This window comes from Micromonospora antibiotica, from assembly GCF_017599305.1.
Taxonomy (GTDB): domain Bacteria; phylum Actinomycetota; class Actinomycetes; order Mycobacteriales; family Micromonosporaceae; genus Micromonospora; species Micromonospora antibiotica.
Map to the genome: position 1 here is coordinate 1 of NZ_JAGFWR010000036.1, position 48,969 is coordinate 48,969.

The window sequence follows — 48,969 nt, forward strand, 5'->3', positions numbered from 1 at the left end:
CCGGCCCCGCCCCGGCCCCGCCCCGCCCCGCCCCGCCCCGGCCCCGGCCCCGCCCCGGCGCGGGGCCGGGGCCGGAAATGGACGACACCGCCGACGCCCTGCGCGTCGGCGGTGCCTCCATCCCGGAGTGGACCGGCCGCCCGAGCGGCCGTGGGTGCGGGGTTGGGGGGACCTTCGATGGCGCGCGCCCGCTGGCGTGTGGCGCGTCCACCGCCCTCGTCCGCTCCGGGGGTTCGTGGGGGGAGGGTCCGGCGGGTGGTACCGCGACGCCGGCCCGGTGGGGGCCGGCGTCGCGGCCGGGACCGTGCGACGCTGCCGGTACGTCGAGGCCCTGGTGTGCCGGTGGCCGGCCGCGCCCTCCCCGGCTGCGACCGGCCACCGTGTCCCGGCTGATGCTGGATCAGTAGGTGTAGTCGCCGCCGCTGCTGGAGCCGCCCGAGTCGCCGGCCGCCGGCGGGGCGACCGCCTTCGGCGTGCCGGTGGGCAGGCAGGTCAGGTTCTTCTTGCCGTTCGGGTCGACCACGAACCAGGTGCCGCCGACGCCCTGGCCCTTCCACTGGCCGGCCTTCTTGTCGCCGATGTAGCGGTAGACCGGCCAACCACCGATGGTGATCTGGCGGGTGCCGTCCTGGCGGGTGACGGTGCCGACCTTGTCGTCGGAGACGCCCTGGAGCTGCGGGTTGCCGTCGGTCAGCGCGGGCGGCCAGACCTGGGCGCACTTGTCGACGCAGTTCGACGACGGCGGATCGTCGGAGTCCTTGTCGAAGCGGTAGAGGATGAAGCCCTCCTGGTCCACCACGACCTGGCCCATCCGGGCGATCTTCTTACCGACGAGCTGGTCGGTGAGCTGAACGTTGGCCGGGGGCGGCGCCTGGTCGGCGGCGGGGGCGCCCGAGGCGCCGGGCGCACCGGGGGAGGCCGAGGAATCCGGCTCGACCGACGCGGTGGGCTCGGCCGCGGCGACGGCGACCGGCTCGGCTGCGCTGGAGTTCGCTCCGTTGTAACCTGCGGGGGCGCAGGCCGTGAGTGCGACCACCGCGCTCGCGACGATGACGGTCGTCCGCTTGATCTTTGCCACGTGCCCTCCTCATTCTTGGTAGTTCACCGAGTAGTACGGAGCGTCCACTGTCAAGGTTGAACGATCTACAGTGGGCCATTTCACATCTGATTCGTTGAACCGTTCCGGCCGGCCGTACGTGTGCGCCAGCAGAGGCACCCTCCGGCCCCGGAAAGCCGAAACGGCGTCGACCCGGACCGGGTCGACGCCGTTTCGACGGTTGGTTCAGGGAACCAGGGTCACCAGCGGACTCGCCACCCCGTTGGCGTCCACCGACTGCACCTGCAACTTCGCGATCTCACCGCGCGGCGCCGAGGTGGACGCCTCCAACTGGAGATTCTGCGGGTTGGCGGTGGTGCCGTAACCCGTTCCCGGCACCGCCCAGGTGGAGATCACCTCGGTGGTGTCGTTCTTGCGGATGACCACCAGCCGGCAGGTGCGCGGGCCGGGCAGCCGGGTCAGGTTGAACCCGATCCAGGTGCCGTACTCCTTGCTGGCGAGCCACATGGTGGTCTTCACCCCGGTGCTGCCGTCGGTCGCGTCGAACTGGTCGCCTTCGATCTCGGTGCCACCCACCGACGGCCCCGACCGGGTCGGCTGCGGGCTCGCCGGCCCGTCCACCGGCGCGGACCGGCTCGGCTCGGCGATCACCGGGCCGGAACCACCGCCCGGGTTGCCGAAGGTGGCCACCCCGACGCCGCTGAGCGCGCCGACCGCCACCACCGCGGCGGCCATCGACAGCACCTGCCGGAACCGGGCCTTGCGCCGGTGGGTACGGACCGCGACCAGGGTGCGGTCCAACAGCCGCGGGTCCGTCGCGGTCTGCTCCATCGCCATCATCGTCTCGCCGTCGATGTCGGAGAGCAGCCCCACCACCGGGACCATGGTCTCCAACTCGGCGGCACACGCCCAGCAGGTCGCGAGGTGTTCCTCGAACCGTTCGGTGTCCTGCACGTCCAGGACGCCGAGCGCGTAGGCGGCTACGTCCATATGGTCTGCCCGGCTCATTCCGTCACCCCCCTCTCCTGTAGGGCCGTGCGCAGCGCGCGCAGCGCGTAGTAGACCCGCGACTTCGCGGTGCCCAGCGGCAGGCCCAACTCCTCGGCCGCCTCCGGCACCGTCCGGCCACGGAAGTACGTCGCCACCAGGATCTCCCGGTGCGACTGGCTCAACGTACGCAGCGCGTCCGCCACCGTCATGGTGCGCAGCACCCGGTCGGTGCTGTCCGCCTCGGCGAACGCCGTCAGATCCCGGTCGTACGTCTCGGGCGGGCGGGCCTGCTCGCTACGGTGCTCGTCGATGGCGATCCGCCGGGCCACCGTGACCAGCCAGGGCCGCAGCGAACCCTGCCCCTGCACGCCCAGCCGGTGCGCGTTGCGCCAGGCCCGCAGCAGCGTCTCCTGGACGATGTCCTCGGCGCGCTGCCGGTCACCACCGGTCAACCGCATCACGAACATCAGCAGCGGGCCGGCGTGCTCGGCGTAGAGCAGCCGGACCAACTGGTCGGAGTGGCTCGCCTCCGGGGTCGTCGCCGGGGCCTGGTGCCGCCCGGGCGCCGATCGGGGAGTCACCGGGCCATTCTGGCGATCGGTGGGGCCGGCGTCGACCCCCCGGCTTGCCCTCGACGCACGCGACTGCGGCTGGGCCCGGGCGAACATCCACCCTGGCCTGGCCAATTCGCCGTGCAAGCCGGCCGCGACCGCACTCATCCAGACCTCCTGCTGTCCACCGACATCAGCGGGCCCACGGGGAGGGCGCCGACCCTTGATACGGAACGCCCATCCCGGCGGATCAACGGCGGACCGAAAAAATTCCTGGCGGCGGCGGAACGGAGCCCGTGGCGTCCGCGTCGGTGACCACCGCCGCGCCGGCCACGAACCGGTCCAGCTGGTCGCCGGCCAGCACCCGACCGGGGAACCAGTCCCCGGCCGCGCGGCGGGTCAACTCCGGCACCGGCGGCTCGACCCGCCCCGCCACCAGCACCAGGTTGCCGTGCCGCCGCCCCCGCAGCACGGCCGCGTCACCGACCAGGGCGGCCCGGGGCAGCACCGAACGCACCGTCGCCACTTGGGCGCGGGCGTGCCGCAACGGTGGACCGTCGGCCAGGTTGGCCAGGTACCAGCCGCCCGGCGCGAGCACCCGGGCCACCTGCCCCGCGTACTCGGCGCTGGTCAGGTGGGCGGGGGTACGCGCACCGGCGAAGACGTCGGCGACCACCACGTCGTACCCGCCGTCGCGGCTGGCCTCCAGGGTGGCCCGGGCGTCGGCGACCCGCACCTTCAGCCGGGAGTCGGCCGGCCAGGGCAGCTCCCGGCGGACCAGCTCCACCAGCGCGCCGTCGACCTCGGCGACCCGCTGGGTCGACCCGGGCCGGGTGACCTGCACATACCGGGGCAGGGTCAGCGCGCCGCCGCCCAGGTGCAGCACCCGCAGCGGGGCCCCCGGCGGGGCGAGCAGGTCCAGCGCCGCGCCGAACCGGCGGACGTACTCGAACTCCAGGTGAGTCGGGTCGGCCAGGTCCACGTGCGACTGCGGGGCGTCGTCGAGCAGCAGCGTCCACGAGCGCGGCCGGTCCGGGTCCGGCACCAGCTCGGCCCGACCGGTGTCCACGTCCACGACGATCCGGTCGTCACCCCGACGGCGGCCCATCAGTGGTACCTCCCACGGTCGTGGCCCATCAGCGACGCATCCCGCTGCGGCTGGCCATGGTCAGCGCGCGGTGCAGCAACCGGGCGTCGCCCAGCAGCCCGCGCAGCCGCCGCTCCAACCCGGCGATCGGCACCAGGTTCTGCGGGGCCCGGGGGTCCTTGTACGGCGAGGAGGCGAACCGGGGCAGGGTGACCAGCGACAGGTCGGCCAGCGCGATCGCGTCCTGCGGTTCGAGGTCGGGCGAGCACTCCAGCCGGACGATCCCGGCCCACGGCGCACCCACCGTCACCGGCAGCCGCAGGTACCACGACCAGCCACCCCAGGCGGTGCCGAGCCGGAACACCGGGGACCGCTGGCCGGAGCCCAACCCGGTGACCACGGCGTTGAGCCGGGCGTCGAGATACTGGCTGTGCTGGGTCTTGATGTAGCCCAGGGTGCGCGGCAGCTGCCGACGCGCCCGCAGCGGACCGTCCACCACCAGCAGGTCCCCGTCGGTGCGGGCCGCGTCGGACACGGCCACCTCCAGGGCGGTCAGCGGGGCCTGCACCGCCGCGGGCAGCTTGCTCAGCTCCCCGGTGCCGCCGACCCGGTGCACCGGGTAGCGCACCTGCCCGCAGGCCACCTCCTGCGCCGACGGGCTGGCCGTGAACAGGCCCCGACCCACCCGTGCCCCGGCCAGCTCGGCCGCGCCGCGCTCCAGGTCACAACGGACCACCCCGGCCGCGTACGAGGCGGCGATCCCCGGATACGAGGCACCGTCCTCCTCGGCCGTCCACACGCTGGCGTCGATCCGGCGTACCCCGTCGACGAGCAGCACCACGTCCGGGGCGGCCACCCCCGGGCGGGGCCCGATCGCCCGCCAGTCCACCGCCGGCAGTTCCACGTCGGTGTCGACCTGGGTGCTGCTCGGCGTCACCGGCCCACCCGGCGTCGCCTCGAACGACGCCCCGTAGGACGGGTCCCAGGCGTCCACGAACAGCTGCGGCCCGGTCACGTCACCGCCCCATGAACCGACCTCGCGCTCACCGGGCCCGCCTTTCGTTCGCGGCTGCGGGGCTCCGCTGCGCTGCACTCCTCGCGCTCACCGGGCCCGCCTTTCGTTCGCGGGCTGCGGGGCTCCGCTGCGCTGCACTCCTCGCGCTCACCGGCCGGTCCGTTCGACGTGGGCCGTGCGGGCGTCCTTGCGGACCTCGAAACGCACCGGGATGCGCTCGGCCAGCGCCGGCACGTGGGTGACCACGCCGACCATCCGGTCACCCCGGGCGGCCAGGCTCTCCAGGGTGGCGGCGACGATGTCCAGGGTGGCCGCGTCGAGGGTGCCGAACCCCTCGTCCAACACGATCGACTCCAGGCTGGCGGCGGTGGTGGACATCCCGGCGAGCTGCTCGGACAGGGCCAGCGCCAGCGCCAGCGACGCCTGGAACGTCTCCCCGCCGGACAGCGTCCGCACCCCCCGGCGCAGCCCCGCGTCGTGGTGGTCCACCACGAAGAACTCACCCTTGTCGTGGACCAGGTCGTACTGCCCCTGGGACAGCTCCCGCAGGATCCGGGAGGCCCCGTCGACCAGCAGGTCCAACGCCTCGGCCAGCAGCCACCGCTCGAAGTTGTTGGCCCGCAGGTGCCCGGCCAGCGCCCGCGCCGTACGCGCCTGCCGTTCGTGCTCGGCGCGCTGCTCCCGCAGCTGGAGGGCCTGCGCGCGGCGTTCGGTGATCCGCCGCAGGTCGGCCTCGGCCCGCTCGGCGGCCACCGCGACCGCCTGCGCCGGGTCGTCGGCGGGGGGCAGCCCGGCGGCGTCGAGCAGGCCGCCGAGGCGTTCCTCGACCGACTCGGCGGCCGACCGCGCCGTGTGCACCGCCTCGACCAGAGCGTCCCGCTCGGCCCGTCGTCGCCCGGCCTGCGCGCCGGCCCACCCGACCAGGGCCGTCCAGGCGGCGGCGACGTCGTCCCGGTCGGCGGCCGGCGGCCCGAACCGGGCCAGCCCGTCCCGGGTGGTGTCGAAGTCCCGCCAGGCGGCCCGCAGCCGTTCCTCGGCGGTGTCGGCTGCCCCCCGGGCCCGCCGGGCGGCGTCCCGGCCGGACCGTACCGCCGCCGCGGCCTCGTCGAGTGCCTGCCGCAGCCGGGCGTGCTCGGCGAGCTGGTCGCGCAGCGCCGCCGGGGTGGCCGCCCCGGCGAGCTGCCCGGCCAGCTCGGTCAGCCGGCCGTGCAGCTGGTCGTGCTGGGCCCGCAGCCGGACCAGTGTCCGGTCCCGCTCCCGGGCGGCGGTGTCCCGCTCGTCGACCAGCGCCTGCGCGGCCTTGCTGGCCGCCCGGGCCGCCTTGCCGGCGGCGGTCGCCGCAGCCACCGCCGAACCGGCCGGCAACGCCGGTACCCGGGGCACCGGCTGCACGCAGACCGGGCAGGTCGCGCCGTCGACCAGGTGCGCCCGGAGCGCGACCGCCTGGTCGGTGGCCTTGGCCTCCTCGTGCGCCCGGAACGCCGCCTCCAGCTCGGCCTCGGCCCGTGCCGCCGCCTCCCGGGCCGCGTCGAGCGCCGCCACCGCCGTGTCGTGCGCGGCCCGCGCCGCGTCCAGCGCCGCCCGGACCGTGTCCGCCTCGCCGGCCAGCCGCTCCGCGTCGGCGTGCGCGCGCAGCAGCAGCCGCAGGGCGCTCTCGTCGCCCGCGCCCGCCAGCTCGCCGCGCAGCTTCTCCTCCCGCTCCTCGGCCAACGCCACGGTGCGGGCCGCCGCGTCGACCGCCGCCCGCGCGGTGCTCACCGCGTGGGCCACCTCGGCCACCCCGGCGGGGGCGCGCACCCCCGCCAGCCCGGCCAGATCGGCGTCGAGCGCCGCCAGCGCCGCCGTGGCCTCCCGCGCCGCCGCCCACGCCCGCTCCCGCTCCGGTACGGCCGCCGCGACCGCCCCGGACAGCTCCCGGATCCGGTCGACCTGCGCGGACGCGGTGGCCAGCGTCGCGTCGTCGACGTCGGTCAACCCGCCGAGCACCCGGGCGACCGCCTCCAGTTTCGCCTCGGCCTGCCCGGCGCGTTCGGTGGCCCGTTTCTGCACGTTCTCGTAGACGCCGAGGCCGAGCAGGTTGACCAGGATCTGCTGCCGGGTGGCCGGCTTGGCGTGCAGGAAGTCGGCGAACTGCCCCTGCGGCAGCACCACGCAGGAGGTGAACTGCTCGTACGGCAGCCCGACCGCGTCCAGCACGGCCTGTTCCATCTCGGCCGGGGTGCCGGCCAGCACCTCGCCCAGGTCCTCCGGGCTGAGCCCGGTGTCGAGCTTGGTGATGTCGAACCCGGGTGGCATCAGCTGCAACCCGGCGTTGGCGGTCTTGACCGTGCCCCGGCCGTCGCGGCGGACCACCCGGGTCGCCACGTACCGGTCGCCGGCCGACTCGAAGACCAACCGGACCCGGGCCTCCACCGCCGACGGGGCGAGCGCGTTGGCCAGCCCCCGGGCGCCACCCCAGCGGGGCACCGAGCCGTAGAGGACGAAGCAGATCGCGTCCAGCACCGTCGACTTGCCCGAGCCGGTCGGCCCGACGAGGGCGAAGAAGTCGGCGTCGGTGAAGTCCACGGTGGTCTCGTCGCGGAAGACGGTGAAACCGGCCAGGTCCAGCCGCATCGGTCGCATCAGCGCTCCACCTCCTCCAGCAACTCGTCGAAGAGGTCCCGGACCCCGTCGTCGTCGTGCCCCCGGCTGCCCAGGTAGTCGGCGAACAGCTCGCGGGGGGAGCGGCCGGCCCGCTGGGCGACCCGGGTGCCGCTGCCCGGGGCGGGCAGCAGCTCCGGGTCGATCCGGATCTCCAACGCGCGGGGGAACAGCTCCTGCACCTCCTCCCGCAGGCCGGCCCGGGGCTGCTCCCGGACGAACACCCGCAGCCAGCCCTCGGGCGGGTCGGCCTCGGCCAGTTGGGTGAGGGTGCCGCGTACCGTACGCAGCGGCACCGCCGCCGACACCGGCACCTCCCGGATCCGGGCGGCGGAGTGTGCGCCCACCTCGACCAGGGTCACCGAGCAGACGTTCTCCTGCTCGCCGAAGTCGACCGCGAGCGGGCTGCCGCTGTAGCGGATCGGGCACGGGCCGATCACCCGCTGCGACCGGTGCAGGTGCCCCAGGGCCACGTAGTGCGCGGTGCCCGGGAAGACCGACGTCGGCACCGCGTAGCCGAGGACGGTGTGCGCGTCCCGCTCGCCGCCGCCGGTGCTCGCCCCGACCACGGTGAGGTGGGCGGTGACCAGGTGCACCCGGTCCGGCTCGGTGAAACCCTCGGTCAGCTTCGCCAGCACCCGGCCGAGGTGGTCGGCATAGGTCTGGGTGGCCTCGGCGGCGGTCAGCTCGTACATCTCCACCGCGCGGACCGCGTACCGCTGGGACAGGAAGGGCAGCGCGGCGAGCTGCCACCGCTCACCGTCGGCGGTGACGCCGTCGATGACGTGCTCGGCCGGGTTGTCGCGGACCCCGCCGCGCAGGGTGATGCCGGCCGCCTCCGCCCAGGGGCGCAACGCGTCGAGGGCGTGGCCGTTGTCGTGGTTGCCGCCGATCGCCACCACGTCGGCCCCGGTCCGGCGCAGCGCGGTCAACGCCCGGGTGACCAGCCGGGTCGCCTCCGGGCTCGGCGCGGCCGTGTCGTAGAGGTCGCCGGCGACGATGACGAGGTCGGGGCGCTCGGCGTGGGCGATCTCCATCACCCCGGCCAGCACCTGCTTGTGCTCCTCGGCCCGGGACTGTCCCTTGAGCACCTTGCCGACGTGCCAGTCGGAGGTGTGCAGGATCTTCATGGCGGCCAGCCCCCTAGAACGGAATGTCGTCGTCGGCGCCGCCCGAGCCGACCACGGCGAACGGATCGATCGAGCCGGTGATCGAACGCAGCGTCTCCGACGGGGCGCGGCCCGCCTCGGACACCCGGGTCGCCCAGGCCGGGAAGGGGAACTCCAGGCACAGCGGGACCGGGATGTCGGGCTGGTTGACGAACATGGTGCCCGGCTTGGCCAGCAGGGCGCGTTGCCGCTGGGCCGGCGGGAGGAAGCCGTACTCCGGGCGGGACGCCTCGGCCGGGTCGAGCCGGCCGACCACCCGGATCGCCGAGTTGGTGACGATCCGCCGCTCCACCTCGCTGGCCGTCTGCTGCGCGCCGACCAGGATCACCCCGAGCGAACGGCCCCGCTCGGCGATGTCGAGCAGCACCTCCTTGATCGGGGAGGAGCCCTCGCGGGGGGCGTACTTGTTCAGCTCGTCGAGGACGACGAAGAGCAGCGGCTTGGCGGTGCCGGACTTCTCCTTGCGTTCGAACTCGCCGCGCAGCGTCACGCCGACCACGAAGCGCTGCGCGCGGTCCGGCAGGTTGTGCAGGTCGACCACGGTGACCTGGGCGCTCTCGGCGGTGTTGATCGCATGCGGGCGGCGGGTGGCCAGGTCGCCCCGGATCAGTCGACCCAGGTCCTTCTTGCTGCCGATCAGCCGGCGGGCGAACGCGTTGACGGTGCCCAGGCCGACCGCGCTGCCCGCCCAGTCGCCCCGGGTCTCGTCGTCGTTGAGCTGCTCGACGACGTGGTCGACGAGGTCGGCGTAGGAGCCGAGGCGCACCCCGTCGACGCTGACCCCACCGTCGGCGGGCTGGGCGTAGCGGGCCAGGTGGGCGGTGACCGAGTGCACCACCATCGTGTACTGCTGGCGCTCGTCGTCGGCGTCGGCGAAGACGTACGGCAGGAGGCGGTCGGCGCAGAACTCGCTCAGCGTCCAGTAGAAGGCGTCGACGCCGGTGAGCCGGCTGCTCACGTCGGGGGTGCCGGAGGCGTCGCCGACCCGGGGCGGGGCGTACACCCGCACGTCGGGGAACGCCCCGGCGGCCAGCCCCAGCTTGGCGTACGCGGCCCGGGTGGGATCGTCGAGACGGGCGTTGGGGTGGTCGAGGAAGAGCAGGTCCTCGCCCTTGACGTTGAAGATCAGCGCCTTGGCGTTGACCGCGTCGCCGCCCAGCACCCCGGAACGGAACACCGAGTAGAGCAGGAAGGTGGCGAAGCTGGTCTTGGTGGCCACCCCGGAGATGCCGGAGATCGACACGTGTGCGCCCCGGCTGCCGTCGAGGAAGTCGGCGTTGAGGTAGACCGGGACGCCGTCGCGGCCCATCCCCATCGGGATGCGCCGTTCCATCCGGTCGAAGTGCAGCGCGCGGGCGCGGGCGTCGCCCTCGGCCCGGTAGACCGTCGCACCCGGCGCGGGCGGCACGTACAGCTCGGGGTCGACCCGGGTGGTGGTGATCTCGGCGGCCTCCTGCACCTGGGCCGGGAGGGTGCCGTCGGCGATGGCGAAGACGTCCGACTCGAACTGGGCGCCCTCGTGCCGGGCGCGGACCTGGGTGACCACCCCGGCGATGGTGACCGGTTCCCGGTCGGGCAGGTCGCGCCGGGTGACCACCACGTCGTCGAGCTGGAGGTAGCTGCCCGGGGAGACGGCCGTCCAGAACTGCAACGGGGTGGCGTCGGCGGTGCCGAGCACCCGGCCGACGGGCTCGCCGGGGCCGTCGATCCGGCCGTCGATCCGGTCGTCGGTCATCCGCGGGCTCCGGTCAGCTGGTCGTCTCGGTCAGGGCGCACGACCTGCATCCTGCCCGAGGAGTGCGACAGGTTGCCACGCGACGCGGCGGACGCCACCGGTGGGCGGCAGTGGCGGCGACCCCGGGGAGGCGTACGACCGCCGATTCGGTGACCCCGGGGGAGTGTGCGGTCACCGACGGTCGAGATGTCGGGTGCGGGTGACCGCGTTTCGGCAGGTGGCGCGGGGTGACGGAAATACTCCGAAAAAATCTCGGTCCAGGGCGTGACAGAAACCGGCCGGTTGGGCTGAGAATAGCCACAGCCGACATCGAGGATCTTCTTCCTTCGGTGCCGGTTGTCACGCCCGTAACCTGCGGACACGTGACCGGCCCACGGTCCACCACCGGCGGGCCATCGTCAGTCGGCACCCCCCCGACTGTCCCTGTGGAGGCAGAACCCCGATGCGCCGAACCCCCCTGATGAGCAGCCTCGCCACGGCCGCTCTCCTGGCCACCGTCGTCACGGTGCCCACGGCGGCCACCGCCGCACCCACCGGTACCGCCGACCCGTTCACCCGCGCGGTCGCCCAGCTCAAGGCCCACTCCGGTGCCGGCCTCGCCGCCGACGGCCAGACGTTCACCCCCCGCAACGTGGTGACCGACGCCGACGGCACCGAGCACGTCCGGCTCAACCGCTACTCCGACGGTCTGCCCGTCCTCGGCGGCGACCTGGTCGTCCACCTCGGCAAGGGCGACTCCTGGCGCGGCGCCACCCACCGCCTCGCCAACGCCCCGCAACGCGCCGCGAAGGCCAAGCTCAGCGAGGCCGCCGCCAGCAAGATCGCGTACGCCGCGTCGACCGCCACCGGCCGCTCCGTGGCCGGCGCGCAGCTCGTCTTCGACGCCGGTGACACCGCGACCACCCTCGCCTACGAGGTGGTGGTCGGCGGCACCCACGCCGACGGCACCCCGAGCGAGCTGCACGTGCTGGTCGACGCCACCACCGGCGCGGTCCGCGACTCGTGGGAGGGCGTGCAGCGGGAGGGCACCGGCAACACCTTCCACTCGGGCACGGTCTCGGTCGGCAGCAACCTGTCCGGCAGCACCTACCAGCTCGCCGACCCGGCCCGGGGCAACCACCGCACCTACGACCTCAACGGCAAGACCACCGGCACCGGCACCCTGGTCACCAGCACCAACAACGTGTTCGGCAACGGCACCCTGACCAACCGGCAGACCGCCGCCGCCGACGCCGCCTTCGGCGCGCAGAAGACCTGGGACTACTACAAGAGCGCCCACGGCCGCAACGGCATCCGCAACGACGGCGTCGGCGCGTACAGCCGGGTGCACTACAGCAGCAACTACGCCAACGCGTTCTGGCAGGACGCCTGCTTCTGCATGACCTACGGCGACGGCGGCTCCGGCTGGTACCCGCTGACCTCGCTCGACGTGGCCGGGCACGAGATGACCCACGGCGTCACCAGCAACACCGCCGGGCTGCGCTACAGCGGCGAGTCCGGTGGCCTCAACGAGGCCACCAGCGACATCTTCGGCACCCTGGTCGAGTTCTACGCGGCCAGCGCCAAGGACCCGGGCGACTACCTGATCGGTGAGAAGCTGCGCAGCACCGGCACCCCGCTGCGCTACATGGACAAGCCCTCCAAGGACGGCAAGTCGGCGGACTGCTGGAGCAGCTCGGTCGGTGGCCTGGACGTGCACTACTCCTCGGGCGTGGCCAACCACTTCTTCTACCTGCTCGCCGTGGGCAGCGGCACCTCCTCCTACGGCACCAGCACGACCTGCAACGGCACCACCGTCACCGGCATCGGCAACACCAAGGCCGGCGCGATCTGGTACCGGGCGCTGACCCGCTACATGACCACCACCACCAACTACAAGGGCGCCCGCACCGCGACCCTGTCGGCCGCCACCGACCTGTACGGCGCGACCAGCACCGAGTACAAGACGGTCGCCGCCGCGTGGGCGGCCGTGAGCGTCAGCTGATCCCGGTCCGGCGGCGACGGCTCTCCGTCGCCGCCGGACCGTCGCGTTCATCCGCGGGGCGTGGCCACATCGGACGGTGTGGCCACGCCCCGCGTCGTGCGGGTCCCGCCCCGCCGGTCGACCGGCCGGGCCGTCGCACCCGGGCCGGACGCGGCGGCGTACCCCCGGCTGCCTGTGGTGTCGGGCGGCGCGCGCCCGGCGGACCGCCGCGGGGTGCCGGCCTCAGCCGGCGGGTGCGGCCCCGGCGGACGGCGTGTCCGCCGGATCGCGGGCGTAGCGCAGCATGAGCACGCCGTCCCCGGCGGCCAGCGTGTGCCGCAGCGGCAGCGGCCGGGGCGGACTGTGCGGCCCGGCGGTGATCCGCCCCGGGCCGGCTCCGGCCAACAGCGGGGCGACGGTCAGGCAGAGTTCGTCGACGAGGTCGGCCGCGGTGAGCGCGCCGAACAGGTGCGGACCACCCTCGCAGAGCAGTTGCCCCAGTCCGCGTCGACGCAGCGCGGCCAGGCCGGCGGCGAGATCGACGGTGTCCCGGCCGACCCGCACCAGGTCGACGGCGTCGGTGAGGCCGGGCGGCGCGACGGCCGTCTCGGTGGTCAGCACCAGCGGGCGCACCGGGGCGTCGGCGAAGGCGGCCTGCGCCGGGTCGAGCCGCAGCGACCCGGAGACGACCGCCAGCGTGGGGTACTCGGCCAGGCCGTGCGCGCGTCGCCAGGCCCGCCGTGGCGCACTCAGCCGGATCGCCCGGTAGCCCTCGTGCCGCAGCGTGCCGGCAGCCACCAGCAGCCCGTCGCAGAGCATCCGGAGCAGACCGAAGACCCGCTTGTCCGGGGCGCCGGACAGCCCGGCGGAGTAACCGTCCAGGGTGACCGCACCGTCGGCGCTGGCGACGAAGTTGACCCTGAGCCGGGGGGTGTCGGCGCGGGCGTAGAGCGCGGTCAGCGCGGCGTCGTCCAGCGGACCGGTGGCCGGCGCGGGCCAGATCCGCCGGATCGGGATCTCGTCGCTCATTCGCCGGCCGGACCGGTGACCACGGGGGTGGGCGCGGGGGTACGGTGCTGGCAGTCGCACCACGTCCGGCCGGGGCAGTCGTCGTGCCTGCGCTGCCGGCACGCTCGGCAGATCATGCGGGCAGCCTATGCGGTGGGACGGACGGCTGCCGGCCACCCTCGGCTCTTACCGCCGAAGGTGTCCGCGCCGGGTCAGCACACCGGGCGGGCGGCCGGTGCGGGCCCCCGGTGGCTGTTCTCCCGGCCCGCACCGGTCGGGCGGCCGGTGCGGGCCCACGGTGGCTGCTCTCCCGGCCGGCACCGTCGTCGCCCGAGCGGGTCGGGGCGACCAGCCCGCTGCGTCACGTCCGGCGACCTGCGTCCCGGTGGTGGAGGGGCATAAACGCGATACCTGGTAACGATCTGGGAACGCTCCCAACGGTCTATTGACACCCCCGACACCTCCCGGCAATCTCATGGGAGCGTTCCCAAGGGCGTGGTGCGGATCACCCGCGGCCACCTCCGACGGACCGGCGGCAGACGTCGGACCGGCCCGGGACATGCAACGGCACCCCCACCACACCAACCCAGCCTCACCATCGAAAAGGGGTCAGGATGAGCGTCACCACGCGGCGTAACCGTTTCGCGGTCGCCGCCCTGGCCGCGGTCACCGCCATCGGCGGTCTCGCGGCCTGCGGCAAGGACGATGAGGCCAAGGAATCCGGCGGCAAGCCCAGCAAGCTGGTCGTCGACACCTTCGGCGAGTTCGGATACGACGAGATCATCAAGCAGTACGAGAAGGACACCGGCATCAAGGTTGAGCTGCGCAAGACCGCGCAGCTCAACGAGTACCGGCCGAAGGTGGTCCGGGCGCTCGCCACCGGCAAGGGCGCCGCGGACGTCACCGCGCTCGAAGAGGGCATCCTCAACGAGTTCAAGACCAACCCGGCCAACTGGGCCGACCTGGCGCCGTTGATCGCCGACCACAGCAAGGAATACCTGCCGTGGAAGTGGGAGCTGGGCAAGGCGGCGGACGGGCGGCTGATCGGCCTGCCCACCGACGTCGGCAGCCTCGCGGTCTGCTACCGCAAGGACCTGTTCGCCGCGGCCAAGCTGCCGACCGAGCGGGACCAGGTGGCCGCGCTCTGGCCGGACTGGAACGCCTTCATCGAGACCGGCAAGAAGTACCGCGCGGCCACCAACAAGGGCCTGATCGACTCGGTCACCACCGCGGCCAGCGCGGTCATGGTGCAGCAGGGCGGTGACCTCTTCTACGACAAGGAAGACAACGTCGTCGCCGACAAGAGCGCGGCCGTGAAGACCGCGTGGGAGACCTCGGTCGCGATGGCCGACGCGAAGATCTCCTCGAAGAGCGCCACCTGGTCGCCCGAGTGGTCGGCCGGCTTCAAGCAGGGCACCTTCGCGGCCACCTTCTGCCCGTCGTGGATGCTCGGTATCGTCGCCGACAACTCCGGCCCGGAGAACAAGGGCAAGTGGGACGTGGCGCCGGTTCCCGGCGGCGCGGGCAACTGGGGCGGCTCGTGGCTGGCCGTGCCGGCCCAGAGCAAGTTCCCGAAGGAGGCGGCGAAGCTCGCCGAGTACCTGACCAACGCCAAGAGCCAGGTCGAGGCGTTCAAGCTCAAGGGCCCGCTGCCGACCAACCTCGAGGCGCTGAAGAACCCGGACTTCACCAGCTACACCAACGAGTACTTCAGCGGTGCCCCGACCGGCAAGATCTTCGGTGGGAGCGTCGAGAAGATCCAGCCGCTGCACCTCGGCCCGAAGCACCAGGCGATCAAGGAGAACGCGTTCGAGCCGGCCCTGCGCTCGTACGAGAACGGGCAGTCCCCCAAGGACAAGGCCTGGGAGCAGTTCCTCAAGGACGCCAAGACCCAGGGCGCCTTCTGATCACTGCACCACCACCGGCGGTGGCGTCCGGGCATGTCCCGGGCGCCACCAATGGCGTCCCCCCGTTCCACGTACCGCCCGCCTCACCGGCCCCGCCGGAGCCGGGAAAGGACCCCGCATGAGCCTCTCGGCCACGACGGCGCCGCCGTCGCCCAGCGCACCACCCCCCACACCTCCCCGGCGGCGCAGCCGGGCGATCACCCTGAACCGCCTCGACCTGAAGCTCTCGCCCTACCTCTACATCGCGCCGTTCTTCGTGATCTTCGGCATCTTCGGGTTCTACCCGATGCTGCGTACCGCGTGGATGTCGCTGCACGACTGGGACCTCATCGGCGACCACAGCTTCATCGGGTTCGACAACTACACCCGGCTGTTCACCGACGAGTACTTCTGGAACGCCACGATCAACACGTTCGGCATCTTCATCCTGTCGACGATCCCCCAGTTGCTCCTGGCGCTGTTCCTGGCCACCATGCTCAACCGCACCTTCCTGCGGGCCCGGACGCTGTTCCGGATGGCCATCTTCATGCCCAACGTGGTCTCCGTCGCCGCGGTGGCGATCGTCTTCGGGATGCTCTTCCAGCGCGACTTCGGTCTGATCAACTGGGTGCTCAGCCTGGTCGGCGTCGACGCGGTCGACTGGGACGCCCAGAAGTGGAGCTCCTGGACGGCCATCGCCTCCATGGTCAACTGGCGGTGGACCGGCTACAACACGCTGATCCTGCTGGCCGGCATGCAGGCCATTCCGAAGGACCTCTACGAGGCCGCCGCGATCGACGGCGCGAACCAGTGGAAGCAGTTCTGGCGGATCACCCTGCCGATGCTGACCCCCACCTTCGTCTTCGTGGTCACCCTGTCCACCATCGGTGGGCTCCAGCTCTTCACCGAGCCGCTGGTCTTCGGCAACGGCAACATCATCGGTGGCGACCAGCGCGAGTTCCAGACCCTGGCGATGTACATGTACGAGCTCGGTATCGAGAACCTCAGCTCCGCCGGCTACGGCGCAGCGGTGGCCTGGGCCATGTTCGTCATGATCGCCCTGGTCTCGCTGGTGAACTTCCTGCTCGTCCGCCGTTCGGTGAAGTGAGGACCGCGCCGTGAACAAGGCATCCCAGCGCCTCTGGCGCACCAGTCCGCTGCTCTACATCGCGCTCGTCGTCGCGGTGCTCTTCTCGGTCTACCCGTTCTACTACATGGTGGTCATCGCCACCCGTAGCCTCGACCAGATCAACGACGTACCGCCGCCGTTCACCCCGGCCGGCGAGTTCGGCGCGAACTTCGGCCGGGTGCTCGACAACGACGCGGCGAACTTCCTCACCGGCCTGCTCAACTCGGTGATCGTCTCCGCGGTGGTGACCGTCTCGGTGGTGATCACCGGGTCGCTGGCCGGCTTCGCCTTCGCCAAGCTGCGGTTCCGGGGCCGCAACGCCCTGCTGCTGACGATCATCGTGACCATGATGATCCCGACCCAGCTCGGCCTGATCCCGCTCTGGGGCATGATCCAGGACCTCGGCTGGTACGACACCCTCTACGCGGTGACCGTGCCCTTCCTGGTCAGCGCCTTCGGCGTGTTCATGATGCGGCAGTACGCCATCCAGGCCATCTCCGACGAGCTGATCGAGGCGGGTCGGGTCGACGGCGCCAGCACCTTCCGGATCTTCTGGAACATCGTGCTGCCGGCGTTGCGCCCCGCCGCCGCCGTGCTCGGCCTGCTCACCTTCATGGAGACCTGGAACTCCTACCTCTGGCCGTACGCCGTGCTCACCCCCGAGAACCCGACCCTGCAGGTGTCGCTGGCGTTCCTGTCCTACGCCTACTACACCGACTACTCGCAGGTGTTCGCCGCGACCGCCATCGGCACCGTGCCCCTGGTGATCGTGTTCATCGTGTTCGGCCGCCAGATCATCGGCGGCATCATGGAAGGCGCCGTCAAGTCGTGAGCAACCCGACCCACCCGCCCGCTGTCGGCGTACTCGACCAGGGGCCGGAACTGACCTTCCCGCCCGGCTTCCTGTGGGGCGCGGCGACCGCCGCGTACCAGATCGAGGGGGCCGCCGCCGAGGGCGGCCGGACCCCGTCGATCTGGGACACGTTCAGTCACACCGAAGGGCGGGTGGTTTCCGGGCACACCGGGGACGTGGCCTGCGACCATTACCACCGGATGCCCGACGACGTCCGGATGATGGCCGAGCTGGGCCTCAAGTCGTACCGGTTCTCGGTCTCCTGGCCGCGGGTGCAGCCCGGCGGCACCGGCGGCGCCAACCAGCAGGGTCTGGACTTCTACCGGCGGCTGGTCGACGAGCTGCTGGCCAACGGCATCGAGCCGTGGCTCACCCTCTACCACTGGGACCTGCCCCAGCCGCTGGAGGACGCGGGCGGCTGGCCGGCCCGGGACACCGCCGGTCGGTTCGCCGACTACGCGTCCCTGGTCGCGGACGCCGTCGGTGACCGGGTGACGTACTGGACCACCCTCAACGAGCCGTGGTGCTCGGCGTTCCTCGGCTACGGCTCCGGGGCGCACGCCCCCGGGCGTTCCGACGGGGCGGACTCGGTCCGGGCCGGGCACCACCTCATGCTCGGTCACGGGCTCGCCGTGCAGGCCCTGCGGGCCAAGCTGCCGCAGGCCCAGCTCGGCGTCACGGTCAACCTCTACCCGGTGACCCCGGCCAGCGACGCGCCCGCCGACGTCGACGCCGCCCGCCGGATCGACGGGTTGGCCAACCGGTTCTTCCTCGACCCGCTGCTGCGCGGGTCGTACCCGGCGGACCTGACCGCCGACCTGGCCGAGGTGACCGACTTCGGACACGTCCGGGACGGCGATCTGGAGATCATCTCCACCCCGTTGGACCTGGTCGGCGTCAACTACTACAGCCGGCACGTGGTGGCCGCCCCGGTCGCCGGTGAGGAGCCGGAGAAGTACTGGCGGGCACCGTCCTGCTGGCCGGGCAGCGAGGACGTCCGGTTCGTCACCCGGGGTGTCCCGGTCACCGACATGGACTGGGAGATCGACGCCCCGGGCCTGGTGGAGACGCTGCGGCGGGTCCACGAGGAGTACACCGACCTGCCGCTCTACGTCACCGAGAACGGCTCGGCGTTCGTCGACACCGTGCAGGACGGTCGGGTCGACGACGTCGACCGGTTGGCCTACTTCGACGCACACCTGCGGGCATCCCACGAGGCGATCGGCGCGGGAGTGCCCCTGCGGGGCTACTTCGCGTGGTCGCTGATGGATAATTTCGAGTGGGCCTGGGGTTACACCAAGCGCTTCGGGATGGTCTGGATCGACTACGACACCCAGGCCCGTATCCCCAAGTCCAGCGCCAGGTGGTACGCCGAGGTGATCCGACGCAACGGTCTGGCCGCACAATAGGCAGAGGCCAGCCAGCATTCCGGACGGCCCCGCCGCGCCGCCCGCCCCCGGGGGCGGACGGCGGGGACCGTCCGACGTCGGAGGAGAGACGATGACAACGCAACGCACCCGGTCACTCGGGCGCCCGACCCTCGACGCGGTCGCCGCCCGCGCGGGTGTCGGGCGGGGCACGGTCTCCCGGGTGGTCAACGGTTCACCCCAGGTCAGCCCGGAGGCCCGGGCCGCCGTCCAACAGGCCATCGCCGAGCTGGGGTACGTCCCGAACCGGGCGGCACGGGCACTGGTCACCCAGCGCACCGACTCGGTGGCCCTGGTGGTCTCCGAGTCGGGGGAGCGGGTCTTCACCGAACCGTTCTTCGCCGGCATCGTCCGGGGCGTCAGCTCCGGCCTGCTGGAAACGCCGCTGCAACTCTGGCTCGCCATGGTGCAGTCCCCGATCGAACGGGAACGGGTCGAGAACCACCTGACCAACCAGCACGTCGACGGGGTGCTGCTGCTGTCGCTGCACGACTCCGACCCGCTGCCCACCCTGCTGGAGGAGCGCGACCTGCCCACCGTGCTCGGCGGCCGGCCGGCCCGGATGCTGCGCCCCGGGGCACGGCCGTCCTGGTTCGTCGACGTCGACAACGTCGGTGGGGCCCGCAACGCGGTGCAGCACCTGGCCCGGCGGGGCCGACGCCGGATCGCCACCATCGCCGGCCCGCAGGACATGGGCGCCGGCCTGGCCCGCCTGGTGGGCTACCGGGAGGCGGTGGAGTCCACCATCGGCGGGCTAGACCCGCGCATGATCGCCTACGGGGACTTCAGCGAGGGCAGCGGCGCGGCGTGCATGCGCCGGCTGCTGGACGCCTGCCCCGAGTTGGACGCGGTCTTCGTCGCCTCCGACCTGATGGCGTTCGGCGCGCTGCGGACCCTGCGTGAGTCGGGTCGCCGGGTGCCCGAGGACGTCGCGATCATCGGTTTCGACGACTCCCCGGTCGCCCAGCAGGCCGACCCGCCGCTGACCACGGTCTTCCAGCCGGTGGAGGAGATGGGCCGGCAGATGGCCCGGCTGCTGGTGGCCCGCATCCGGGGTGACGAGATCCCCACCCCGCACATCCTGCTGGACACCGAACTCATCCAGCGTGCCTCCACCTGAAGCGCTTCGACAGTTCCAGCCTCCACCCGGGGTCGTGCCTGACGGCGATGGCACGGTTCGCCGCAGGCGGCACCCGCCGTGCGGCACGGGCAGCCGCGCTGTGCGGCTGGTGGCCCGCTCCCGATCCGGGCCGACGGCCGGCGGCGCAGGCTCAGGACCACCGGCGCAGCTCCCGCTTGGCCAGGGACGAGCGGTGCACCTCGTCGGGGCCGTCGGCGAGCCGCAGGGTGCGGGCCTGAGCCCAGAGCCCGGCGAGCGGGGTGTCCTGGCTGACCCCGGCGCCGCCGTACCCCTGGATCGCCTTGTCGATCACCCACTCGGCCATCGCCGGCGTGGCGATCTTGATGGCCTGGATCTCGGTGTGTGCGCCCCGGTTGCCGACGGTGTCCATCAGCCAGGCGGTCTTGAGCACCAGCAGCCGGGCCTGCTCGATCCGCACCCGGGACTCGGCGATCCACTCCCGGACCACCCCCTGCTCGGCGAGCGGCCGGCCGAACGCGATCCGCTCGTTGGCCCGCCGGCAGAGCAGCTCCAGGGCCCGCTCGGCCATCCCGACCAGCCGCATGCAGTGGTGGATGCGGCCCGGACCGAGCCGGGCCTGGGCGATGGCGAACCCGGCCCCCTCGGCACCGACCAGGTTCTCCGCCGGCACCCGGACGTCGACGAAGTCGATCTCCGCGTGCCCGCCGTGCGGGGCGTCGGAGTAACCGAAGACGGTCATGCCCCGACGGACGTGCACCCCCGGGGTGTCCCGGGGCACCAGCACGATGCTCTGCTGACGGTGCCGGTCGGCGGTGGGGTCGGTCTTGCCCATCACGATGAACAACCCACACCGGGGGTCCATCGCCCCGGACGACCACCACTTGCGCCCGTTGACCACGTAGTGGTCGCTGTCGCGGACGATCCGGGTGGCGATGTTGGTGGCATCGGACGAGGCCACCTCCGGCTCGGTCATGCAGAACGCCGAACGGATCTCGCCGGCCAGCAGCGGGGTGAGCCACCTGTCGCGCTGCGCCTCGGAGCCGAACTCGGCCAGCAGCTCCATGTTGCCGGTGTCCGGGGCGGCGCAGTTGACCGCCTCGGGGGCCAGGTGCGGACTGCGCCCGGTCAGCTCGGCGAGCGGGGCGTACTGCAGGTTGGTCAGCCCGGCGCCGTAGCGCGGATCGGGCAGGAAGAGGTTCCACAGGCCGCGACGGCGGGCCTCGGCCTTCAGCTCGTCGAGCACCGGGGGCCGGGCCCACGGGTCACCCGCCGCCGCGACCTGTGCGGCGTGCACCGGCTCGGCCGGCAGGACGCACTCGTCCAGGAACGCGCCGAGCCGCTCCCGCAGCTCGACGGTGCGCTCGTCGTACCCGAAGTCCATCAGTTCCCCCTGACCGCGCGCAGACCGTGCTCCACCAGCGGCGTCACCATGTCGCCGATCCGGTCGAACCCACCGCCGAGGGTCTGCCCCAGGGTGTGCCGGTAGTGGATGCCCTCGCAGATCACCGCGAGCTTGAAACAGCCGAGGGCCAGGTGCCAGTGCAGCGGCCCCACGTCGACGTCGCTGCGCCCGGCGTACCGGTCGATCAGCTCGCCGCCGGTGGGGAAGCCCGCGCGCGGGCCGAGCCCGTCGGCGACCGGGTTGCCCTCGGCGAGAGCACTGTCGCCGAGCACGTCCCAGTACGTCAGCAGCAGCCCCAGGTCGGCCAGCGGGTCACCCAGGGTGGCCATCTCCCAGTCCAGCACCGCCCGCACCGACACCGGGTCGACCGCGGTGAGCAGGTTGTCCAGCCGGTAGTCGCCGTGCACGATCCGACCGGCGTTGACGCCCTCGGGCACCGAGGCGGCCAGCGCGTCGCGTAACTCGTCCACCCCGGGCAACTCCCGGCTGCGGGACCGGTCGAGCTGGCCGGCCCAGCGTCGTACCTGCCGGCCCAGGTAGCCCTCGGGGCGACCGAAGTCGGCCAGCCCCACCTCGGCCGGGTCGACGGTGTGCAGCGCGGCGAGGGTGTCCATCATCGCCCAGGCCAGGTCGCGGCGCTGGCCGTCGGTGAGCGGATCGGTCTGCGCCCGGGTGCGCAGCACCTCGCCCGGCACCCGCTGCATCAGATAGAACGGTGCGCCGATCACCGCCGGGTCGGCGCAGAGCAGCAGCGCCTCGGGCACCGGCACGGCGGTCGGTGCGAGCTCGGCGATCACCCGGTGCTCGCGGGCCATGTCGTGCGCGGTGGCCAGCACGTGCCCCAGCGGGGGGCGGCGCAGCACCACCTCGCGTCCGCCGCAGTGCAGCAGGTAGGTCAGGTTGGACTTGCCGCCGGTGATCAGGGTGGCCCGCAGCGGCCCGTCGGCCACCAGCTCCGGCCGGTGCGCGACCAGCCAGCCGTGCAACCGGTCGAGGTCCAGCCCCGGTGGTGCGGCGTACGGCGGCCCGGGCCGGCTGCCGGGGGACGCGTCGACGGCCGGCTCGGTCATCCGAATAGTTGAGGGCAGGTCAGCCGGGTTGTCAAGGTCAGCCATTTTCCGCCGGGGACATGCCACGGCAACAGGGGCGAAATGGTCAACCGGCAGGCTGGCAACAGCCTGCCGGCCCTGTGCGGCCGGCCCGCCGAGCGGAGGGACTGACATGTTGCTGAGAGTTCGGGTGACCCTGCCGGACCGCCCCGGGACACTCGGCCAGGTGGCCCGTACGCTCGGCGTCTCCGGTGCCGACATCGTCCAGGTCGTGGTGCTGGAACGGCTCGGTGGCCGCGCGGTCGACGACTTCACCGTGGTCTGGCCGGGCGCCGCCCGGGTCGAGGGCCTGCTCGCCGGTCTCGCCGCCATCCCCGGGGTGCGCGTCGACGGGGTGTGGCGGGCGATCGGGGCACCGACCACCACCGGTCAGGACGCCGAACTGCTCGCCCAGGTGGCGGCGAACCCCACCGACGGGGTGGCCACCCTGGTCGACGCGGTACCGGGGCTGCTCGCCGCAGACTGGGCGGTGGCGGCCGTCGTACCGCTGGACTGGGCCTCGCGGGCCGGCGGGGGGACGGCGACCGTCGGGCACGCCAGCTGGCGTGCCCCGGAGCCGCCCCGGCTGCCCGAGGTGACCCCGCTGCGGGCCCGCACCCTGACCATGGCCGACGGCACGCACTACGCGATCGCGCCGTTCGGCCGGGCCGGGCTGGTGCTGGTGGTGGCCCGGGACCACACCGAGCCGTTGACCGCCGCCGGGTTCCACGCCACCGAGGTCGACCGGCTCGCCCAGCTGGTCCGGGCCAGCGCGGTGATCCTCGGCGACCGGCTCGACCTGGTCGGCCCGCGGTCGGTGACCACCGTCACCTGACCTGGGCGAACGGTTGCCGGTGCGACACCACCGGGCAACGCCACGGCAACAGGCCCCGGGCAGGCTTCGTGGTGGGGAAGGGAGTGGGCATGGCGCTGTGGCGAGTCAGGGCGACCGTGGACGACCGGCCGGGTTACCTGTCGGTCCTCACCGCGAGTCTCGCGCTGCGAGGAGTCAACATCCTCACCGTGCAGGTGCACACCACCGAGGTCGGTGCGGTGGACGACTTCCTCGTCGACGCGCCGGACGCGCTCGACGAGGCGGACCTGATCGCCGCCGTCGAGCGGGGCCGGGGTCGCAACTGCTGGGTGGCGCGCAGCGAGGCGCGTGGCCTGGCCGACCAGCCGACCCGGGTGCTCGGCCTGGCCACCCGGTTGGTCGGCGACCCGGAACAGGCCGGTGAGGTGCTCCGGGCCACCCTCGGCGCGGACGAGGTGACCTGGCGACCGACGTCCGCCACCGGGCACGACGCGGTGGGCACCACCACCATGCTGCTGACCGACCCGACCGGCGGCTCCTACGAACTGCGCCGGCAGGCACCCAGCTTCACCCCGGCGGAATACGCGCGGGCGCAGGCGCTGGTGGAGTTGGCGGCGGCGGTGGCCCGGCGGGAAGCCGACCGGGTGACCCTGGTGCTGCCCGACGGGGCGGAACTGTCCCTCCGGCCGGCGACCGCCGACGACCTGGCCGGGGTGCTGGAGCTGCACGAGGGCTGCTCGGCGCGGAGCCGGCAACGGCGGTATCTCAGCGGCGCGGCGCTGCCCTCGCCGACCCGGCTGCGCCGCCTGCTGGAACCGGCCCGGGGGCTGACCCTGGTGGCCACGACGACCGGCTCCGACGGGGCGGCGGAGTCGGTCGTCGCGCTGGCCAACCTGCTCGCCGAGGGCGACGAGGCGGAGGTGGCGCTACTGGTCCGCGACGACTGGCAGCGACGTGGTCTGGGCACCGCGCTGCTGCGCCGGCTGCTGACCCACGGCGAGCGGGCCGGCTACGCGGCGCTGGTCCTGCACACCCAGGCCGAAAACACGCCGATGGTGCGGACACTGGCCCGGCTGGGCCGGCCCGCGACGGTCGAGCGGGACGGCACCGTGCTCACCGTCACCGTCCCGCTGGCCGGCGTACCGACTACCGGCGTCCCGCTGGCCGGCGTCCCGGTCACCGGCCGAATCCCGCGCCCCAGCACGAGCGTGGGCGGCACCCGGCCGACCAGCACGAACGGTGGGATCTGCTGACCCCACCGACCATCGAGACGACCCGTACGGCACCGGGTGGGGGGATTCCTCCCGGTGCAAGGCCGAACCCCGATGCGGGGGACGGTGCACAGGCAGGGCCCCCGGTGCGGGGGCCCTGCCCATGTCCGGCGCGATGCCCCGGATCAGCCGAAGAAGGTGCCCGCCCGGCGGTGCCCCGAGACGCAGAACCGGTTCCCCTCGGTGTCGGCGAGCACGACGTACGGTAGCTGGCCGGGTTCCGGTACGGCGGGATAGTGCGGCCAGTCGACCCGGTCGGCACCCAGCCCGAGCAGCCGGTCCACCTCGTCGTCGAGGTCCCGGTCACCCGCGTGCAGGTCGAGGTGGATACGGGGAAACTCCGCCACCGGGCTCTCGCTGACGTCCATGGCCAGTGCCACCCCCGTGGTACCCGGCGGCGGCTCCAGGACGATCCACTCGTCCGCCGGGTAGCGGGGTGGGCGACGGACGTAACCCAGTGCCTCGGCCCAGAACCGGCCGGCGCGACGGTCGTCGGTCACCCCCAACGACACCTGTTCGATCATCGACATTGATCCAGGTTAGTCACGTCGACGCCCAGCCCCGGTACGAACATCCCCGCCCCCAACTCCGCACCCCCGCCCCGTCCCTCCGCACCCTGCTGTTCCCCGCACCCTGCGTGTTCCCCGCGCTCTGCGTGTTCCCCGCGCTCTGCGTGTTCCTCCGCGCCCTGCGCCCTCTGTGCCCTGCGTGTCCCTCCGTGCCCGGCGTGTTTCCCGTGTTTCCCGCGCAAGATCGTGCTCGATCCAGGATGTAGTGGGCTCGTAACGGTGAGATGCCACTACATCGTGGATCGAGCGCGATCTTGGTTGGCCTCGACGTCGCCCACCCCACCGACGTGCCCCGCACGGGGAGGGATGGGCCGGTCGTCAGCGAGCATCGGGGAAGAGCGTGGGGCGAGTGGGGACGCGCGTGGTGGGGATGGGTGTGGGGGGTGAGCGTGGTGGTGGGTGGTGGTGGGTGGGAGGCGAGCATGGCGGGGCGAGTGGGGGCGGGTGTGGGGTGATGAGCGGCGTGGTGGGGGGTGCGCGTGGGGGATGAGCGTGGTGGTGGGTGGGGGGCGAGCGTGGCGGGGGCGGGTGTGGGTGTGGGTGTGGGGATGAGCGCGTGGTGTGGGGGCGGGTGGGGATGAGCGTGGCGGGCGAGTGGGGGACGCACTGGGGGCTCTTCCGGGTGTCGTGGGGGTTGGCCCCTTCACAAACCGATGACCGAACGATTACATTGGCGCACATCCATGGGAGCGCTCCCGCGACTCCTTCGGTTCTCTCACCACCACCCGCCTCCGGCGGCGCTCACCACCCGCGACGCCCCCGTCCCCGCGTCCGGTGGGCGCCGCCGGAGGCACCACCGACAGGAGTTTCGCCATGCAGCACCCGAACCGGCCGGGCCGGTCGGGCGGGGGCCGACCTCGGCTCCGCCGCCTGTTCGCCACCGGTGTCGCCCTGACCAGCGGGCTGGCCCTCGCCGTCAGCGCCCTCCCGCTCACCGCCGGCGCCGCTCCCGCTGGGGCCGAGCGCGCCGGGGCCGCTCCCGCCGCTGCCGAGCGCGCGGCTGCCGAGCGCACCACGGTTGCCGAGGTCGCCGGCACCGGCATGTTCAACTACCCCGAGGCGCTGCAGAAGTCGTTGCTGTTCTACGAGGCGCAGCAGTCCGGCAAGAAGCCGTCCTGGAACCGGGTCTCCTGGCGGGGCGACTCCGCGCTGACCGACGGGGCGGACGTCGGGGTGGACCTCACCGGCGGCTGGTACGACGCCGGTGACCACGTGAAGTTCGGCTTTCCGATGGCGTTCAGCGCCACCATGCTGGCCTGGGGTGCGGTCGAGTACCGCGACGGGTACGTCGCGTCAGGCCAGCTCACTCCGCTGCTGAACAACCTGCGCTTCGTCAACGACTACTTCATCAAGGCGCACCCCTCGGCCAACGTGCTCTACGGGCAGGTCGGTAAGGGCGACGACGACCACAAGTGGTGGGGTCCGGCCGAGGTGCTGCCGATGGCGCGGCCCGCGTACAAGATCGATGCGAGCTGTGGGGGTGCGGACCTGGCGGGGGAGACGGCGGCGGCGATGGCCGCGTCGTCGATGGTGTTCCGGCCCACCGACGCCGCCTACGCCGACAAGCTGCTCACCCACGCCAAGCAGCTCTACACGTTCGCCGACACGGTGCGTAAGAGCTACCACGAGTGCATCACCGACGCGACGAGCTTCTACAAGTCGTGGAGCGGCTACCAGGACGAGTTGGTCTGGGGCGCGATCTGGCTGCACCGGGCCACCGGCGACGCCGCCTACCTGGCCAAGGCCGAGAGCGAGTACGACAAGCTCGGCACCGAGCCGCAGTCCACCACCCGGTCCTACAAGTGGACCCTCGCCTGGGACAACAAGCAGTTCGGGGCGTACGTGCTGCTGGCCAACCTGACCGGCAAGCAGAAGTACGTGGACGACGCCAACCGGTGGCTCGACTACTGGACGGTCGGCGTCAACGGCCAGAAGGTGCCCTACTCGCCGGGCGGGATGGCCGTCCTCGACTCCTGGGGTGCGCTGCGGTATGCGGCGAACACGAGCTTCGCGGCGCTGGTCTACAGCGACAAGACCACCGACGCCACCCGCAAGGCCCGGTTCCACGACTTCGCCGTCCGGCAGGTCAACTACGCGCTCGGCGACAACCCGCGCAAGTCCAGCTACATGATCGGGTTCGGTGCCAACGCGCCGAAGAACCCGCACCACCGCACCGCGCACGGTTCCTGGTGGGACAGCCAGACGGTGCCGGTGGAGACCCGGCACGTGCTCTACGGCGCGCTGGTCGGCGGCCCGTCCTCGGCCAACGACGCCTACTCCGACAGCCGGTCGGACTACGTGATGAACGAGGTGGCCACCGACTACAACGCCGGTTTCACCTCCGCGCTGGCCCGGCTCTCCCAGGAGTACGGCGGCGCCCCGCTCGCCAACTTCCCCACCGCGGAGACCCCGGACATCCCCGAGCTGACCGTGGAGACCACGGTGATGCAGGCCGAGCCCCGGGCGACCGGGCTCAAGGCGGTCGTCTACAACAAGTCGGCGTTCCCGGCGCGGGCGCTGACCAACGGGAAGTTCCGCTACTACTTCCGGCCCGAGGGCAGCACCGCCGTGCAGGTCACCCCCGGCTACACCCAGGGGTGCCCGTCGCCGTCGACCGCCAAGCAGCTCTCCGGCGACATCTGGTACGTCGAGGTGGACTGCACCGGCTACACGATCGCCCCGGCCGGGCAGTCGCAGCACCGGATGGAGGTGCAGTTCAAGATCGGCGTACCGGAGGGTGGCACCTGGGATCCGACCAACGACCCGTCGTACCAGGCCACCGCCGGCCCGAACCCGAAGGTGCCGCTGTACGCCGGGACCACCCGGGTCTGGGGTGACGAGCCGACCTCGACGCCGACCGACACCACCCCGCCCACCGTCCCCGGCACCCCGGTCGCCTCCGCGATCACGCCCACCGGCCTGACGTTGACCTGGCCCGCGTCCACCGACACCGGTGGCAGCGGCGTGGCCGGCTACGACGTCGCCATGGAGCCGGTCGGCAGTGACGTGCGCTCCACCTTCCGTACCACCACCAACAGCCTGACCCTGACCACGCTCTCGCCCGCCAGCAACTACCGGTTCTCGGTCCTGGCGCGCGACGGTGCCGGCAACAGTTCGTTGTGGTCGTCGGCGCTCGCGGTGGCCACCCCGGCGGGCACCGGTTCGGACACCAGCGGGCCGACCCCGCCCGGCACCCCGACCGCGTCGAACATCGGCGCGAACGGGGTCACCCTGAGCTGGACGCCGTCCACCGACAACGTCGGGGTCACCGGCTACCGGGTCTACAAGACGTCCTGGCCGGCCCATCTCGTCGTCGCCACGAGCACCGGCACCACCGCCCAGGTGACCGGGCTGACGCCGGACACGTCGTACGGGTTCTACGTGGTGGCGGTGGACGCCGCCGGCAACCCGTCCACCCCGTCGAAGACGCTCACCGTGCAGACCCTGCCGGGCACCTCGACGCCGACCCCGACGCCGACCTCCACCCCCACACCCACCCCGACCCCGACCACGCCCGCCTCGTCGTGCAAGGTCGGTTACACCACCACCGACTGGACCAACGGCTTCACCGCCAGCATCAGCATCACCAACACCGGTACGACCGCGCTCAACGGTTGGAGCCTGGCCTTCACCTTCCCGACCAGCGGTCAGAAGGTCAGCCAGGGCTGGTCGGCGACGTTCGCCCAGACGGGGGCGGCGGTGACGGCGACCAGCATGAGCTACAACGGGGCGTTGGCCCCGGGCGCGTCCACCAGCATCGGGTTCAACGGCACCCACACCGGCAGCAACCCGAAGCCGACGAGCTTCACCCTCAACGGGGCGGCCTGCACGGTCTCCTGATCATCGACCTGACGTGGCCGGCACCGCACCCTGGGTGACCGGCCACGTCTCGTCGGAGCGTGGTCGGCCAAAAATGTTCCGATACTTTTCCGAAACATCTTTGTTCCGGCCGGCACATGATGGAAACATCGACGGCACTAGATGTGACAACCGATACGTCCGGCCGTCCCGTCCCGACGGCCCGGCTGTTGGCCAGCAAGGAGGCCACGATGGCAACAAGCCCATCCGTTCACCACGGCGGGAGCCGGCGACGGCGACCACCCGCCGTCCGGGCGCTGCTCGCCGGCGCGGTCAGCGTCGTGACGGTGGCAGCAGTCGCGGTGATGATGCCGTCGGCGAACGCCGCCGCGACCACGCTGGGCGCGGCCGCCGCGCAGTCGGGCCGGTACTTCGGCACGGCTATCGCGGCCGGCCGGCTCGGCGACTCGACGTACAGCACGATCGCCGGCCGCGAGTTCAACATGATCACGGCCGAGAACGAGATGAAGCCGGAAGCGACGCAGCCCCAGCGGGGCCAGTTCAACTTCAGCTCCGGTGACCAGATCTACAACTGGGCGACCCAGCGCGGCCTGAAGGTCCGGGGGCACACCCTGGCCTGGCACGCGCAGCAGCCGCCGTGGATGCAGAGCCTGAGCGGCAGCAACCTGCGCCAGGCGATGATCGACCACATCAACGGCGTGATGGGCCACTACAAGGGCAAGCTCGCCGCGTGGGACGTGGTCAACGAGGCGTTCAACGAGGACGGCAGCCGCCGGTCGTCGAACCTCCAGGGCACCGGCAACGACTGGATCGAGGTGGCGTTCCGCACCGCGCGCGCCGCCGACCCGTCGGTGAAGCTCTGCTACAACGACTACAACATCGAGAACTGGTCGTACGGCAAGACGCAGGGCGTCTACCGCATGATCCAGGACTTCAAGTCCCGGGGCGTGCCGATCGACTGCGTCGGCCTGCAGACCCACTTCACCGGCGGCAGCTCGCTGCCGAGCAACTTCCAGACCACGCTGTCCAGCTTCGCCGCCCTCGGCGTGGACGTGGCGCTGACCGAGGTCGACGTCACGAACTCCTCCACCACCCAGTACGCCGGGCTGACCCAGGCGTGCCTGAACGTGCCGCGCTGCATCGGCATCACCGTGTGGGGCGTGCGCGACAGCGACTCCTGGCGCTCCAACGAGAACCCGCTGCTGTTCGACGGCGGCGGCAACAAGAAGGCCGCGTACAACTCGGTCCTCAACGCGCTCAACGCGGCGCCGCCGACCTCCGGGCCGACCACGGGCCCGCCCACCACGCCCCCGCCCACCACGACCCCGCCGCCGAGCGGCGGCGCCGGACGGATCGTCGGCGTGGCGTCGAACCGGTGCATCGACGTGCCGAACTCCACCCAGACCAACGGCACCCGGGTGCAGCTCTACGACTGCAACAGCCAGTCCAACCAGCAGTGGACGTATACCAGCAGCAAGCAGCTGCGGGTCTACGGCACCAAGTGCCTGGACGCGAACGGCGCGGCCACCGCCAACGGCACCGGGATCATCATCTGGGACTGCAACAGCGGGGCCAACCAACAGTGGAACATCAACGCCAACGGCACCATCAGCGGTGTGCAGTCCGGCCGCTGCCTGGACGTCTGGGGCACCGGTAACGGCCAGCAGGTCCAGCTGTACGACTGCCACGGGCAGACCAACCAGCAGTGGCGCACCGACTTCGGTGGCAGCAACCCGCCCACCACCGCGCCGCCGACCACGCCGCCGCCGACCACCACGCCGCCCCCGGGTGGTGGCTGCGCGCTCCCGTCGACCTACCGGTGGTCGTCGACCGGCGCGCTGACCAGCCCGAAGAACGGCTGGGTCTCGCTCAAGGACTTCACCAACGTCGTCTACAACGGCAAGCACCTGGTCTACGGCTCGTACGTCAACAGCAGCGGCCAGTACAGCTCGATGAACTTCGGCACGTTCACCAACTGGTCCGACATGGCCTCGGCCAGCCAGAACGGCATGAGCCAGGGCACCGTGGCGCCCACCCTGTTCTACTTCGCCCCGAAGAACACCTGGGTGCTGGCGTACCAGTGGGGGCCGACCTCGTTCAGCTACAAGACGTCGAGCGACCCGACCAACGCCAACGGCTGGTCCTCGGCGCAGACGCTGTCCACCGCCACCCTCCCGGACGCCCCGTACGGGGTGATCGACCAGACCCTCATCGGTGACGACCAGAACATGTACCTGTTCTTCGCCGGTGACAACGGCAAGATCTACCGGTCGAGCATGCCGCTGGGGAACTTCCCGGGCAGCTTCGGTTCGAGCTACACGACGATCATGACGGACTCGACCAACAACCTGTTCGAGGGCGTCGAGGTCTACAAGGTGCAGGGCCAGAACCAGTACCTGATGATCGTCGAGGCGATCGGAAGCCAGGGGCAGCGCTACTTCCGGTCGTTCACCTCCAGCAGCCTGGGCGGCTCGTGGACCCCGCAGGCCACCAGCGAGAGCAACCCCTTCGCCGGCAAGGCCAACAGCGGTGCCACCTGGACCAACGACATCAGCCACGGTGATCTGGTCCGCACCAACCCCGACCAGACCAAGACCATCGACGCCTGCAACCTGCAACTGCTCTACCAGGGCAAGGACCCCAACGCGAACACTGACTACAACCTGCTGCCGTGGCGGCCGGGTGTCCTCACCCTCCAGCGCTAGGCGCACCTTCGCCCGCGCAACGACCGGGGCGTGTCCGGCACCTGAGGGTGCCGGGCACGCCCCGCCCGGTTTCAGTCGGCCAGCTCCTCCGCGAGCAGGTCCATCAGCAGCGCGTCGTGCCAGCGCCCGTCCGCGCCCCGCTCGTACCGCCGCATCACGCCCACCGGGCGGAACCCCACCTTCGCGTACGCCCGGATCGCCGCCGTGTTCGCCGCCGCCGGATCGATGGTGAACCGGTGGTGGCCGTACTCGTCGACCAGGTGCCGGACCAGGGTGCGGACCGCGTCCCCGCCCAGCCCGTTGCCGCGTACCGCCGGATCGAGGAAGACGTCCAGGCTGGCGTGCCGGTAGTCCGGGTCGGTCTCGGCGTACCACTGGATCGCCCCGACCAGCCGGTCGGCGTGCTCGACGACGTAGACCGTCACCGTGTCGTCGGCCAGGTCGGCCCGCACCGACGCGGCCAGGTCGTCGCCGCCGCGCCACCAGCGGCGTACCTCCGGGGTGGCCCGGATCGTGGCCAGGGCGGGCACGTCCGCCTCCGTCACCGGCCGCAGCGTGACCGCCCGCCCGCGCAACACGCCTCAGCCCCGCCGCTCGCCGTGCTCGACGCAGACCGCCGACCAGCCGACCGGCAGCACCTGCACCCTCATCCGCCGTCGGCAGTGCCCGCAGTAGCGGGGCGGCTCCAGCACCCGGGCCGTCGCGCACCCCGGGTGCGGGCCCGCCGTGGCGTCCGCACCACAGCGGTCGCACCAGGTCGCGTCCGACGTCAGCACGGCGGACTCCGCCGTACGGCCGTCGGTGGTCGGGTCACCCGCGTCGGTCATCATCACCTCACAGGGTGGCGGAGAGGGCCTTGACCGGCATCTTCAGGTCGTCGAGCAGCTTCAGGTCGTCGGTCGCCGGCCGACCCAGCGTGGTCAGGTAGTTGCCGACGATCACCGCGTTGATCCCGCCCAGCAGACCGTCGCGGGTGCCCAGGTCACCGAGGGTGATCTCCCGGCCGCCCGCGTACCGCAGGATGGTGCGCGGCATGGCCAGCCGGAACGCGGCGATGGCCCGCAGCGCGTCCTTGCCCTCCACCACCGGCCGGTCCCCGAGCGGGGTGCCCGGACGCGGGTTGAGGAAGTTCAGCGGCACCTCGTGCGGGTCCAGCTCGGCCAGCTGCGCGGCGAACTCGGCGCGCTGCTCCACGGTCTCGCCGAGGCCGAGGATGCCACCGCAGCAGACCTCCATGCCGGATTCGCGGACCATCCGCAGGGTCTCCCAACGCTCCTCCCACGAGTGCGTGGTGACCACGTTCGGGAAGTAGGAACGGCAGGTCTCCAGGTTGTGGTTGTAGCGGTGCACGCCCATCTCGACCAGGTCGTCGACCTGCTCCTGGCTGAGCATGCCCAGCGACGCGGCGACCTGGATGTCGACCTCCGCGCGGATCGCGGCGACCCCCTCGCGCATCTGCTTCATCAACCGGTCGTCCGGCCCGCGTACGGCGGCCACGATGCAGAACTCGCTCGCCCCGGTCGCGGCCGTCTGCTTCGCCGCCTCGACCAGCGACGGGATGTCCAGCCAGACCGACCGGACCGGCGAGGTGAACAGGCCGGACTGCGAACAGAAATGGCAGTCCTCCGGGCAGCCGCCGGTCTTGAGCGAGACGATCCCCTCGACCTCGACCTCCGGGCCGCACCACCGCATCCGCACCTCGTGGGCGAGCTGGAGGGCGGCGGGGACGTGCTCGTCGGGCAGGGTCAACACCGCGAGGACACCAGCCTGGTCGAGGCCGACGCCGTCGCCCAGCACCTGGGTCCGGGCCTGGTCGAGGATCTCTGGCATGGGTCGTACCCTACAAGGCCGCCGCGGGCCGGGAAACGCCCGAGCCGCCGCCCACCCACCGCCCGGACCGGGCCCCCGCCGACCCCGAGCCACTGCCCCGACCGGGCCCCCGCCGACCCCGAGCCGCCGCCCGCTCGCCGCCCCGGTCCCGGCCCCGCCGACCCCCTCGACCGGCTCCGTCCCCACCCCCGCACGTCGGTGCGGCGGGCCCGCCGCCACGCCGGTGCCGGCCCGGCGGATGGTAATTTCGCCCGGCGGCGACAGCGCCGCCCACCCGCCCGGCGGCACGAGCCGGGCGGGGTCGGTCGTCCGGCGACAGGCGTCGGGCGGGACGGCACGCCGGGCGGCACGGGCCGGGCGGAACGGGCCGAACGGCGGACGGAGGCGATGACCGGTGGCGGACTGGCTGGCGGCCCTGGACCGCCGCGCCGCACTGCGGGCGAAGGCGGGACTCACCCGCACCCTGCGCCCCCGCGCCGCCGGCGACCAGGTGATCGACCTGGCCGGCAACGACTACCTGGGGCTGGCCACCCACCCGGAGGTGGTCGCCGCCGCCGGCCGGGCCCTCGCCGGGTACGGGCTGGGCGCCACCGGTTCCCGGCTGGTGCGCGGGTCCACCGACGTCCACCACGCGTTGGAGGACGACCTGGCCGACTGGCTCGGCGTCGACCGGGCACTCGTCTTCTCCTCCGGATACCTGGCCAACCTCGCCGCCGTCCGGGGCCTGGTCCAGCCGCGTACCCTGCTCGTCTCCGACGCCCACAACCATGCCTCACTGATCGACGGCTGCCGGATCTCCGGCGCGGAGACGGTGGTCACCGCGCACGCCGACGTCGACGCCGTGGCTGCCGCGCTCGCCGCTGCGCCGGGCCGCCCGGCGGTGGTGGTCACCGAGTCGGTCTTCTCCGTCGACGGTGACCTCGCCCCGCTGGCCGCGTTGCACGCCGTGGCCCGGCAGCACGGTGCGTTGCTGCTGGTCGACGACGCGCACGCGCTCGGTGTCACCGGTCCGGCCGGGGCCGGCGCGGTGGCCGCCGCCGGGCTCGCCGGTGCGTCGGACGTGGTGGTCACCGCGACCCTGTCCAAGGCGCTCGGTGGGGCCGGTGGGGTGGTCGCCGGTCCGGCCGAGTTCGTCCGGCACCTGGTCGAGACCGGGCGTACCTTCATCTTCGACACCGCGCCGCCGCCGTCGGTCGCCGCCGGGGTGCGGGCCGCCGTGGCGGTGGCCCGGGCCGCCGACGACCTGCGCGCCGAGCTGGCCGACCGGGCCCGGCACGCGGTACGCCGCCTCGGCGCGGCCGGGCTGACCGTGTCCGCCCCCGACGGCGCGGTGGTCTCGGTGACCGCCCCCGGCCCGGAGGCCGCCACCGCCTGGGCGGCCGACTGCCGGGACCGGGGCGTCGCCGTCGGCTGCTTCCGCCCGCCGTCCACCCCGGACCACCGCTCCCGGTTGCGCCTGACCCTCTCGGCCGGGGTCACCCGAGCCGACTTCGAACACGCCCTGGAGGCCATCGTGGAGTGCGCCCCGCAGTCGCGAGCTGAGGTGGTGCCCGTGAGCGCGAGGAGTGAGCCGGGTTTGCGAGCCCCGCAGTCGCGAGCTGAGGTGACCCCGTGAGCGCGAGGAGTGAGCCGGGTTTGCGAGCCCCGCAGTCGCGAGCTGAGGTGGTGCCCGTGAGCGTGAGGAGTGAGCCGGGTTTGCGAGCCCCGCAGTCGCGAGCTGAGGTGGTGCCCGTGAGCGTGAGGAGTGAGCCGGGTTTGCGAGCCCCGCAGTCGCGAACCGAGATACTGCCGTGAGCGGGTGGAAAGGCGCGGTGCTGGTCACCGGGACCGACACCGAGGTCGGCAAGACGGTGGTGACGGCGGCGATCACCGCTGCCGCGCAGGCCGCCGGCCTGCGGGTCGCGGTGGTCAAGCCGGGCCAGACGGGTACGGCCACCGGCGAGCCCGGCGACATCGACTCGGTGACCCGGCTGGCCGCCCCGCTGACCGGTCGCACCCTGTCGAGTTACCCGGACCCGCTCGCCCCGCTGGCGGCGGCCCGGGTCGCCGAGTTGGAGCCGCTGGAGCTGTACACGGCCGTCGATGCGGTCCGCGCGGAGGTCGACAAGCACGACCTGGTGCTCGTCGAGGGAGCCGGTGGGCTGCTGGTGCCGATGGGGCTGCGCCCGTCGGGCGAGGCGTGGACGGTCGCCGACCTGGCGGTGTCGCTGGGCGCTCCGGCGGTGGTGGTGGCCCGGGCCGGGCTCGGCACCCTCAACCACACCGCGCTCACCCTGGAGGCGTTGGAGCGTCGGGCCGTGCCCGCCGGGGTGGTGATCGGTGCCTGGCCGGCGGAGCCGCAACTGGTGCACTGGGCGAACCTGACCGAGTTGGTGCCGAACCTGCTCGGCGCGCTACCGACCGGTGCCGGGTCGATGGACCCGGGGGTGTTCCGCCGGTCCGCCCCGGGTTGGCTCACCCCCGACCTGTACGGGGTGCTCGACGACTGGCGCACCTGGGCCGAGGACGCCGGCTGAGCGGTCCGCCGCCGGTGCCCTCATTCGGTGGCGGGGACCGGTCGGGGCTGGTCGTCCTGCGCCGGCCGTGGGGCGACGACCTGCACGCTGACGTCGGCGTCGCGGTTCTGCGCCTCGACCCAGGCATCCAGGGCGGTACGGCAGGCGTGGTCGACGTGCCGCAGGCCGCCGAGGTCCAGCCGTACCCGCCGGTCGTCGGGCAGCCCGTCGAGGGCGGTCAGGATGGTGGGCAGCCGCAGGAAGGTGGCGTTGCCGCTGATCGCCACGTGCACCGGGTCGACGTCGTCGTGCACGGTGACCCGGACGTGGGACGTCTCCCAGGCGGTCTTGACCACGGCCAGGCCGAGGCCGACGAGCACGCCGGTGAACAGGTCGGTGCCGAGGATCGCGACGGCGGTCACCACCAGCACCACAGCTTCGCCCCGGTGCTCCCGCCACAGCTCGGGCAGGGCCCGCCACGGCAGCAGCTTGCATCCGGCGTGCACGAGCACGGCGGCGAGCGCGGGCATCGGAATCAGCCCCACCAGGCCGGGCACGGCGGCGACGAAGAGCAGCAGCCACACCCCGTGCAGCACCCGGGACGCCTTGGTCCGCGCCCCGGCCCGGACGTTGGCGGAGCTGCGTACGATGACGGCGGTCATCGGCAACGCGCCGAGCAGGCCGCAGACGGTGTTGCCGGTGCCCTGGGCGACGAGTTCCCGGTCGAAGTCGGTGCGCGGCCCCTGGTGCAGCCGGTCGACGGCCGCCGCGCTGAACAGGCTCTCCGCCGAGGCGACCAGGGTGAACGTGACGACGGTGGCGAGCAGCCCCGGGTCGGTGAGGGCCGTCCAGTGCCCGAACGACGGTTGGATCGCCGCGAGTAGGCCCTCCACCTCGATGGTGGCGACCGGTAGCCGCAGGACGGCGCTCACCCCGGCGACCGCGACGACGGCGACCAGCGCCCCGGGGACCAGGCCCGGCCGGCCGGGCAGGGTGTCCCAGAGCAGCATGACCACGATCGTGGCCACTCCGACGGCGAGCGACACCTGTGCCGTGCCGGAGCCGGTGAGCTCCCCGACCAGGTGGGGCAACCCGGTGAAGCCGGCGAGGCCGGTCGGTGGGGTGTCGGCGCCGGCCAGGACGTGGAGCTGACCGGCGATCAGCAGCAGGCCGATACCGGTGAGCATGCCGTGCACCACGGCCACCGAGATGGCCCGGAACCACCGGCCGAGCCGTAGCAGGCCCAACCCGATCTGGAGCAGGCCGGCGACCAGCACGATGGTGCCGAGGCCGGCCAGCCCGTACCGGTCCACGGCCTCGGCGACGAGGACGGTCAGCCCGGCGGCCGGTCCGCTCACCTGGAGACTGCTGCCCGGCATCACCCCCACCACCAGCCCACCCACCACCCCCGTCACCAGTCCGAGCTCGACCGGTACGCCGGAGGCGACCGCGATCCCCACACACAGCGGCAACGCCACCAGGAACACCACCAGCGACGCCGGCAGGTCTCCCCGGACCGCCGCCCACCTCACCTGACCCCACCCCCCACGCGCCCTGCCCGCCCCACCCATCCCACGCACCCCACCCGCCTCGCCCACCCCACCCGCCTCGCCCCGGTGATCAAGAGCTTTGCGTCACCGTTGATCTCCGTTTTGACCAAAACTTCTTGATCAACCCAGGAGGGCGGGGTTGGGGTGGGGGAGTGGTGGGGGGTTGGGGTGGGGTGCACGCTGACCTCCCGGGTTGGTGTGGCGCCGGGCGTCACGTGGGTTCAACCCGTCGTGGTGAGTGACGGTTACGCCTGTTTGGGCAGGTCGGCAGGGTGATGCGTGGACGTCATCAGCTCGAAAGGGGCCGACTGGGACACCGGTGCCGGCGAATCCGGGCAGCGGGGCCGGGTGTACCTGCCCCGTTCATCCGTACAGCGGGGCCGGTGTACCTGCACCGGCGGCGGGCCCGGGGCGGGGCTCAGGTCGGGCGGGTGTCGGCACGGCGGACCACGAAGGCGTCGGGCATCCGGAAGGTGAGGTTGTCCGGGCACCACGGTGGACGGACCACCGTCACCGCGTCCAGCAGCGGTGCGGCCTCGGCGACCACCACCGCCGCTTCCAGCCGGGCCAGCTGCGCGCCGACGCAGCGGTGCGCTCCCGCCCCGAAGGCCAGGTGCCGGCGTGACCCGCGCTGCCCGGGACGGAACCCGGTCGGCTCGGCCACCACCTCCGGGTCGCGGCCGGCGCGGGCCAGCCACAGCAGCATCGAGCTGCCCGCCGGCACCGGTGTGCCGCCCAGCGTGGTGTCCGTCGCGGCCACCCGTCGCCAGGTGACGATCGGCGGTTCCAGCCGCAGGCCCTCCTCCACCACGTCGGCGACCGCGACGGTGCCGGCCCGCAACCCGGCGCGCACCCCGGGTTCGCCGGTGAGCCGGTGCAGCAGCAGGGTCAGGAACTGGCTGGTGGTCTCCTGCCCGGCGACCAGCAGGAAGAACAGCGCCCCCACCACCACGTCGGGGGAGTGCCCGGCGGCACGCAGCCGGGCCGCCAACCCGCCACCGACGGCGGCGAACTCCCGCAGTACGGCGTGGAAGCGGCCCACCTCGACGGCGAGGGTCTGCTGCCGGTCGACGTCCAGCGGGGCCCAGAACAGCTCCAACGCCGCCCGCGCGAAGTCCTTCACCGCGCCGACCGGGGCGTCCGGCAGCGCCACCAGCCGGGCCAGTGCCAGCAGCGGCAGGTCGGCGGCGAGCCGGGCGTGCAGGTCGACCGGCCGACCGGCGGCCAGGTCGGCGGCGATCCCGGCCACCCGGTCCCGTACCAGCGCCGTCAGCCACGGCCGTTGGGCGGCCACCCGGTCCGGGTGCAGCGCCTCGGCGACGATCGCCCGGATCTCCGGGTGGCTGGGGCCGGCGTTGTTCGCCAGTGTCGGCGGCAACCGGAACCGGTGCGCGGTGAGCACCCGCAGCGCGGCCACCGGGATCGGCGTCACCGCGTCCAGGGCGTTGTCGGGTCGCCAGGTCACCGCGTCGGCGAGCACCTGCCGGACCAGCGCGTGCCGGGTCACCACCAGGTGTACGCCGCCGACCCGGTCGACGACCGTGGCCACGTCCGGCCAGGGCCCGTCGACGGCCCCCTCCCACCCCCGGAACAGCACCCGGTCACGCTAGCGGGCGGCTCCCGGCGGCGCGGGATCCAGCTCCCACACCGTGGTGTGCTTCACCCGTACGCTCTCCAGCGCCTCCGGCACCGGCACGTCGTAGCCGGCCAGCTCGTGGAAACGTTCCCGGGGCAGGAACGCCCGCCCCGGGTCGCCGACCAGCACCCGGGCACCGGAGCGGGCGGCCCGCAGCAGGAAGCGCAGCACCCGACGGGCCATCGCCTCGCTGTAGAAGACGTCCCCGGCGAGCAGCACCTGCGCGTCCCCGGCGTCGCCGTCGAGGACGTCGGCCAGTTCGGCGTCGACGCGTACCCCGTTGGCGGCGGCGTTGAGGGCGACGGCGGCGACGGCCCGCTCGTCGATCTCCACCGCCCGCACGGCCGCCGCGCCGGCCCGTGCGGCGGCGATGGCGACCAGGCCGGAGCCGGAGGCGAGGTCGAGCACCCGGCGGCCGGCGACCACCTCCGGGTGGTCGGTGACGTACCGGGCCAACCCCTGCCCACCGGCCCAGGCGAAGGCCCAGAACGGCGGCGGCTGGGCGCTGCGGAACTCGCCCTCGGTCAGCTCCCACAGGCCGATCGGCTCGTCGGCCTGGTGCAACAGCACCTCGGGTACGAAGGTGACCGGGGCGAGCCGGGCGTGCAGCCGGACGAAGGCGGCGGAGAGTTCGGACACCCGCCCAGGATGTCAGCCGCACGTCGGCCGGCCCGGTGCACCCTCACCGCCGGCCGATGGTGCTCCCCACACCGATCCTCGGCGTGTCGGAGGTCGCGGGTGACCGGTTCACCACTGTCGGTGTTAACCCGCCCCGCACTTGCCGCTCGGCGCGAACACGCCCGTCTACCGGCTTCCCCATCCTGCTCATAGCGTGGCGAGTGGACAAGACCGACGGGAGGACGAGGCGGTGGTGATGGTGTGGCGGAACGCGCTACGGGTCGGGGCGGTGCTGGCCTGCCTCACGGGGACAGGGCTCGCCGGGCCGGCACCGGCATCGGCGGCGGACCGCTTCGCCACCGAGCTGAGCGGCCTGCCCGACGAGTTCACCGCCGGTGACCAGGTACGAACGGTCTCGGCGGTGGTGTCCCGCAAGGGCAACGGCGGATGTGTGAAGGTCCGCTGGTCGATGGTGCTCTCGGTGCAGGGGCTACGACTGGACCAGGTCAAGATGGACCGGATCGAGGAGACCGGCTCGTTCCCGCTCGACATCCGGGCCGAGGGGGCGGTGGCCCGGCTGACCGACCGGCAACTCGACCCGGGCACCCTCTGCCCGGACCGCACGGTCACCGCCACCTACCGGGTGGCCTTCGCCGAGGACGTCACCCGGGGCCGGATCACCCTGGCCGCCGAGGCGTACGACCCGAACCTGCGGCTGCTCGCCCGGCAGAGCGCCACCCGTCAGGTCGTCGGCACGGCACCTGCGCCCACCACGGCGGCACCCGAGCCGACCACCGCGTCGCCGGGGCCGACCGAGGAGGTGCTGGAACCGACCGCGGAGGAGACCGAGCCGACCGAGGAGGCGCTCGCCGAGGTGCCGCCACCGCCCGCGGCGAACCGTTCGGCCAACCAGAGCGGCGGTTTCGGTCTGGTGCAGGCGGCCTTCCTGCTCGGTGGGCTGCTGCTCTTCCTCGGCGTCGGCCTGCTGATGCGGCTGCGGCAGCTGACCCGGACCGCCGCCGACGGGGTGGAGGGCGATGCCCGCCCGGTCCGTCGACCGGTCCGGTGGACCACCGTCCGACGGTGATCGGGGGCCGCCGGGGCCGGGTGGCGCCACCACCCGGCCCCGGCGGGTTTCACTTCCCGAACACCTGGAACTCGGCGACGCGTACCTGGTCGCGCGCCGGGCTGGCGGTGGCGCAGTCGGTCTGGGTGGCCGGGTCGTCGTCCTGCTCACCGGCGTACGCGGGCCCGCCGGTGCACTGGCTGGCCAGCACCTCCAGCCGCACGTGGGTGGCGACGGTGGTCGGCACCCGGAACGACCGCAGGATGATGTCCCGGCTGTAGGCCCGGTACTTCCCGCCGGGGAACGCGTCGTCGGCGCTGGTGTAGACCCGGGTCCAGCGGGCCGGGTCGGCACAGTCGGTGGTGCTCGCGTCGCAGGTCGACACCGCGAACGACCGCAGCGCGCTCAGGGCGTTCTGCGCGCCGGGGTCGGCGTCGCCGGTGATCGCCGGGCGGAGCATGGCGCTGACGTTGACCCGCTGCACCGGCTGCGGGGTGCCGCCGGGCAGCGTGACGGTGACCCCCTTACCGGCGACCCCGGTCAACGACGCCCAGTTGGTGGCCTCGGTGTCGTCGCCGATCCGGTCCAGGTTCACCCCGTCGCCGGTGATCGTCGCCCCGGACGTGGTGGACGCCAGGTTTCGGCTCAGCCGCAGGTCGACGTACCCCTGCTGGCCGGCCTTGGCGACCACCTCCAACCGCTGGTGGCCGAACCCGGGGGCGACCGCCAGCACCTGGTACGTCCCGGCGACGGCCTCGAAGGTGGCCGGCAGCGGGGTGGCCGGGTCGGTGTCGGCGACGGGGGTGGCCCGTGCCTCGTAGTCGCCGACGTAGAGCCGGATCGGCGCGTCCGTGCTGTCGCCCCGGGGGCGCAGGGTCAGCGTGGCGTTGCCCCCGGAGGGGCTGGCGAAGCTGGGCGTCGGGTCGGTGTCGGCGGCGCCGACGGTGGCGGCGTCGCGGCCCATCCCGGAGCGGGCGAACTCGGCCCAGATCAGCTCCTGGTTGGCCCCGCCGAAGCGCAGCCGGTCGGCGGTGAGCAGATTGTCCCGCATGTCGAGCATGCTGACCTGGCTGGCCGCCTGGAGCAGGAACGAGTCGAAGACCAGCTGCACCCAGCGCCGGTTGCCCGGGCAGTTCTCGGCGGCCACCCGGCCCTGGGCGCAGTCGAGCTGCCGCGCCGGGGTGCCCAGGCCGTACTTCTTGACCAGGGCGGCGCGGATGCGGAAGTTGGTCGCACCCCAGATCTCCCCGTCGGCGTGCACGGCCGGGCCGCCGGTGTTGTAGCCGACGTCGGAGTAGTTGAGCGGGCTGCGGCTCAGGTCGTAGTTGCGGATGCCGCTGACCAGGTTGCCGGTGACGTAGCCGCCGGTGACGAAGGGCGTCTCACCGGGGGCACGCAGGCCGTGCTCGTAGAGGTACTCGGCGGCGAGCAGGTCGCTCCACGACTCACCCATCGCCCCGCCCTGGTGCCCGCTGATCCCGCTGTCCGGGCCGGCGATCATCCGGTTGGTGATGGCGTGGGTGTACTCGTGGCCGATCACCGTCATGTCGTAGTCGCCGTCCACGCACGGCGGGTACGGCCCACCGGCCTGCGGCTGCCACAGGTACATGTTGGTGGTGGGCGGCAGCCCGTCGCGCGGGGTGGACTGGTTGGCGTTGTTGCGGTTGCCGCTCAGCGCGCCCTGCTGGGCCCGCCCCTGCTCGGCGTCACCGCCCAGGCCGGCACCGCTGACGTTGACCGCCTGGAGGTTCCAGGTGGCCTCGGTGAAGCCGAGGTGCCAGGCCCAGTCGTGCATCCGGTTGTGCATGGCGAACAGGTTGGCGGTGGCCGCGTCGGCGTCGTTGCGCTGGGCGGAGGTGAACGCCGCCGGGTTGCAGCGGGACTGGTGCCACTGGTCGGTGAACGGGTATTCGTAGCGCCGGTCCGGGCGGGCGGGGGCGTTGACCAGCGGGCTGCCGGCACCCCAGGAGACCACCGTGTTGGCGGAGTTGCCCCGGGTGGTGCCGGTGGGGGCTCCGGTGGCGAGGTCGACGTCCCAGGGCTGCCCGCTGGCCGGGTCGCGGAAGGCGGCGACACAGTCGGGTGCGGGGCTGGCGCACCAGCGGACCCGGGGGTCCTGCCCGGGGGCGAGGTCCTGCGGCGGGGTGGCCGGGTAGACCGCCCAGCTCGGGTTGTCGGAGTCGAAGTCGACGAGGTCCTCGCGGATCAGCACCTTCCCGCTGATCGCGTCGACGTAGGTGGTGAAGGCCGCCGGGTGGTCGCTGTCGCGGCCGATCAGGGTCACCTCGTAGGCGGTCCGGTTGCCGTCGAGCGGGGTGGGCACGACGACCGGCCGCACCTGGTGGCTGGCCACCCCGGCGGCGTCCAGGCCGGCGTCGGCGAGCGCGGCGTCGTACGCCTGCGCGGCGGTGCGGGTGGCCGGGGCGGGGGCGGAGGTGTCCCGGGACAGCGAGGAGCTGACCGAGAGCACGGTGCCGTCGGCGACCGCCACGGTGACCAGGCCGTCGTGGCCGGCGGACAGGTCGCCGAAGCGCTGCCGCAGGGTGACCACCGCGCCGTCGCCGACCGGGCGGACCAGGAGGCGGTCGAGGGCGGCGACGGCGTCGGCGTCCAGCCCGAACAGGTCCCGCTGCTGGGTGAGGTAACGCCGGGCGGCGGCCTCCGGGTCGGCGGGCAGGCCGGTGGCGAGCCGGGCCGGGCCGAGGGCGTGCGGGGTGCCGAGCCGGTTCCACCGCACCGGGACGCCGGTGGCCCGGGCCAGGCTGCGCTGGCGGGCGTCGGGTGCGGCCGTACCGGTGCGGTTGTCGACGTCGGCGCCCTGGTGGCGGTCGTCGGCGAACGAGCCGGAGCGGCCCGGGGCCGGGGCCGCGGTGTCGCCCGGCGCGGCCGTGGCGGTGCCTCCGCCGGGCAGCAGGGCGGCGACCACGGCGGCGGTCGCCAGTACGGGAACGAGCCGGCGTCGGTGCCGGCTCGTTCGGGGTGTCCACTCCGGTCTGGGCACGGAACCTCCTTGTGGGAGCGGGGACCGGCGCGACGCCGGCCCGGCGCAGACGTGGTTACGCATGCGCATTCGTGGATACCAGGCGGATCGGGTGGGGGCAATGGCGCGCGGTGCGCGGATCAGACGAGTTGGGCGGGCTCGAGGCCCAGCTCCCGGGCGGTGACCAGCCGGATCCACTCACCGAACTGTCGCCGGGAGATCACCCGCTCGTGCACGGCGAGCTGGACGGCGAGCCCGTCCATCACCGCGTTGATCCGCCAGGCGGCCCCGGCCGGGTCGGCGCACTGGAAGGTGCCGTCGGCCACCCCGGCCGAGATCACCGCCGCCAGGTCCTGCCGCCAGCGCAGGTCCAGCCGGCGGCAGACCTTTTCCAACTCGGGGGTACGCAGGGACTCCGCCCACCCGTCGATCCACATCGCCCAGGGGCGGCCGGTGGGGGTGTAGAGGCGCAGGATGCGCCGGAGCTTGGTCAGCGGCGGGGTGGCGGAGCGCAGCACCGCGTCCAGTCGGGACAGTTCCTGCTCGACGGCGTAAGCGAAGGCCTGGGCGAGCAGCCGCTCCTTGGTGGCGAAGTGGTAGAAGACCAGCGCCTGGCTGACCCCGGCGGCGGCGGCCACGTCGGCGGTGCGGGTGTTGGCGAGTCCACGCTCGACGATCACGTCGCAGGCCGTGCGCAGCAGGGAATCCAGGCGGACATCGGCGGCGGCACGTCTCGTCACGCCGCTACGGTAACCCATCGACACGACCACAGGGAGTTACCGACCCGACCGATCGGGCAGGTGTCAGTCGGAAGCCGGACAGCGTCCCACCGGCGCGTCGGATGGCTTCCCGACCTGTTCGGTGACGGTGCGACAGATCGGGGCACCGCCACCAGCCGACTTTCCTAGGACGCCCTGGCGGTGGTGGTGGCGCTCACCCCACCGCCCCGGACGCGCCGTCCGTCGACCCGATTTGGCATCGGTCCGACCGCTCGGCTAGAGTTTCCATCCGTCACCGGGTGTGTCCCGGAGGCAAGCGGACGTAGCGCAGCTGGTAGCGCATCACCTTGCCAAGGTGAGGGTCGCGGGTTCGAATCCCGTCGTCCGCTCGGAGCTGCCGCCACGCACGACGGGGGCAACCTCGGTGGGGTGGCCGAGAGGCGAGGCAACGGCCTGCAAAGCCGTGTACGCGGGTTCAAATCCCGTCCCCACCTCGGTAACAAGCACGGGCGATTGGCGCAGTGGGAGCGCGCTTCCTTGACACGGAAGAGGTCACTGGTTCAAACCCAGTATCGCCCACACGGTCAGTAGGACCACCTTCCGCGCCCGGAAGGTGGTCCTACTGCTTTTCCCCGCCGGCCCCGCCACCGGCCGGGGCGTACCGCACCCCGCCGGATGCCGGGGAAGTCGACCCCCGGTCCGGGCGGCCTCCCGGCTCGTGGGAGGTCAGCGCTCAGCGTCGATGCGATGTCTATCCTTGCTCCGACTCTGCCAAGGGACGTCGCGACGCCGGGTGGGTGTGGTGTGGGAGAGACCGGTCGGGAGGCGCTGCTCGCGTTCGCCGAGGAGTTGCGACGGCTACGCCAGCTCGCCGGCGGGCCGTCACTGAACACCCTGGTGGCGGTCGCCGCGCGGCGGGGCAGGCCACTGGCCCGCTCCACCCTCAGCGACAAGCTCAACGCCAAGTCGTTGCCGGACTGGGACTTCGTCACCGGCTACCTGGGCGCCTGCGTCGCGTACGCCGAACAGGCCGGCACCCGGTTGCCCGCCGACCTGACCGACCCGGCCAGGTGGAAGACGGCCTACTGGCGGTTGCGGGACGCGGCACGGGCCGACGGCCGGCGGGCCGTCGCCCCCACCGACCGGGACCGACCGGCACCCGCCGGGACCCCGCCACCGCAACCGGACGGGCGGACCCCGGAGTTCGTCCCCCGGCAGCTCCCCGCGGCGGTCCGGCACTTCGCGGGTCGGTCCGCGGCGCTGGCCACCCTGACCGCGCTGCTCGCCGAGCCGGCCGGCCCGCCGGGCACCGTGCCCATCTCGACCATCTGCGGCACGGCCGGGGTGGGCAAGACGACCCTCGCCGTGCACTGGGCGCACCAGGTCACCGACCGGTTCCCCGACGGGCAGCTCTACGTCAACCTGCGCGGGTACGACCCCGACGCGCCCGCACTGGCCCCGGCGGAGGCGGTGGCCGGGTTCCTGGAGGCGCTCGCGGTGCCCCCGGAGCGCATCCCGGTGGGGCTGGCGTCGCAGGCCGCGCTGTACCGCAGCCTGCTCGCCGACCGGCGGATGCTGGTGCTGCTGGACAATGCCCGTGACGCCGACCAGGTGCGTCCGCTGTTGCCCAGCTCCCCGGGCTGCCTGGTCCTGGTGACCAGCCGTAACCAGCTGCCGGGGCTGGTCACGGCCGAGGGCGCCCGTCCACTGTTGCTGGACCTGCTGTCCCCGGCGCAGGGACGCGAGTTGCTGTCCCGGCGGCTGGGTGCGGTGCGGGTCGCGGCCGAGCCGCAGGCGGTGGACCGGATCGTCGCCGCGGCGGCCGGCCTGCCGTTGGCGTTGGCCATCGTGGCTGCGCGGGCCGCCACCCACCCGGACTTCCCGCTCGCCCGACTCGCCGCCGAGCTGACCGCCACCCGGGGCGCCCTGGACGCGTTCAGCGACGGCGAGGCCGGCAGTGACGTGCGGGCGGTGCTGTCCTGGTCGTACCGGGGTCTGGACCCGGCGGCGGCCGGCCTGTTCCGGGCGCTCGGGACGCACCCCGGCCCCGACGTGTCGGTGGCGGCAGCCGCCAGCCTCGCCGCCCTGTCGACGGCCGAGGTGCGTCGGCCACTGGCGGTGCTGACCCGGGCGAACCTGCTCACCGAGCACACCCCCGGCCGGTACACTCTGCACGACCTGCTCCGGGCGTACGCGGTCGAGTCGGCCCTGCAGACCGACTCCGCCGGTCTGCGCCGGGCGGCGCTCGGCCGGCTGCTCGACCACTACCTGCACACCGCCTACGCGGCAGCTCTGCTGCTGCACCGGCACCGCGACGACATCGACCTGCCGGCGGCGCGACCCGGGGCGACGGTGGTCGAACCGGCCGACCGGGACGAGGCATGGGCGTGGCTCGCCGCCGAACACCGGGCGCTGCTCGCCGCGATCGACCTGGCGGCCGAACACGGCTGGCCGACCCACGCCTGGCAGCTGGCGTGGAGCGTCAACACCTATCTCGACCGGGTGGGGGCCTGGCCCGACCAGTCCCGCGTCCAGGAGGTGGCGCTGCGGGCCGCCACCGCAGCGGTCGACCGCGACGGTCAGGCCCGCGCCCACCGCAACCGGGCCGTCGCCTGCCTGCGCCTCGGCGCGTACGACGAGGCCCACGACCACCTGGAACGCTCCCGGCACCTGTACGCCGAGCTCGGTGACCGGGTCGGCGGCGGCCGGACCGAGCTGAACCTCGGCATCCTCGCGGAACGGCAGGGCGACCACCGGCGGGCACTCGAACACGCGCAGCGGGCGCACCGGCTGTTCGAGGCCGCCGGGCATGCGCAGGGGCAGGCCAACGCGCTCAACAACATCGGCTGGTACCACATCCAACTCGGTGACCACGCCCGCGCCCTGGACTACTGCGGCCGGGCCCTGGCGCAGCAGCAGGAGACCGGGAACCGGTACTGGGAGGCGCACGCCTGGGACAGTCTCGGCTATGCGCACCACCACCTCGGCCGGCACCGCGAGGCCATCGACTGCTACCGGCACGCGCTCGCGCTGTGGCGGGAGACCGGCGAGCGGTACTTCGAGGCGATCACGCTGATGCACCTCGGCGACAGCCAGCAGGCCGCCGCCGAGCCCGACGCCGCCCGGGTCGCCTGGCGGCACGCCCTTGAGGTGCTCGACCGGCTCGGTCACCCCGACGCCGCCCAGGTGCGGGAGCGGCTCACCGGTCCACCGGCCCCGCAGTAGGGGCCGTCGGCGCAGGACACCCGCGGGCCGCGGGGTGGCGTCGGGTGACATGGCCGGGGCGTGCGGCGTGCCGGGGCGGGGTCGGCGGGGCGGGCGATCTTGCCATCGGGTAGAGTTCACCCCGTCGCCGGGGAAACCGGGCGGCACGCGGACGTAGCGCAGCTGGTAGCGCATCACCTTGCCAAGGTGAGGGTCGCGGGTTCGAATCCCGTCGTCCGCTCTCGACCACGGGCGATTGGCGCAGTGGGAGCGCGCTTCCTTGACACGGAAGAGGTCACTGGTTCAAACCCAGTATCGCCCACCAGAGAATCGCGAAAGCCCCGGCTCCACTGAGCCGGGGCTTTCGCGTTGGTCAGCTGTTCGGGTGTGGGTCAGCTGTTCCAGTGCTGGGCGACGAGGTCGGCGGCCTGGGTTTCCCACTGGGCGTAGTGGTCGGGGTACGCCGACACCTGGACGGTCTGGGCGGCCTTGGTCAGGGGCATGTCCTGCCAGCCGTCGACCTGCTTGAGGCCCTTGAGGAACGCCAGGGTGGCGTACTCGGGGTCGGTGATCTGCTCGACGGTGCCCCAGCCGGACGACGGGCGCTGTTGGAACAGGCCCTGCGAGTCGTGGTCGTTGCGGTCGCCGAGGTGGCCGAGGTTCTCCAGCTTCGACTCCTGCAGGCTGGTCGCGATGGACACGACCGCGGCCCGCTCGTCCATGCCGGCCTTCTTCGTCGCCGCGATGATCGCCTTGACGTTGCCGGTCTGCTCGTCGTTCAGGTCGATGCGGGACTGCTCGCCCTGCACGCCGTGCGGGATCAGCTTGGCCTTGTCCACGGCCGGCTTGTCGGCCTGGACGACGGCGACGGGGCTGGTGTCGATGGTGGGGGTGTCGCCGAGGTGCAGCGGGCCGGCGGCGAGGCCACCGGCGAAGGCGAGACCGGCGATACCGAGGACACTCTTACGCAGGATCGTGGTCATGGGGAAGCTCCTTCGGGGGTTGACACCCACCGGGCGCCCGTGGGGACAGGCGGCGGGGGATGCGGGCACCACGTCGGGGCGCTCATGGGGGAAAGTCCGGGGGTTCCGGTCGGGGCCTGCCGCTGACGCGGTGGCCGCACGGGCCGGAGTCAGATACAACGACCGGGGTCCCGGGGCCATTCCCGGCGGGTGGCCGGGCCGGCTGGGTGCGGTCGTGCACCGGGTGTAACGACCGGCGGCGGGTGGTCATTCCGGGGGCGGTGCCGGGCCGGACTGGTGCGGTCGTGCACCGGGTGTAACGACCGGCGGTGGCCAGTCATTCCGGTGGGGGGCGCGCCGGAGGCGTAACGACCGGTAGTGGTCGGTCATTCCGCGTCGCGGTGGTGGGTCATTCTGCCGGAGGTGGCTGCATCGGGCCCGGTGGCGGGGCTGCCGCTGCGGCCGTCCACCGGGTGTAACGCATCCGGGCCGGCCGGGATTCCGTCAGGCGGCTCACGGCCGTCACCTCTGTCCGTTTTCCGGACCGCCAGATTCGGACATTCTTCGCCGCCGGGCCGCCGGGCCGCCGGGCCGCCGGGCCGCCGGGCCGCCGGGCCGCCGGGCCGCCG

General features: G+C 73.1%; 34 protein-coding genes, 5 tRNA genes and 1 pseudogene. 19 read left to right on the forward strand and 21 right to left on the reverse strand.

Going from position 1 to position 48,969, the window contains the following annotated elements; genetic code table 11:
- Nucleotides 1–400: 400 nt before the first annotated feature.
- The 8 genes from JQN83_RS31145 to JQN83_RS31180 all read right to left on the reverse strand — a co-directional run bounded on the left by JQN83_RS31145 (nt 401) and on the right by JQN83_RS31180 (nt 10,244).
- Nucleotides 401–1,078, reverse strand: a complete 678-nt coding sequence (locus JQN83_RS31145) for a COG4315 family predicted lipoprotein (protein ID WP_208570734.1) — start codon at nt 1,076–1,078, stop codon at nt 401–403.
- A 204-nt stretch (nt 1,079–1,282) separates the two neighbouring features.
- Complete coding sequence (locus JQN83_RS31150; RefSeq protein ID WP_208570735.1) at nt 1,283–2,065, reverse strand: anti-sigma factor family protein; 783 nt, start codon at nt 2,063–2,065, stop codon at nt 1,283–1,285.
- Nucleotides 2,062–2,766, reverse strand: a complete 705-nt coding sequence (locus tag JQN83_RS31155) for a sigma-70 family RNA polymerase sigma factor (protein ID WP_208570736.1) — start codon at nt 2,764–2,766, stop codon at nt 2,062–2,064. Before JQN83_RS31155 ends, JQN83_RS31150 begins: the two co-directional genes overlap by 4 nt.
- Before the next feature lie 82 nt (nt 2,767–2,848).
- Nucleotides 2,849–3,706, reverse strand: coding sequence for a spermidine synthase (locus JQN83_RS31160; RefSeq protein WP_208570737.1), 858 nt, complete (start codon nt 3,704–3,706; stop codon nt 2,849–2,851).
- Between the two features lie 28 nt (nt 3,707–3,734).
- Nucleotides 3,735–4,700, reverse strand: a complete 966-nt coding sequence (locus JQN83_RS31165; protein ID WP_208570738.1) for a hypothetical protein — start codon at nt 4,698–4,700, stop codon at nt 3,735–3,737.
- A gap of 147 nt (nt 4,701–4,847) precedes the next feature.
- A complete protein-coding gene (locus JQN83_RS31170) occupies nt 4,848–7,322 on the reverse strand; it encodes an AAA family ATPase (protein ID WP_208570739.1) in 2,475 nt (824 codons plus the stop codon).
- Complete coding sequence (locus tag JQN83_RS31175) at nt 7,322–8,470, reverse strand: exonuclease SbcCD subunit D (RefSeq protein ID WP_208570740.1); 1,149 nt, start codon at nt 8,468–8,470, stop codon at nt 7,322–7,324. The genes JQN83_RS31170 and JQN83_RS31175 overlap by 1 nt, the downstream gene beginning before the upstream one ends.
- Before the next feature lie 13 nt (nt 8,471–8,483).
- A complete protein-coding gene (locus JQN83_RS31180; RefSeq protein ID WP_208570741.1) occupies nt 8,484–10,244 on the reverse strand; it encodes an ATP-binding protein in 1,761 nt (586 codons plus the stop codon).
- Between the two features lie 442 nt (nt 10,245–10,686).
- On the opposite strand from JQN83_RS31180, the gene JQN83_RS31185 reads away from it, so the two are divergent.
- Nucleotides 10,687–12,228, forward strand: a complete 1,542-nt coding sequence (locus JQN83_RS31185) for a M4 family metallopeptidase (protein WP_208570742.1) — start codon at nt 10,687–10,689, stop codon at nt 12,226–12,228.
- A gap of 222 nt (nt 12,229–12,450) precedes the next feature.
- Here JQN83_RS31185 and JQN83_RS31190 read toward each other — a convergent pair whose 3' ends face one another.
- A complete protein-coding gene (locus JQN83_RS31190; protein WP_208570743.1) occupies nt 12,451–13,236 on the reverse strand; it encodes a pyrimidine reductase family protein in 786 nt (261 codons plus the stop codon).
- Between the two features lie 593 nt (nt 13,237–13,829).
- Between JQN83_RS31190 and JQN83_RS31195 the strand changes: the two genes are divergently transcribed.
- The 5 genes from JQN83_RS31195 (at nt 13,830) to JQN83_RS31215 (ending at nt 19,630) form a co-directional block, all read left to right on the forward strand.
- A complete protein-coding gene (locus JQN83_RS31195) occupies nt 13,830–15,122 on the forward strand; it encodes an ABC transporter substrate-binding protein (protein ID WP_208570744.1) in 1,293 nt (430 codons plus the stop codon).
- A gap of 118 nt (nt 15,123–15,240) precedes the next feature.
- The gene (locus JQN83_RS31200; protein WP_204924032.1) at nt 15,241–16,209 is read left to right on the forward strand and encodes a carbohydrate ABC transporter permease; all 969 of its coding nucleotides are present in this window, start codon (nt 15,241–15,243) and stop codon (nt 16,207–16,209) included.
- 10 nt (nt 16,210–16,219) lie between these two features.
- Nucleotides 16,220–17,062 carry a carbohydrate ABC transporter permease gene (locus JQN83_RS31205; RefSeq protein ID WP_204924033.1) on the forward strand — a complete coding sequence of 281 codons (843 nt, stop codon included), beginning with the start codon at nt 16,220–16,222 and terminating at the stop codon, nt 17,060–17,062.
- Nucleotides 17,059–18,492: a GH1 family beta-glucosidase gene (locus JQN83_RS31210; protein ID WP_208570745.1), complete on the forward strand. Its 1,434-nt coding sequence runs from the start codon at nt 17,059–17,061 to the stop codon at nt 18,490–18,492. The genes JQN83_RS31205 and JQN83_RS31210 overlap by 4 nt, the downstream gene beginning before the upstream one ends.
- 91 nt (nt 18,493–18,583) lie before the next feature.
- On the forward strand, nt 18,584–19,630 hold the full coding sequence (locus JQN83_RS31215; protein WP_208570746.1) for a LacI family DNA-binding transcriptional regulator: 1,047 nt from the start codon (nt 18,584–18,586) through the stop codon (nt 19,628–19,630).
- A gap of 151 nt (nt 19,631–19,781) precedes the next feature.
- Here the strand turns inward: JQN83_RS31215 and JQN83_RS31220 are convergent, their stop codons facing one another.
- Nucleotides 19,782–20,993 carry an acyl-CoA dehydrogenase family protein gene (locus JQN83_RS31220; RefSeq protein ID WP_208570747.1) on the reverse strand — a complete coding sequence of 404 codons (1,212 nt, stop codon included), beginning with the start codon at nt 20,991–20,993 and terminating at the stop codon, nt 19,782–19,784.
- Nucleotides 20,993–22,084, reverse strand: coding sequence for a phosphotransferase family protein (locus JQN83_RS31225; protein ID WP_208570748.1), 1,092 nt, complete (start codon nt 22,082–22,084; stop codon nt 20,993–20,995). The genes JQN83_RS31220 and JQN83_RS31225 overlap by 1 nt, the downstream gene beginning before the upstream one ends.
- Nucleotides 22,085–22,235: 151 nt before the next feature.
- Between JQN83_RS31225 and JQN83_RS31230 the strand changes: the two genes are divergently transcribed.
- On the forward strand, nt 22,236–22,937 hold the full coding sequence (locus tag JQN83_RS31230) for an ACT domain-containing protein (RefSeq protein WP_208570749.1): 702 nt from the start codon (nt 22,236–22,238) through the stop codon (nt 22,935–22,937).
- Between the two features lie 89 nt (nt 22,938–23,026).
- Nucleotides 23,027–24,169, forward strand: a complete 1,143-nt coding sequence (locus tag JQN83_RS31235) for a GNAT family N-acetyltransferase (RefSeq protein ID WP_208570750.1) — start codon at nt 23,027–23,029, stop codon at nt 24,167–24,169.
- Nucleotides 24,170–24,312: 143 nt separating this feature from the next.
- Here JQN83_RS31235 and JQN83_RS31240 read toward each other — a convergent pair whose 3' ends face one another.
- Nucleotides 24,313–24,717, reverse strand: a complete 405-nt coding sequence (locus JQN83_RS31240; RefSeq protein ID WP_244253589.1) for a VOC family protein — start codon at nt 24,715–24,717, stop codon at nt 24,313–24,315.
- An 852-nt stretch (nt 24,718–25,569) separates the two neighbouring features.
- Between JQN83_RS31240 and JQN83_RS31245 the strand changes: the two genes are divergently transcribed.
- Both JQN83_RS31245 and JQN83_RS31250 read left to right on the forward strand, forming a co-directional pair.
- Nucleotides 25,570–28,596 (forward strand): glycoside hydrolase family 9 protein, encoded by a 3,027-nt coding sequence (locus JQN83_RS31245; protein ID WP_208570751.1) that lies wholly within the window; start codon nt 25,570–25,572, stop codon nt 28,594–28,596.
- 209 nt (nt 28,597–28,805) lie between these two features.
- Nucleotides 28,806–31,280, forward strand: coding sequence for a non-reducing end alpha-L-arabinofuranosidase family hydrolase (locus JQN83_RS31250; protein ID WP_208570752.1), 2,475 nt, complete (start codon nt 28,806–28,808; stop codon nt 31,278–31,280).
- Nucleotides 31,281–31,351: 71 nt separating this feature from the next.
- On the opposite strand, the gene JQN83_RS31255 is transcribed toward JQN83_RS31250, so the two are convergent.
- Genes JQN83_RS31255 through bioB form a run of 3 tightly spaced genes read right to left on the reverse strand, consistent with a single transcriptional unit; the run spans nt 31,352 to nt 33,110 of the window.
- A complete protein-coding gene (locus tag JQN83_RS31255) occupies nt 31,352–31,858 on the reverse strand; it encodes a GNAT family N-acetyltransferase (RefSeq protein WP_208570753.1) in 507 nt (168 codons plus the stop codon).
- Between the two features lie 3 nt (nt 31,859–31,861).
- Nucleotides 31,862–32,110, reverse strand: a complete 249-nt coding sequence (gene bsaP, locus JQN83_RS31260; protein ID WP_372444189.1) for a biotin synthase auxiliary protein BsaP — start codon at nt 32,108–32,110, stop codon at nt 31,862–31,864.
- Nucleotides 32,111–32,114: 4 nt separating this feature from the next.
- Complete coding sequence (bioB, locus tag JQN83_RS31265) at nt 32,115–33,110, reverse strand: biotin synthase BioB (protein WP_208570754.1); 996 nt, start codon at nt 33,108–33,110, stop codon at nt 32,115–32,117.
- A 394-nt stretch (nt 33,111–33,504) separates the two neighbouring features.
- Between bioB and JQN83_RS31270 the strand changes: the two are divergent.
- Both JQN83_RS31270 and bioD read left to right on the forward strand, forming a co-directional pair.
- Nucleotides 33,505–34,638 (forward strand): annotated as a pseudogene (locus JQN83_RS31270) (8-amino-7-oxononanoate synthase); the annotation flags it as partial.
- Nucleotides 34,639–34,921: 283 nt separating this feature from the next.
- Nucleotides 34,922–35,626, forward strand: a complete 705-nt coding sequence (bioD, locus tag JQN83_RS31275) for a dethiobiotin synthase (protein ID WP_208570764.1) — start codon at nt 34,922–34,924, stop codon at nt 35,624–35,626.
- Nucleotides 35,627–35,646: 20 nt separating this feature from the next.
- On the opposite strand, the gene JQN83_RS31280 is transcribed toward bioD, so the two are convergent.
- From JQN83_RS31280 to JQN83_RS31290, 3 genes are all read right to left on the reverse strand, one after another.
- Nucleotides 35,647–37,137: a SulP family inorganic anion transporter gene (locus JQN83_RS31280; protein ID WP_307799972.1), complete on the reverse strand. Its 1,491-nt coding sequence runs from the start codon at nt 37,135–37,137 to the stop codon at nt 35,647–35,649.
- Between the two features lie 436 nt (nt 37,138–37,573).
- On the reverse strand, nt 37,574–38,752 hold the full coding sequence (locus JQN83_RS31285; protein ID WP_208570756.1) for a cytochrome P450: 1,179 nt from the start codon (nt 38,750–38,752) through the stop codon (nt 37,574–37,576).
- 9 nt (nt 38,753–38,761) lie between these two features.
- Nucleotides 38,762–39,430 (reverse strand): class I SAM-dependent methyltransferase, encoded by a 669-nt coding sequence (locus JQN83_RS31290; protein WP_208570757.1) that lies wholly within the window; start codon nt 39,428–39,430, stop codon nt 38,762–38,764.
- A gap of 193 nt (nt 39,431–39,623) precedes the next feature.
- Between JQN83_RS31290 and JQN83_RS31295 the strand changes: the two genes are divergently transcribed.
- Entirely contained in the window at nt 39,624–40,496 is an 873-nt protein-coding gene (locus tag JQN83_RS31295) for a hypothetical protein (RefSeq protein ID WP_307799974.1), read from the forward strand.
- Between the two features lie 49 nt (nt 40,497–40,545).
- Here the strand turns inward: JQN83_RS31295 and JQN83_RS31300 are convergent, their stop codons facing one another.
- Both JQN83_RS31300 and JQN83_RS31305 read right to left on the reverse strand, forming a co-directional pair.
- On the reverse strand, nt 40,546–43,476 hold the full coding sequence (locus JQN83_RS31300) for a M36 family metallopeptidase (protein ID WP_208570758.1): 2,931 nt from the start codon (nt 43,474–43,476) through the stop codon (nt 40,546–40,548).
- A gap of 119 nt (nt 43,477–43,595) precedes the next feature.
- The gene (locus JQN83_RS31305) at nt 43,596–44,195 is read right to left on the reverse strand and encodes a TetR/AcrR family transcriptional regulator (RefSeq protein ID WP_208570759.1); all 600 of its coding nucleotides are present in this window, start codon (nt 44,193–44,195) and stop codon (nt 43,596–43,598) included.
- Between the two features lie 295 nt (nt 44,196–44,490).
- Here JQN83_RS31305 and JQN83_RS31310 point away from each other — a divergent pair.
- The 6 genes from JQN83_RS31310 to JQN83_RS31335 all read left to right on the forward strand — a co-directional run bounded on the left by JQN83_RS31310 (nt 44,491) and on the right by JQN83_RS31335 (nt 47,703).
- A tRNA-Gly gene (locus JQN83_RS31310) sits at nt 44,491–44,563 on the forward strand.
- A 34-nt stretch (nt 44,564–44,597) separates the two neighbouring features.
- Nucleotides 44,598–44,668, forward strand: a tRNA-Cys gene (locus JQN83_RS31315).
- 13 nt (nt 44,669–44,681) lie between these two features.
- Nucleotides 44,682–44,753 (forward strand) — tRNA-Val (locus JQN83_RS31320).
- A 225-nt stretch (nt 44,754–44,978) separates the two neighbouring features.
- Entirely contained in the window at nt 44,979–47,399 is a 2,421-nt protein-coding gene (locus JQN83_RS31325; RefSeq protein ID WP_307799976.1) for an ATP-binding protein, read from the forward strand.
- Between the two features lie 147 nt (nt 47,400–47,546).
- Nucleotides 47,547–47,619: transfer RNA gene (locus JQN83_RS31330), tRNA-Gly, on the forward strand.
- A gap of 9 nt (nt 47,620–47,628) precedes the next feature.
- Nucleotides 47,629–47,703 (forward strand) — tRNA-Val (locus JQN83_RS31335).
- Nucleotides 47,704–47,770: 67 nt separating this feature from the next.
- Here JQN83_RS31335 and JQN83_RS31340 read toward each other — a convergent pair.
- Nucleotides 47,771–48,361 carry a hypothetical protein gene (locus JQN83_RS31340; RefSeq protein WP_208570761.1) on the reverse strand — a complete coding sequence of 197 codons (591 nt, stop codon included), beginning with the start codon at nt 48,359–48,361 and terminating at the stop codon, nt 47,771–47,773.
- Nucleotides 48,362–48,969 lie beyond the last annotated feature (608 nt).

Bases quoted from the DNA above. Each gene is read 5' to 3' on its own strand.
- JQN83_RS31150 (WP_208570735.1), bottom strand. From the start codon at position 2,065: ATGAGCCGGGCAGACCATATGGACGTAGCCGCCTACGCGCTCGGCGTC.
- JQN83_RS31155 (WP_208570736.1), bottom strand. From the start codon at position 2,766: ATGAGTGCGGTCGCGGCCGGCTTGCACGGCGAATTGGCCAGGCCAGGG.
- JQN83_RS31160 (WP_208570737.1), bottom strand. From the start codon at position 3,706: ATGGGCCGCCGTCGGGGTGACGACCGGATCGTCGTGGACGTGGACACC.
- JQN83_RS31170 (WP_208570739.1), bottom strand. From the start codon at position 7,322: ATGCGACCGATGCGGCTGGACCTGGCCGGTTTCACCGTCTTCCGCGAC.
- JQN83_RS31175 (WP_208570740.1), bottom strand. From the start codon at position 8,470: ATGAAGATCCTGCACACCTCCGACTGGCACGTCGGCAAGGTGCTCAAG.
- JQN83_RS31180 (WP_208570741.1), bottom strand. From the start codon at position 10,244: ATGACCGACGACCGGATCGACGGCCGGATCGACGGCCCCGGCGAGCCC.
- JQN83_RS31185 (WP_208570742.1), top strand. From the start codon at position 10,687: ATGCGCCGAACCCCCCTGATGAGCAGCCTCGCCACGGCCGCTCTCCTG.
- JQN83_RS31190 (WP_208570743.1), bottom strand. From the start codon at position 13,236: ATGAGCGACGAGATCCCGATCCGGCGGATCTGGCCCGCGCCGGCCACC.
- JQN83_RS31195 (WP_208570744.1), top strand. From the start codon at position 13,830: ATGAGCGTCACCACGCGGCGTAACCGTTTCGCGGTCGCCGCCCTGGCC.
- JQN83_RS31200 (WP_204924032.1), top strand. From the start codon at position 15,241: ATGAGCCTCTCGGCCACGACGGCGCCGCCGTCGCCCAGCGCACCACCC.
- JQN83_RS31215 (WP_208570746.1), top strand. From the start codon at position 18,584: ATGACAACGCAACGCACCCGGTCACTCGGGCGCCCGACCCTCGACGCG.
- JQN83_RS31220 (WP_208570747.1), bottom strand. From the start codon at position 20,993: ATGGACTTCGGGTACGACGAGCGCACCGTCGAGCTGCGGGAGCGGCTC.
- JQN83_RS31225 (WP_208570748.1), bottom strand. From the start codon at position 22,084: ATGACCGAGCCGGCCGTCGACGCGTCCCCCGGCAGCCGGCCCGGGCCG.
- JQN83_RS31230 (WP_208570749.1), top strand. From the start codon at position 22,236: ATGTTGCTGAGAGTTCGGGTGACCCTGCCGGACCGCCCCGGGACACTC.
- JQN83_RS31235 (WP_208570750.1), top strand. From the start codon at position 23,027: ATGGCGCTGTGGCGAGTCAGGGCGACCGTGGACGACCGGCCGGGTTAC.
- JQN83_RS31240 (WP_244253589.1), bottom strand. From the start codon at position 24,717: ATGTCGATGATCGAACAGGTGTCGTTGGGGGTGACCGACGACCGTCGC.
- JQN83_RS31245 (WP_208570751.1), top strand. From the start codon at position 25,570: ATGCAGCACCCGAACCGGCCGGGCCGGTCGGGCGGGGGCCGACCTCGG.
- JQN83_RS31250 (WP_208570752.1), top strand. From the start codon at position 28,806: ATGGCAACAAGCCCATCCGTTCACCACGGCGGGAGCCGGCGACGGCGA.
- bsaP (WP_372444189.1), bottom strand. From the start codon at position 32,110: ATGATGACCGACGCGGGTGACCCGACCACCGACGGCCGTACGGCGGAG.
- bioB (WP_208570754.1), bottom strand. From the start codon at position 33,110: ATGCCAGAGATCCTCGACCAGGCCCGGACCCAGGTGCTGGGCGACGGC.
- JQN83_RS31340 (WP_208570761.1), bottom strand. From the start codon at position 48,361: ATGACCACGATCCTGCGTAAGAGTGTCCTCGGTATCGCCGGTCTCGCC.